42 protein-coding genes and 1 pseudogene (1 of these 43 cut by a window edge) are annotated in these 41992 nt (G+C 67.9%); 27 read left to right on the top strand and 16 right to left on the bottom strand.

Annotated features, from left to right (window positions below):
* Window positions 1–230 precede the first annotated feature (230 nt).
* Entirely contained in the window at window positions 231–1481 is a 1251-nt protein-coding gene (locus tag AB0K21_RS29760) for an amidohydrolase family protein (RefSeq protein WP_343961905.1), read from the top strand.
* A 112-nt stretch (window positions 1482–1593) separates the two neighbouring features.
* On the opposite strand, the gene AB0K21_RS29755 is transcribed toward AB0K21_RS29760, so the two are convergent.
* Entirely contained in the window at window positions 1594–2265 is a 672-nt protein-coding gene (locus AB0K21_RS29755; protein WP_343961903.1) for an enoyl-CoA hydratase-related protein, read from the bottom strand.
* Window positions 2266–2688: 423 nt separating this feature from the next.
* On the opposite strand from AB0K21_RS29755, the gene AB0K21_RS29750 reads away from it, so the two are divergent.
* Window positions 2689–2982 carry a hypothetical protein gene (locus AB0K21_RS29750; RefSeq protein ID WP_343961901.1) on the top strand — a complete coding sequence of 98 codons (294 nt, stop codon included), beginning with the start codon at window positions 2689–2691 and terminating at the stop codon, window positions 2980–2982.
* Between the two features lie 144 nt (window positions 2983–3126).
* Here AB0K21_RS29750 and AB0K21_RS29745 read toward each other — a convergent pair whose 3' ends face one another.
* Window positions 3127–3471 (bottom strand): MmcQ/YjbR family DNA-binding protein, encoded by a 345-nt coding sequence (locus tag AB0K21_RS29745; RefSeq protein ID WP_343961899.1) that lies wholly within the window; start codon window positions 3469–3471, stop codon window positions 3127–3129.
* Window positions 3472–3852: 381 nt separating this feature from the next.
* Between AB0K21_RS29745 and AB0K21_RS29740 the strand changes: the two genes are divergently transcribed.
* The 4 genes from AB0K21_RS29740 to AB0K21_RS29725 all read left to right on the top strand — a co-directional run bounded on the left by AB0K21_RS29740 (window position 3853) and on the right by AB0K21_RS29725 (window position 6823).
* Entirely contained in the window at window positions 3853–4218 is a 366-nt protein-coding gene (locus tag AB0K21_RS29740; RefSeq protein WP_364155002.1) for a hypothetical protein, read from the top strand.
* Window positions 4178–4816 carry a tyrosine-type recombinase/integrase gene (locus tag AB0K21_RS29735; protein WP_343961895.1) on the top strand — a complete coding sequence of 213 codons (639 nt, stop codon included), beginning with the start codon at window positions 4178–4180 and terminating at the stop codon, window positions 4814–4816. Before AB0K21_RS29740 ends, AB0K21_RS29735 begins: the two co-directional genes overlap by 41 nt.
* A gap of 25 nt (window positions 4817–4841) precedes the next feature.
* Complete coding sequence (locus AB0K21_RS29730; protein ID WP_343961893.1) at window positions 4842–5138, top strand: helix-turn-helix transcriptional regulator; 297 nt, start codon at window positions 4842–4844, stop codon at window positions 5136–5138.
* A 362-nt stretch (window positions 5139–5500) separates the two neighbouring features.
* A complete protein-coding gene (locus AB0K21_RS29725) occupies window positions 5501–6823 on the top strand; it encodes a hypothetical protein (RefSeq protein ID WP_343961891.1) in 1323 nt (440 codons plus the stop codon).
* A gap of 641 nt (window positions 6824–7464) precedes the next feature.
* Here the strand turns inward: AB0K21_RS29725 and AB0K21_RS29720 are convergent.
* Window positions 7465–7608 carry a hypothetical protein gene (locus AB0K21_RS29720; RefSeq protein ID WP_364154999.1) on the bottom strand — a complete coding sequence of 48 codons (144 nt, stop codon included), beginning with the start codon at window positions 7606–7608 and terminating at the stop codon, window positions 7465–7467.
* 64 nt (window positions 7609–7672) lie between these two features.
* Between AB0K21_RS29720 and AB0K21_RS29715 the strand changes: the two genes are divergently transcribed.
* The 10 genes from AB0K21_RS29715 (at window position 7673) to AB0K21_RS29670 (ending at window position 23687) form a co-directional block, all read left to right on the top strand.
* Window positions 7673–9340, top strand: a complete 1668-nt coding sequence (locus tag AB0K21_RS29715; RefSeq protein ID WP_343961887.1) for a hemopexin repeat-containing protein — start codon at window positions 7673–7675, stop codon at window positions 9338–9340.
* A 168-nt stretch (window positions 9341–9508) separates the two neighbouring features.
* Window positions 9509–12289 carry a DUF6603 domain-containing protein gene (locus AB0K21_RS29710; protein WP_364154997.1) on the top strand — a complete coding sequence of 927 codons (2781 nt, stop codon included), beginning with the start codon at window positions 9509–9511 and terminating at the stop codon, window positions 12287–12289.
* Between the two features lie 5 nt (window positions 12290–12294).
* A complete protein-coding gene (locus AB0K21_RS29705) occupies window positions 12295–14559 on the top strand; it encodes a hypothetical protein (protein ID WP_364154995.1) in 2265 nt (754 codons plus the stop codon).
* The gene (locus tag AB0K21_RS29700) at window positions 14559–18320 is read left to right on the top strand and encodes a hypothetical protein (RefSeq protein WP_364154993.1); all 3762 of its coding nucleotides are present in this window, start codon (window positions 14559–14561) and stop codon (window positions 18318–18320) included. Before AB0K21_RS29705 ends, AB0K21_RS29700 begins: the two co-directional genes overlap by 1 nt.
* Before the next feature lie 13 nt (window positions 18321–18333).
* Window positions 18334–19476, top strand: coding sequence for a hypothetical protein (locus AB0K21_RS29695; protein ID WP_343980099.1), 1143 nt, complete (start codon window positions 18334–18336; stop codon window positions 19474–19476).
* Window positions 19477–19497: 21 nt separating this feature from the next.
* Window positions 19498–20610 carry a hypothetical protein gene (locus AB0K21_RS29690; RefSeq protein WP_343980096.1) on the top strand — a complete coding sequence of 371 codons (1113 nt, stop codon included), beginning with the start codon at window positions 19498–19500 and terminating at the stop codon, window positions 20608–20610.
* 797 nt (window positions 20611–21407) lie between these two features.
* Window positions 21408–21899 carry a DUF2975 domain-containing protein gene (locus AB0K21_RS29685; RefSeq protein WP_343980094.1) on the top strand — a complete coding sequence of 164 codons (492 nt, stop codon included), beginning with the start codon at window positions 21408–21410 and terminating at the stop codon, window positions 21897–21899.
* Window positions 21899–22120 carry a helix-turn-helix transcriptional regulator gene (locus AB0K21_RS29680; RefSeq protein WP_343980091.1) on the top strand — a complete coding sequence of 74 codons (222 nt, stop codon included), beginning with the start codon at window positions 21899–21901 and terminating at the stop codon, window positions 22118–22120. Before AB0K21_RS29685 ends, AB0K21_RS29680 begins: the two co-directional genes overlap by 1 nt.
* 375 nt (window positions 22121–22495) lie before the next feature.
* The gene (locus tag AB0K21_RS29675; RefSeq protein ID WP_343980089.1) at window positions 22496–23020 is read left to right on the top strand and encodes a tyrosine-type recombinase/integrase; all 525 of its coding nucleotides are present in this window, start codon (window positions 22496–22498) and stop codon (window positions 23018–23020) included.
* 172 nt (window positions 23021–23192) lie between these two features.
* Window positions 23193–23687, top strand: a complete 495-nt coding sequence (locus AB0K21_RS29670) for a peroxiredoxin-like family protein (RefSeq protein ID WP_364155007.1) — start codon at window positions 23193–23195, stop codon at window positions 23685–23687.
* On the opposite strand, the gene AB0K21_RS29665 is transcribed toward AB0K21_RS29670, so the two are convergent.
* Window positions 23638–24432 carry a metalloregulator ArsR/SmtB family transcription factor gene (locus tag AB0K21_RS29665; protein WP_364154990.1) on the bottom strand — a complete coding sequence of 265 codons (795 nt, stop codon included), beginning with the start codon at window positions 24430–24432 and terminating at the stop codon, window positions 23638–23640. The genes AB0K21_RS29670 and AB0K21_RS29665 overlap by 50 nt on opposite strands.
* 92 nt (window positions 24433–24524) lie before the next feature.
* Window positions 24525–24719: a hypothetical protein gene (locus AB0K21_RS29660; protein ID WP_364154988.1), complete on the bottom strand. Its 195-nt coding sequence runs from the start codon at window positions 24717–24719 to the stop codon at window positions 24525–24527.
* A gap of 88 nt (window positions 24720–24807) precedes the next feature.
* Here AB0K21_RS29660 and AB0K21_RS29655 point away from each other — a divergent pair, with 88 nt between their 5' ends.
* Window positions 24808–25752, top strand: coding sequence for an RNA ligase family protein (locus AB0K21_RS29655; protein ID WP_364154986.1), 945 nt, complete (start codon window positions 24808–24810; stop codon window positions 25750–25752).
* A gap of 79 nt (window positions 25753–25831) precedes the next feature.
* Here the strand turns inward: AB0K21_RS29655 and AB0K21_RS29650 are convergent, their stop codons facing one another.
* Complete coding sequence (locus AB0K21_RS29650; RefSeq protein ID WP_343980077.1) at window positions 25832–26725, bottom strand: slipin family protein; 894 nt, start codon at window positions 26723–26725, stop codon at window positions 25832–25834.
* A 541-nt stretch (window positions 26726–27266) separates the two neighbouring features.
* Here AB0K21_RS29650 and AB0K21_RS29645 point away from each other — a divergent pair.
* Window positions 27267–27767 (top strand): MarR family winged helix-turn-helix transcriptional regulator, encoded by a 501-nt coding sequence (locus AB0K21_RS29645; RefSeq protein ID WP_343980075.1) that lies wholly within the window; start codon window positions 27267–27269, stop codon window positions 27765–27767.
* Window positions 27768–27861: 94 nt separating this feature from the next.
* Here the strand turns inward: AB0K21_RS29645 and AB0K21_RS29640 are convergent, their stop codons facing one another.
* Entirely contained in the window at window positions 27862–28473 is a 612-nt protein-coding gene (locus AB0K21_RS29640) for a histidine phosphatase family protein (protein ID WP_364154984.1), read from the bottom strand.
* 817 nt (window positions 28474–29290) lie between these two features.
* Between AB0K21_RS29640 and AB0K21_RS29635 the strand changes: the two genes are divergently transcribed.
* The 4 genes from AB0K21_RS29635 (at window position 29291) to AB0K21_RS29620 (ending at window position 32582) form a co-directional block, all read left to right on the top strand.
* Window positions 29291–29992, top strand: a complete 702-nt coding sequence (locus tag AB0K21_RS29635; protein WP_364154982.1) for a hypothetical protein — start codon at window positions 29291–29293, stop codon at window positions 29990–29992.
* 250 nt (window positions 29993–30242) lie between these two features.
* A complete protein-coding gene (locus AB0K21_RS29630; protein ID WP_364154980.1) occupies window positions 30243–30941 on the top strand; it encodes a class I SAM-dependent methyltransferase in 699 nt (232 codons plus the stop codon).
* A 13-nt stretch (window positions 30942–30954) separates the two neighbouring features.
* Entirely contained in the window at window positions 30955–31755 is an 801-nt protein-coding gene (locus tag AB0K21_RS29625) for a ThiF family adenylyltransferase (protein WP_343980063.1), read from the top strand.
* Window positions 31752–32582 (top strand): pyridoxal-phosphate dependent enzyme, encoded by an 831-nt coding sequence (locus tag AB0K21_RS29620; RefSeq protein ID WP_364154978.1) that lies wholly within the window; start codon window positions 31752–31754, stop codon window positions 32580–32582. The genes AB0K21_RS29625 and AB0K21_RS29620 overlap by 4 nt, the downstream gene beginning before the upstream one ends.
* 252 nt (window positions 32583–32834) lie before the next feature.
* Here AB0K21_RS29620 and AB0K21_RS29615 read toward each other — a convergent pair whose 3' ends face one another.
* Entirely contained in the window at window positions 32835–33440 is a 606-nt protein-coding gene (locus tag AB0K21_RS29615) for a hypothetical protein (RefSeq protein WP_343980056.1), read from the bottom strand.
* Window positions 33441–33626: 186 nt separating this feature from the next.
* Window positions 33627–34415, bottom strand: coding sequence for an NPP1 family protein (locus AB0K21_RS29610; RefSeq protein WP_343980053.1), 789 nt, complete (start codon window positions 34413–34415; stop codon window positions 33627–33629).
* Between the two features lie 480 nt (window positions 34416–34895).
* Here AB0K21_RS29610 and AB0K21_RS29605 point away from each other — a divergent pair, with 480 nt between their 5' ends.
* The gene (locus AB0K21_RS29605; protein ID WP_343980050.1) at window positions 34896–35252 is read left to right on the top strand and encodes a helix-turn-helix transcriptional regulator; all 357 of its coding nucleotides are present in this window, start codon (window positions 34896–34898) and stop codon (window positions 35250–35252) included.
* A 25-nt stretch (window positions 35253–35277) separates the two neighbouring features.
* On the opposite strand, the gene AB0K21_RS29600 is transcribed toward AB0K21_RS29605, so the two are convergent.
* A complete protein-coding gene (locus AB0K21_RS29600; RefSeq protein WP_343980047.1) occupies window positions 35278–35868 on the bottom strand; it encodes an ATP-dependent Clp protease proteolytic subunit in 591 nt (196 codons plus the stop codon).
* Window positions 35865–36491, bottom strand: coding sequence for an ATP-dependent Clp protease proteolytic subunit (locus tag AB0K21_RS29595; protein WP_343980044.1), 627 nt, complete (start codon window positions 36489–36491; stop codon window positions 35865–35867). Before AB0K21_RS29595 ends, AB0K21_RS29600 begins: the two co-directional genes overlap by 4 nt.
* A gap of 363 nt (window positions 36492–36854) precedes the next feature.
* Here AB0K21_RS29595 and AB0K21_RS29590 point away from each other — a divergent pair, with 363 nt between their 5' ends.
* Window positions 36855–37742, top strand: a complete 888-nt coding sequence (locus tag AB0K21_RS29590; RefSeq protein ID WP_364154975.1) for a rhodanese-like domain-containing protein — start codon at window positions 36855–36857, stop codon at window positions 37740–37742.
* A gap of 532 nt (window positions 37743–38274) precedes the next feature.
* Here AB0K21_RS29590 and AB0K21_RS29585 read toward each other — a convergent pair.
* Together AB0K21_RS29585 and AB0K21_RS29580 are read right to left on the bottom strand one after the other, a co-directional pair.
* Window positions 38275–38613 (bottom strand): helix-turn-helix domain-containing protein, encoded by a 339-nt coding sequence (locus AB0K21_RS29585; RefSeq protein WP_343967741.1) that lies wholly within the window; start codon window positions 38611–38613, stop codon window positions 38275–38277.
* Window positions 38610–38801, bottom strand: a pseudogene (locus AB0K21_RS29580) (type II toxin-antitoxin system RelE/ParE family toxin); the annotation flags it as partial. The gene AB0K21_RS29585 and the pseudogene AB0K21_RS29580, both read right to left, overlap by 4 nt.
* Window positions 38802–38942: 141 nt before the next feature.
* Between AB0K21_RS29580 and AB0K21_RS29575 the strand changes: the two are divergent.
* From AB0K21_RS29575 to AB0K21_RS29565, 3 genes are read left to right on the top strand one after another with little or no spacing between them, the layout of a single operon-like run.
* Window positions 38943–39335, top strand: a complete 393-nt coding sequence (locus AB0K21_RS29575) for a hypothetical protein (protein WP_343967738.1) — start codon at window positions 38943–38945, stop codon at window positions 39333–39335.
* Window positions 39332–39688: a hypothetical protein gene (locus AB0K21_RS29570; protein ID WP_364154973.1), complete on the top strand. Its 357-nt coding sequence runs from the start codon at window positions 39332–39334 to the stop codon at window positions 39686–39688. The genes AB0K21_RS29575 and AB0K21_RS29570 overlap by 4 nt, the downstream gene beginning before the upstream one ends.
* Window positions 39685–39858 carry a hypothetical protein gene (locus AB0K21_RS29565; RefSeq protein WP_343967734.1) on the top strand — a complete coding sequence of 58 codons (174 nt, stop codon included), beginning with the start codon at window positions 39685–39687 and terminating at the stop codon, window positions 39856–39858. Before AB0K21_RS29570 ends, AB0K21_RS29565 begins: the two co-directional genes overlap by 4 nt.
* A 426-nt stretch (window positions 39859–40284) precedes the next feature.
* Here the strand turns inward: AB0K21_RS29565 and AB0K21_RS29560 are convergent, their stop codons facing one another.
* The 3 genes from AB0K21_RS29560 to AB0K21_RS29550 all read right to left on the bottom strand — a co-directional run.
* Complete coding sequence (locus tag AB0K21_RS29560) at window positions 40285–40593, bottom strand: helix-turn-helix transcriptional regulator (protein ID WP_343967732.1); 309 nt, start codon at window positions 40591–40593, stop codon at window positions 40285–40287.
* Entirely contained in the window at window positions 40593–40958 is a 366-nt protein-coding gene (locus tag AB0K21_RS29555; RefSeq protein ID WP_343967730.1) for a type II toxin-antitoxin system RelE/ParE family toxin, read from the bottom strand. The genes AB0K21_RS29560 and AB0K21_RS29555 overlap by 1 nt, the downstream gene beginning before the upstream one ends.
* Before the next feature lie 370 nt (window positions 40959–41328).
* Window positions 41329–41992, bottom strand: partial view of a hypothetical protein gene (locus AB0K21_RS29550; protein ID WP_364154970.1) — the 3' portion only. It continues 119 nt past the right edge of the window; only the last 664 of its 783 coding nucleotides appear in the window; the start codon falls outside the window, past its right edge; its stop codon occupies window positions 41329–41331.

Raw genomic sequence — 41992 nt, 5'->3', positions numbered from 1 at the left:
CAGTGAGTCACGCTGCCGACGACGCGGCCTGAACCGTGCACCCCATGCACGGCGAGGAGCTGCAAGCTCGGTCCCTTCAGGACCGAGAAGCTGACTGTACGATCAGGTAGCCCGCAGGACTTCGATCGATTTTGGTGAACGGCCGGATACTCCGGGTAGCCGCTCGTAGTACGCGGCTTGGCAGGTCTGGCCGTCACGGGTCTCGTGGTCGCGCTTCTACCGTGCTTCCCATGGACACTCCAGATCTCCTCATCCGCAACGCCTCCCTCCGCGGTCGTCCCGGCAGATGGTCACTGGCGGCGACGGGCGGGCTGCTCAGCCTCGTCGCCGAGGACGACCCCGACCTCGGCCCGGCGACCGATGTGACCATCGACGCCGACGGCGCCCTGGTCACCGAGCCGTTCGTGGACGCCCACCTGCACCTGTGCAAGGCACACACCCTCGACGCGGCCGGCCCCGCCGCACTGTCGGAGTACACCGGCCGCGCCATGGGGGCCGCGATGGGAGCCATCGAGACGGCCGCCGCCGTCAAGGCCGGTCAGACGCGGGAGGCCGTCCTGGAACGGGCCCGGCCGGTACTGGTCGAGTCCGTGCGGCACGGCGTCCGGGCCGTGCAGGCCTTCGCCGACATCGATCCGGCAGCGGGGCTGACCGGGGTGGAGGCGCTGCTGGCGCTGCGCGAGGAGTTCCGCGGCGTGGTCGACGTGCGGGTGGTGGCGTTCCCGCAGGACGGCCTGCTCCGCGAGCCCGGCACCGAGGAACTGGTCGCCGAGGCCGTACGGCTCGGCGCCGACGTGGTGGGCGGCATCCCGTGGATCGAGTGGACCGACGCCGACGCCGCCGAGCACGTACGGCGCATGGTCGATCTCGCACGGCGGCACGGGCTGCGCGTCGCCATGCTGGTCGACGACGCCGGAGACCCGGGGCTGCGGACGACCGAGATGCTCGCGCGGGAGTTGCTGGAGCGGAACATGATCGGGCGCGGCAGCGCCCAGCACGCGCGGGCGATGGCCCTCTATCCCGAGCCGTACCTGCGGCGCCTGGCCGGACTGTGTCGTGCGGCGGGGCTCGGTTTCGTCAGCGACCCGCACACGGGACCGCTCCATCTACCGGTCTTCGAGCTGGCCCGCGCCGGGGTTCCGGTCGCACTGGGGCAGGACGACGTCGAGGACGCCTACTACCCGTTCGGGCGGCACAACCTCCTGGAGGTGGCGTTCCTGGCCGCGCACCTGCTCGACGCCCGCACCGACGCCGCCCTGGAACGGCTGTACGACATGGTGACCGTCGACGCCGCCCGGGTCGTCGGCCTGCCCGCCCACCGCCTGGAACCCGGGGCTCCCGCAGACCTCGTCGTCCTTGAGGGGCGGACCCTCCGCGAGGCCCTGACCCGGCACGCACCGCCCCGCCATGTCGTCGTCGCGGGCCGGGTCGTGGCCTCGTCCACCCGGCACACCGTCTTCGGAGCCGGTGTCCCCCGCTGAAGGACACGCGTGCCCATTGACCCGTCCCCGCAGGCCCGCCCGGGTGAACAAGCGCTGAGAACCGCCGCCCTGGCGGCGATATCCGTGCCAGGCGGGCCTGGACCTCGACCGCTCAGCCGAGCGGGTTGTCCTTCTCCCGCAGCCTCTCCAGGGCGGGCCCGTACATGCGGGCCTTGATGGTGCCGAGGGTGGGGCCGCCCTTGGCCGTCTGGGCGCGAGCGATCTCCATGGCGGTCTGCCGCACGGCGTCCTCGTCCACCGCGCGGTCGACGACGGCGGCGGCCAGGGCGTCATGGCCGCCGTAGCGGCGCGCGGTGGTCATCGCCTCGTGCGCGGTCTGCGGGGCCAGCCGAGCCTGGATCAGCGCGGACATGCCCGGAGTGAACGGGATGTTGATGTCGGCTTCCGGCAGGCACCAGTAGCCCCGGTCGGCGCGCATCACCCGGAAGTCGTGGGCCAGGGAGAACATCGCGCCGGCCGCGAAGGTGTGCCCCTGCAGGGCGGCCACGGTGACCATCGGCAAGGTCAGCACCCGTGCCAGGAGCTCGTGAACGCTGACCACGTAGTCCCGGTGCAGGTCGGCGTGGGCGAACAGCCAGTCCAGGTCCAGGCCGTTGGAGAAGAACTTGCCGGTCGCGACGGTCACCAGGGCACGGGGGCCCTCCGCCTTCTCCACCTCGTCCAGCGCGGCGTTGACGGAGGCGATCCAGTCGGGGTGGAAACGGTTCTCGGTGTCCCCGATGTCGAGGATGAAGACGTCGTCCTGGCGGTCGAGCGTGGGCATGCCTGATTCCTTTCGCGGTTGTCGCTCATGCACACCTGGCCCGGCCGGGATCGGCAGCCGCGCCCACGACGAGCGAGCCGCCGAACATGAGCGCCTTTCTGACGTCGAAGACCGGCAGGAACTTGCGTCGGCAACGATGCTACTAGCGAGTAACTACGGCGAATCGCATATTACATCGAAGTAACTCATTTGTCCGCAGGATCAACTCCGGGCGGCAAGCCCTCCGCGTCCTGTTTGCTACCGGCGGGTCATCGGACCGCCCCAAGGTTTTGAAATCCTGTGGCCGACCACCTCGGGTCCCTTCGCCTACCGTGGGAGCAGGTTCCCTGCCGTGCCGACCGGCCGGCCCGGCACACCGCCGGACACCGTGCCGCGCTTTCCGCCAGAGCCGGAGTTCGAGATCTCCGCCCGCGAGGAGATGTGATGACCAAGGTCAGGAACGCTCTCGTAGCCGGTGCGATGACGGCCTCCGCCCTCCTCGCACCCATGACGACGCCGGCTCCGTCCGCCGTCGCGGACACCGCGGCCTCGAACGCCTCGCCCACTCTCGGCTCCGCCCAGAAGCCCTGCCGCGAGCACAGGCACCCCGAGAGGTGCCGCGCCCGGCGCGGTCACCACGGCATCATCGGCGGTGGCGATGGCGGTGTCGGCATCGGCGGCGGCATCAGCGACAACAGGGCTCCCGGCAACAGAGGCGGGGCGGGGATCGACAACTGACAGGACCGCGGGCGGCTCGCGAGGCACTGCCGCGTTCCTCGGCGCGGGTCACGAACATGCGGCGCCCCGGGCCGGTGTGGACCGGTACTTCCGCCGAGGAACGTCACGACATGATCACGAACCGGCCCCCGGCATGTCGCAGGACTACCGCCCGGCCTCGTGCGCGTCGACCAGCCGCTTGGGGGCCGTCAGGCACCACGCCTCGGTGACCAGCTCGAACAGCTCATCCGGATCGATCTTCGCGAGGTGCACCACGACCCAGCCGAACCGGCCCGCGGTGAACTGGACCTCGAACACCTCCGGCCGCTCCGCCACCAGCGCGATCTGCTCGTCGATCGTCGCCTTGAGACCCACGGTCTCCGTGTCTCCCCACAGGTAGCCGAAACCCTTGCCTCGGACCTTCAGCGAGGTCCAGCTGCCGGAGTCGCTCTGCTGCACCTCGGGAAGCCTGTCGAGCATCTCCAGGAATTCACCAACACTCACACCCATGGGCCACGTCTATCAGAACGCTCCGACAATCCCCGCGAAACCACCCTGCCGTCGAAGGCCACCGCGGGCCCGGCCCGGCCGGTACCCCTCACGCCAGGGGATCTGTAGGAACTCCCGCGAGTTCGTTCTGAGCCTGAGCCTGCACACCATGGTAGGAGTGCCATACCGAGAGTAGTGAACCGCTTGACGCTCCGTCGGGATTCCTGAAGCATTGCCAGCAATTGAGGTGTCCGGTCGGAGGCAGTGAGCTGGGGTGTGCCGATGAGCCTTGGTGTGGTGCGATCACTGGCTACTCCTAGGCGTCTAACGAGCTCGCAGGACTTCGAGGACTACGAGCAGGAGCTCGTCGACCAGTACTTACTGGCTTGCGTCTGCGCTGGAATGAGCGACGATTCGATCACCGATGATAGGCAGGCGATCTTCGAGTTCGTCCGGTTTCTGAGTGGCCCGGTATGGACGGCCGGCCCGGAGGACGCCGATCGGTTTCTGACAGCTCAGCGGAAGCTCGGCAGGGCCAAGAGCACCGTCCAGCACAAGGCCTGGACGATCGCGCAGTTCTTCGACTTCCTGATCATCCGCTACCAGGGCGACGTGCACGCCCTGACCGGGCACGTGCTCTGCCAGCCCCATCGACGAGTTCAACCGGCCGGCCAAGGCCGACTACGGAACCCCGCGGATCCCGCCACCCAGCAGCGAGGTCGAGGCGATGTTCGCCGCCTGGCGGGAGTCGCTGCCCGGAGCCCGTAAGTACCTTCCCGCTGCTCGTGACTACTTCGCCGCGTCACTGTGGCGCCGGGTGGGATTGCGGATCACCGAGACGGTGAAGCTTGACATCCGAGACTGGCGGCCAGACCTCGGCGAGGTCGGCAAGCTTCATGTCCGCTTCGGTAAGGGAAGCCGCGGCCGCGGGCCCAAGCCCCGGCTCGTCCCCGCCATCAACTCCGTGGACATCTTGATCAACTGGTGGCTGACCGATGTGCGACACCAGTTCGGCGACGACTGGAGTGACCTCGATGCCCCGCTGCTGCCTAGCGAGCGGCGCGACACCCATACTGGCCGCAACAGGAGAGCCGGCGACGACACCCTGCGAAACGGGCTGACGGCTGCGGTCCAGGCGTTCTTGCCGTCCTGGAGCGGCAGGATCACCCCACACGTCCTGCGGCATTTCTGCGCCTCGCACTTTTACGAGCAGGGCATGGACCTCAAGGCCATCCAGGAAGTCCTTGGCCATGAATGGCTATCGACCACGACCCAGTACATCCACGTCCACGCCGACCATATCGAGCGAGCCTGGGCAACAGCCAACCAGCGCGTCGCCGGCCGGCTCGGCCCCAGGGGAGGGTGACGACACCATGCGCTGGAATATGCGGATGAAGGCCGCCGAGCGCGGCATCTGGAAGTCGACCGAACTTCGGCGCCTGCTCGCCGAAGCAGGACTGGAGATCAGCGCGGGGAAGATGTCGGCGCTGTGGACCGGAACGCCGACCACAATCCGGCTCGACGATCTGGACGTGATCTGCTCGGTCTTGGAATGCGCGCCAACAGACCTGTTGATCTGCGAGCCGGAGAAGGTCCACGCGCGGCGGCCCCGCCAGGCCGAAACCGCTACCGGCGCCTCACCAGTGGCACCTCGCCTTGGCCGTAACCGAACAGTGCCTCCAGCGTGACCGCGCCGAGGATGTGCCCGGGTTGCCAGGTCAAACCGGTCAGTACCTACTCGGCGAAGTACTGCTTCGACTGCCGGCCGGTGCACCGACGGCCGCCGCCACCGTGTCGCAAATGTGGCTCTGCGGACTATTACACCGCTGGTCTCTGCCAACGGTGCCACCCCTTGGCACCGGCACTTCCCGACTCCTGCCCAGACTGCAACGCCTGGGGCCTGCTACGGAGCAGCAGCGGGATTTGTCTGGCCTGCCGCGCCTGGCGAAAGGCCTACCCCCGCCAAGGGGCGTGCCAATTGTGTGGGTCCGTCGCCTACCTGCACACAACCATGATGATCTGCAGGCTGTGTCGTTGCCAGGCCCCGTTGGTGCGCAAGAAGGCCATCCCCCTGGCCGTGAAGGCGGCCAACCAGGGCGGTCAGCAGCTCTTTCTCGCAAACGCTGACCAGCGCCTGCGGCTCAGCACCACGCGCCGTTCGCCGCCCCCGCGCCCACCTCAGCCCGGCCTGTCGCCGATCCGTCCCGTCGACCACCGCCAGCTCACCTTGATCGACCCGCCCCGCGATCTGGCCGCCGGTCTTCACGCCGGCCTTCCGTCCCCACCGGACGTGGCCCTGGCCGAGGCCTTCGAGCACTTCGTCGCCGAGCACGCCGAACGGTACGGCTGGACCCCTGCCACCTGCCGCAATGTCCGCCGCGGCCTGCGCATCGTCCTGACTCTTCAGGAAACACCCGGCGCACGGATCAAGGCCAGCGACATCCTGCTCCTGGGCCAAGTCCCCAGCGCGTTCCAGGTCGCCCGCACGATCGAGATCGTCGAGCTCGCGGGCATGCTCGACGACGACCGGATTCCAGCGATCGTCAACTGGTTCGACACGAAGATCGCTGGCTTACCCGGCCCGATGCAGGAAGAACTGCGCGTCTGGTTCGAGGTGATGCGTCATGGCAGCACGAAGCCACCGCGGCGACGGCCTCGCCGCGAGGGCACCATCAGGATGAAACTCTCCAGGGCGCTGCCTGCCCTGCGCCGGTGGGCCGACCAGCACACCTCGCTCCGGGAGATCAGCAGAGACGACGTCCTGGCGGTGCTGCCCGCCAGTGGGTCGCCCCGGGTCGGTGCTGTGCAGGGCATTCGCTCGATCTTCACGGTGCTCAAGGAACACAAGCTCGTCTTCACCAACCCCACCGCCCGGATTCAGACTGGCCCACCGACGCCCACCATCCCCCTGCCGGTCGACCTCGACGCGCTCCGCGCCGCGATCCACTCCAGCAATCCGGCCCGCGCCGCGCTCGCGTCTCTGCAAGCCTTCCACGCCCTGCGCTCACGTCAGCTGCGTCAGCTGCAGCTGACCGATCTCCTTGATGGCCGGCTGCACATCGACGGCCGGGTGATCCCTCTGGCACCCGAGGTGCGAACACGCCTGGTGGCCTGGCTGGATCACCGCAACCAGCGCTGGCCACGCACCGCCAACCCTCATCTGTTCATCACCACCGACACCGCCATCCGCACGGGCCCGGTCAGCCATACGTGGATCAATGAGATCATCGGGATATCCCCTCAAGCCATTCGAGAGGATCGCATCCTCGACGAGGCGATCGCCACCGGTGACGTACGCAGAATCTGCGACCTGTTCGGCCTCACCGTCGAGGCCGCCCTCCGCTACACGGAGCGAGGGGGACCGGCACGGTAAGCACCGGTTGGGCTACATCCTGACCTGTACGACCCAGCAGCGCCGGTACCGTCTTGGGAAGCCCACGTCAGGATGCGCGACGAGCACCTCGCCGCGGGCCAATGTGCGAGTGCGAACGTGGCCGCGTGGGGCTTAGGCCTACCAGACCAAGCGATCTGTCGGCGCCGCACTTGGCCCTGGCCTGCCCGCGCCCCGGCAACTGCTCCGCCAGGCGGCGACGTTACCGGGCGCGGTGTGCTGCAGCTGCACGCGGACGGCGTCGACCAGCTGCGCGGCGCGCTTCCACGCGTCGACGTCGACGGCGCGCTCGTCGGGACGGGCCGAACCCGCGACCTCGGGGGAGCGCCGCCATTCGGGGTGTCGGGTTGGGTCGGACCGGGGCGCCCTGCCGTGATTACTCACGGTGGGTTTCCCCGGCCCACCCGCCGCACCCGGCGTGCGCGTCTCCACGCACCGGGCGCTCCACGTGCCTTGCCCGCTGGTCAGGTTCCCGCGGGTTCGGAGGACCAGGGGGTCGGAATGTTGCCGCCGCGATAGCGGTAGCGTTCGATCTTGACCTTGGACGCGCCGGTGAAGGCGGCCCCCTGGTGGGCGATCCTCCAGCCCTGGCGCCCGGCCTGCTCAGGGCGTGCGGCCTCGCATCAAGCTCGATTTTCGGCGGTCAATTCTTCGCTTTTCGGATACCTCACCACTTCGACATAAAGGATACGCAGCCATTTTGCGGCTATAAATGACATTTGCTGATCTAATTCCCCACCTTCACCTCTAGTATTGACAGTGGTCACGGCGCCTTTCATAGTCGATAAAGGATTTCCCGCTCTTTCGATTCTTTCCAGCGAAAGGATTTCTGTGCCCGCGGAATTGGTGGACGCGTTTTTCTCGGTAACAGACTCCGGCGCCAAGGTCGGGTTCGTGGTCCAGGGCGGGCAGGCGGCCCGCTTCGGGTGGGCCGAAGAGCGGATGCTCGATCACTACGCTCCCTTGCTGGGGAAACGGTGGCCGGCGCTCCCGGCGGCCTTCACCGGCGGATTCGACGCCGCGCTCGCCACGCCCGCGGACGACCCGTGGACGATGGTGTTTCGCGGGAGCCAGTGCCTGCGGCTGCACCCGGTGGACGGGTCGGTCGGCCAGGTCGGCTCGATCGACGGCCAGTACCCGGGACTGCCGGCCGCATTCCGCGCCGGGATCGACGCGGCGCTGCCGGCGGCCACCGCCGGAGAGGCCTACTTCTTCAAGGGCGGCCAGTGCGTGCGCTACGACCTGCGCTCGGAGATGCCGGTGGAGACCATGTCACTGGCCGACACCTGGCAGGGGCTGAGCGCCAAGGCCCCCGCCTTCGTCAACGGGATCAGCGCCGCCGCCGTCAACCCCGTGACGGGTAAGGCCTTCTTCTTCAAGGGCTCACAGTTCGTGCGGGTCGCGTTGAGCACCCGGACCGTCGAGACGGCCGCGGCCCCGGTCGACGAGGGCAGCTGGCCGGGGCTGCGGCGCACCTTCAGCCCCGGCCGCGTGTACGTGGTGCAGAGAATAGGGGAATCTGGCGACCCCATATCAGCGGCTGTGGTGGACCTTGCGACGCGCACCGTGACCGGGACGCTCGACATGCCCCTCAACGTCACCCGGAGCATCAGCCCCACCCCGGACGGCCGGTTCCTCTACGTGGCAACCATGTCCGGCTACGTCTGCGTGGACGCAGCGAACCATCAGGTCGTGGCGACCTTCCCCCGGCTGATCTCGTATGACCCAGCCAACGCCTACAGCCCCGACGGGACGCACTACCACTTCACCTCCTGGCAACAGAACGGCGACTCCTCCTACTCCAACTATCTGGAGACGGTGCAGGTCGGCACGTTCAACGAGGTAAGCCGGATCGAGCTCAAGGCAACGGTTTTCGCCGGGGCCACGACGACGGAGAACTCCAGCCGGGCACCGGTTGTCCTCGGAGGGCCGTACCGGATCGCGCCGCACCGGGATGGGCGGTTCGTCTACATCAGCGGGGGGGTGATGGGCCGCGGCCCGATGGTGGCCGAGGTCGATCTGGAGCAGAAGCTGGTCCGCCAGCTCTTCCCACTGTCCGGACAGACCGCGCCTAACGACCTGGCGCTCTCCCCGGACGGCTTGGTCGCCCACACCGCCGCCGGCGGGCGCACACTGGCATTCAGCACGCGCACCGGAGAGATCCTCCTTCAGGGCGTTCTGCCCGCCTCCAGGGAGCTCGCGCTCACTCCGGACGGCAGCACCCTGCTCTGCCTGCCCAACGCGGACGGTGAGGGTGTCCTGGTCGCCGACCCGGCCACACATCAGCTGCAAGACCGCATTCCGATCGAGGCGACCGGCGGGCGCGGCACCGGCTCGGGCCTCTCCCTCAGTCACGGCGGCGCGTTCGCCTACGTCGCCGAGGTGTCCGAGGATTCCGGGTACTCGCTTGCCGTGATCGATGTCGAGGCGCGCCAGAAGGTCGCTTCCATTTCTCTGCCCGGAGACCGTGTGTTCTGGGCGATCTTCGCCCCGTTCTGACCTGGGCGGCTCGGCGCCGCCCTTGGCGATCGCCGGGTGGCAGGAGCCGCCATGGGCCGCGGACCTGGCCGCCGACGGTCGCCGCACGTGCCCTTCCCCTCGTTCGCTGCGCTGCCCGAGGCGGCATGCGGCCCTCGATCGGCGGGAAAAGCGAAAAAGGAGAGCCTGATGTCCCTGCCTGAGCGCATGTCGCTCGTCGAGCTGATCAACGAGTTCTTCGGGGAGCCGATCGAGTTGCCGGCCGCGCTGGTGCCGATCCTGGAAAACGTCCACCAATACCAGAACCTGCCTGCCGGGGAACGGCTGGTCACCGCGCGGTCCCCGGGGTATGACGATCCGGCCCAAGGCAGCCCGGTGGACGCGGTGTTCATCCAGACGAAACGAGTCGGCGGCTCGGGTGCCATCGGGCTGCTGCTGGATGTGCAGCTGCGCTTCGACGGCTCGAGCCTGGCCCTGGTGGGGGAGGTGGTGCCCAAGGGCGCGATCGTCTTCCCCAGCCTCAAGATCCTCTGCCTGGACCGGACGCTGAACGTGGGCGAGGTCAACCAGCTCAACGGCCTGCTCGCCGGCTACGGTGTGGCGGCGCGCTTCCCGGTGCCGAACGCGATGAGCGCCGATGTGTGGCCGAAGTACTTCGCCGCCGCGATCACCTGGCAGCTGGGGGGCGGCGAGATGCCCGCCCTGTCGATCTGGCTGGACAAGGACAAGGACAAGGACGACGATGACGAGGCGAAGGAGGAGGAGATCTCCTTCCCCGGGCTGCCGAAGTCCTTCGGGCCGCTGACGATCTTTGGGGTCAAGCGCGGCCGGGACAAGGCCAAGGACTACCTGCGGGTGCTGCTGGTGGCCGAGCTGAAGGTCGGCGGGCAGGTGTTGCAGCTCGACGGGCTGGGCTTCATGATCCCGCTGACGGCGAAGGGGTTCGTGCCCAGACCCGAGCTGATCGGGGCCGCGCTCAGCATCCGCCGTGACACGCCGCCGCTGACGATCAACGCGGCGCTGCGCTACACCGGCCTCGGCGATGACGCGATCTCCTACGGGCTGGCCGGGCTGGTGCGGGTGGAGACGCCGGCGCTGTCGGTCATGGGGGCCGGAGCCTGGTCACGCACGGCCGACGGCCACCAGATGATCTTCCTGTACGCGGAAGCGCTGCTGACCTCGGGCGCGTCGCTGTTCGGGCCGCCGCCGTTCACCGTGACCGGGCTGGCGGCCGGATTCGGCGTCAACAGCAGGATGCGCCCGCCGGAGGTGGCCCAGCTTCCCAGCTTCCCGCTGCTGGCCCGGCTGGAGGAGGCGCCGAAGGTCCCCGGCGAGCCGCCGCCCCCGCCGCCCGAACCGCTGGAGGTGCTCAACGACCTGACCAGCAGGACCGGCTGGGTGCGGCCGGAGGCGGGCTCGTATTGGATCGCGGCCGGGCTGACGTTCACCTCGTTCCGGTTCATCGAGACCCGCGCGCTGGCGGTGATCGAGTTCGGCAACCGGCTGAACGTGATGCTGCTGGGCCGCACCTCGATCACGCTGCCGAAGAACGCCGACGCCTCCAAAAAGGTGCACGCCCAGCTCAACATCGACCTGCGGCTGGCGTTCCTGTCGGAGGAGCACAAGCTCAGCCTGGAGGCCGCCGTCGGCCCCGGCTCGTTCGTCTTCACCCAGTCGGCCGAGCTGACCGGCGGCCTGGCGTTTTGCGTGTGGACCGGCGGCGGCCGCGGCGGCGACTTCGTGATCACTCTCGGCGGCTACCACCCGCAGTTCAACGCGATCAAGCCCGCGTACTACCCGAACCCGGCGCGGCTGGGGTTCCGGTGGCTGCCGTGCAGCCGGGTCGTGGTGCAGGCGTCCGGATACACCGCGCTCACCCCGGGCGCGATCATGTTCGGCGCCGCGCTCGCCGCCCGGTACGAAAAAGGCGTGCTGAGCGCCTGGTTCACCGCGCACGTGGACGCGCTGATCCAGTGGCGGCCGTTCTACCTCGACCTGGCGCTGGGCATCTCGATCGGCGTCGCCGCCACCATCAAGGTCTGGTTCGTCAAGGTGCGGGTGTCCATCGAGGTCGGCATCACTCTGCAGTTCTGGACGCCGCCGACCGGCGGCCGGGTCTCGGTGAAGGTCTGGTTCATCGGATTCAGCTTCGACTTCGGCGCGGGCCGGGCCGGGGCGCCGCCGGTGCCGTGGAGCGAGTTCCAGGTGCAGCTGCCGTCGCCGCTGCGCACTACCCCCGTCAAGGGCCTGCAGCCGGATGTGGACAAGGACGAGAGCGAGGCGCGCACCGCCCGCGAAGCCCCGCTGCTGTTCTCCACCGACGGGTTCGTCTTCGAGACCGAGGCGGTCATGCCCTCCTCGGAGATCTCGATCAACGGCGAGGTCTACGCCACCGGGCCGACGGTGACCATCCGCCCGATGCGGCTGACGAACGTCACCTCCAAACACATCGTGACCCTCACCCGGTTCGAGAACGGCGCCGAGACCGAATTCGACCCCGGCGCCAACGACTGGCTCCTGGAGAAGATCTACCGCGACGTGCCCCGGTCGATGTGGGGGCGGGTGCTCGACAAACCAGGCGACGCGGCGACCGAGCCGGGCCTGGAGCCGGGCCGCCTCAGCGGCGTGCGCTTCACGGTCTCGCCGCCCGAGCTGGGCGCGGGCGTCGGCCCCATCAGCTCCCGCGTGTTCAAATACGAGCCGCTGGAAGACGGCGACATGCCGCTACGGGACGGTGCGGTCGCCGGCCCGGCCCCGCGCCCGGACGAGGCCAGCATCACTACGATCGCCCGCACGCTCGCGGCGGAGGCGACCGCGCAGCGGCGCACCGCCGTCCACGATGCATTGGCCCGGCTCGGGGCGGCCCCGGGTAAGGACACCGACGGCCTGCTCGGCCACTACGCCGAACTGGTCGGCCGCAGCATGACCAGCTCGCCGCTCATCACCGACGCCCCGGCCTCCGCGAGGTGAAATCCATGCCTGAGGACAACTCCCCCGAACTGCACGTCACCTTCAACGACCACTTCACCCCGCACGCCACGGCCGGGATCTACACCGTGCGCGCCCGGCAGGAGCTGTACAAGGAAAACGGCGAGCGCATCGACACCGGCGAAGAAGCGCTGCCGGAGTCTGCGCAGCGGTTCGAGATCCGCCCGGTCCGGTTCGTGCTGAAAAGCGCGTCCGTGCACGCCCTCTACCCTCCGGCGGGCAGCGCCGGCCGCTACGGCACCGTGCTGTCGCACATCACGCTGAGTCGCGCTGTCCTGCCGTGGGAGCGGGAGCTGACCGGCACCCGGGCACGCGAGCACGCGCCCTGGCTGGCGCTGCTGGTGTTCGCCGAGGGTGAGCTGCCCGGCGACGAGAGCGCGATGGGCCAGAGCGCCCGCCGCACCGTCGCCGACCTGATCGACCCCGCCGAGGCGGGGGTGATCGGCCCGAATCTGGGCGGTCCCTCCCTCACCCCGGAGGTGCTGAGCAGCAAGTGCGAGACGATCGACGTGCCAGCCGGGGTGTTTCGCGCGGTCGTCCCCTACCAGGACGAGCTGTACTACCTGGCGCACGTGCGCGACGTGAACGTCCCGACCCGCCGCCAGGGCGGCGAGGACATCGTCGAGGGCCGTTATGCGGTGATCACCGCGAACCGGTTCGCCCGCGTGCCCGGCCGCTACGCCGTCCACCTGGTGTCACTGGAGGGCTATGAGCCACACGCCGCGCCGAACCCGCCCACCGGCCACGACGCTGTGCGGCTGTGCGCCCTGTGGTCGTGGTCGTTCCACCACGCCCCCGACAGCGTCCTGGACATCCCCGGCCTGATCACGAACCTGGTCGCCCCCAGCCGCACCGACCGCGAGAACCTCGCTTTGCGCGTCAACGTCCCCGCGCCGGAGGGCGAACCGGAGGCGGCCGAGGCGTATGCGCGAGAACGGCTGAGGCTGGGGTATGCGCCGGTGCCGTTTCGGACGCTGTCGGGCGAGGCGACCTACGCCTGGTACCGGGGACCGTTCACCCCGGTCACCGCGCCGCAGGTGCCGGATCCCGGTCTCGCGCCCGGGCACACGACGGCCGACCACGCCCTGATCTACGAAGAAGAACACGGCCTGTTCGACGTCAGCTACGCCGCCGCGTGGACGCTCGGCCGCACCCTCGCTCTGGCCGATCCGGACTACGCGGCGCAGCTGGCGCGGGCCCGCCGCGAGATCGCCAACCGGGCCGCGGTGCTGCGCAAGGTCGCCGCCGACCCCACGCGGGCCGGGCGTTCGCTGGAGACCGGGCGGAGCCTGCGGGCGCTGCGGGAGCTGGCCGAGGCGGCGGGCGGGCAGGCGCTTGCCGAGGCGCTGGCCGCCCCGCAGGCGGAGGAGCCGCTGCCGCCCCGGCCGCGCCGCCGGTCCGGGCGGCTGACGACGCAGGCGATCCTCGCCGACGAGCGAAGCGTCTCAGCGCTGCGCGAGGCGGCCGAGGAGCACGTCGGCTCGATGCCGGAGTGGCTGGAGGGGCTCAGCCGTTTGGCCGGTGTCCCGTTCGCCTACCTGGTGCCGGATGCGCGGATGTTGCCGCCCGAATCGCTGCGCATGTTCCGGATCGACCCGGCCTGGGTGCGGGCGATGTTGGCGGGCGCGGCCGACGTCGGCCTGCACACCTCCCAAGACCTCGCGCTCGATGCGCAGATTCGCAGCGCCGTGGGGCGGCGGCGCAATGCGGCCCTGCCCGCCGCCGGGCTGCTGATCTACTCCACACTGGTCCGGGCCTGGCCCGACTTCCCGATCTTCGCATTCGCCGGCGGCACCGACGGCGCGGAGGGCGCGCAGCCCGCCGAGCTGCGCCGCGAACGGCTCGCCGACGACGTGCTGCTGTGCCTGTTCGACGCCGTCCCGGACCGCCTCGAGATCCGCGAACCCGGCCAGGGCATCCACTTCGGCCTCGACCAGGGCGACGTGATCGGCCTGCGCAGCCTCGGCGGCACCGGCCGGCCCCCGCTCGGCACACCGCTCGAAGGAGAGACCTTCCCCGAACGCGGCGACGGCGCCGATGACGATGGCGACACCGTGTTCACCCGATACCTGCGGCCCCGCCCCGCCGGGCAGATCCCGGACGTGCTGCGGCTGCGCGGCACCGATGGGTTCGTGCCGGGCCTGGCGGCGGCCTTCGACCGGCCCGACCTCGCTCCGGGCGAGTTCGCCCTCCAGCTGGTGAACGCGCCGCTGGTTCAGGAACTGCGTCCCCTCTCCGATGGGAGCCTGTGATGTCTGACACCGACCTGATCGTTGCTGTCCAGGTTCACGCGCTGGTCGTCAACGACCCGGTGCGCCAGCAGGAGAGCTTCCAGCGCTGGGCGCTCAACTTCGACGCGATGCTCGGCGAGGACAAGCAGGCCGCCGAGCCGCCGCCCGGCCACACCGACGACTTCGGCGATGGCGTGTACGTGCAGTGGCAGCTGCCGGAGGCGCTGACGTCCGGTCACTACGATCCCGACACCCAGGAGACGACGTTCCCTCTGGTGCCGAACCGGTGGCTGGTGGTGCGGCACTACACCGTGCCCGGCGGGTTCCCCGGCGAGGGGCAGCGGCGGGCCGCGGCCTGGCTGGTGCACAGCGACTATCTGGAGTTGGCCCACGGCGGCGAGCACTGGGGCACGGTGCAGTTCCCCTCGCCCGACCCCGACTCCGACACCGGCGGGCTACGGGTCGACTTCCTGGGCCGCGTCCACGACCTGCGCGAGGGGCCGTGGATCGAGCCGGAGCCGGTCGAGCCGTTCCTGACCGCGGTGGGTCCGGGCGTGCTCGGCTTCGCCGCCTTCCAGCCCTACCAGCAGGATGTGTTCTCCTTCCACGACGACTTGAGCGACCTGGTCGGCTACGGGCACAACCAGCCCGCCACCACCGCGCTCGGCTATCTGGTCGTCGGCTGGTATTCCGCCGACGACATCGACATCCTGAGCAAGGCCGCCGACATCCCCGGGCTGATCCCGCCGGACGCACCCGGCCTGGCGGGCGTGCTGGCGGGCCTCGGCTGGCACCTGCCCGGCCTCACCGACGACCCGCCCATCCCCGCTCCGCAACGCTCGGTGTATGCCGGGACCGCGCTGGGCATCCCGTGGGAGTACTACGCCCTCGAGGCGCCTGTCTCCGCCCGGCCCGGCCACGATGGCATGAAGGTCGCGTTCGGGCACAGCACAGCGGACGCGCTGGAGAAACTGGCCGCCCACCAGACCCGCTCGGCCCGGACTGGCGAGCTGCTGAGCGCCCTGTACAGCGGGACCATCGACCGGCTGGACGAGGGCGACGGGGACGTCGACGCCGACGATGTCACCAAGCACGCCTGGTTCTCCTCCCGCGCCGGCGGCTACACCTGGCTGGTCGTCCCCCGCGGCACCGACGGGCCGCAGCCGGCGCGCGCCGCCCCCGCCCAGCCGGTCTGGCTGGATGAGCTGAACGCCGACCAGGCCGAGTTCGAAGCGCACGCACTGGAGCTGGATCACCTGCAGGAACGGCTGCGCACCCTGTGGTGGATGAAGGACCTACCCAACCGGCCGGCCGGCTTCACCGAGGCGGCCGAGCAGCAGCTTCAGGAGGCCACGCCCGGCACCCTGGCGCACCGGGCCGTGACGGCGGCGGCAAGCATGCGGCGGATCCTCGAAGACAAGAAGCTCCCGCACGCCACGACGCCGGAGGAGCTGGAGCCGCAGATCGCCCGCTACGCCGCCGACCGCGGCCTGCCGGCGACCCTGGAGTTGCGCCGCGCCGCCCGGGAGTCCTACTACCGCACCACCGACCCCGCCATGGTCATCGCGGGGGGCGGGGTGAACCAGCCGCTCACCCGCGCTCCGGACGACCCGCTGCCCTGCCGGCTGGAATCCACCCTGGTCGAATCCATCGTGATCAACGGCGTACCGGTCGCGGCGCCGCAGCCGCCGCCGCTCGGCCTCATCCAGGCCGTCCCGGCGCGCGCGAGCCGGGAGGCGGCGCGCCCGCCGGTGACGCTCAACGGGCACAGCGCGCCGCTGGACCTGGGCGAGCTGGCCGGGCCGGTCGCCGCGCTGTTGCGCGAGTTCACGCTGCTCGACCTGGCCGCGATCACCCCCGCTGACGACGGCTCGGAGCGATCGGCACTCGCGGTCGCCCTGGCGGATCCGAGCTTGGTGACCGGTACGATCGCCGAGTACACCGCCGTCTGGAAGCAGCCGTGGCTGCCCATGTACGTCCAATGGGACCTGCGCTATCACGCGGTGCCGTACATGAGCGACGGCCAGGCGAACTGGGCATTCAAAGACGACGCCTATGAGTGGCTCGGCACCGGCGCCGACCCCGGCGACGGCTACACCGGGCCGACCTGGCTGCCGTTCGCTGGCCGGGCGTTCGTCACCCCGGCCGCGCCCTACGTCGTCTCCTCCCAGATCGACCGGCTGCTTCAGACCTACGCGGCCGACGACGCCGGGGCATTGCGCACCCTGCGCGCCGACTACGGCGCGATGGACCTGCTCTCGCAGACCCTCGACGGCTTCAACGACCATCTGCTGATGCGCGACACCAGGGTGCGCGCCCGCATCCCTGAGGACACCGTGCGGCTCACCGGCGACGCCGGGCACGTCGCCGACCCCGGCGCACCCGGCGACGACTCCCACTCCCGCTTCCAGCCGGTCCGCGCGGGCCAGTTCTACTTCCGGGACCTGCGCATCATCGACCGGTTCGGCCGCTGCGCGGTCATCACCAGCACCCCGGACCGGTTCAAGACGTTCCCGCCGCTGCCGGCGACCAGCATGACCCCGACCCGAAAGCTCGCGGACGACATCGAGAACTCCCAGCGGTTCATCCAGCTGCCGCCCCGGCTGCTGCATGAGGCCCGGGTCCGGCTGGAGCTCGCCCGCGGACAGGACGACACGGCGCTGCTCGCGGGCCGGGCCGCGCCCGCCGGGCCGGACTCGCCGCTCACCGGCTGGCTGCTGATCAACCACCTCGACGACAACCTGCTCATCTACGGCCCCGACGGCGACCCGGTCGGTGAGCTCCGGATCATCCGCGGGACGGCAGGCGAGGAGGCTGTGGAGTTCACTCCGTTGCCCGGCTCGCCCTACCGGCGCGAAGACGATCCGGCGTTCGAACAACAGCATCCCCACCTCGCCCCGTTCGTCCGGGAACTGGTCGGCCCGCCCGGCCGGTATGCGGCGCTGCTGGCCACCATCGACCAGACGCTAGAGACCATCGTCGACCCGTCCGCCGAAGACGACCGGACCCCGGCGCGGCTCACCGGGCGCCCCGTCGCGATCTACCGCACCCGGCTCAGCCTTCAGCTGCGCGGCCGGCCACTGCCCAATCCCGGCTGGGACCAGGCGCTGAAGCCGGACCCGGAGGCGGACCCGAACTCCGACCAGCAGGAGTACCTGACCTACACCTGGCCGATCCGGCTCGGCGAACCCGACCAACTGTCGGATGGGCTGATCGGCTACTACGCCAGCGCCACCGGCCCCGGCGGCCAGAGCGACTACACGCGCCTGCACGTGGCCGCCCCCGCCACAGACGACCCGTACCTGGTGAAGATCGGCAACGGCGAGCATCTCGCGCTGCCGGCCCGGCCGCCCGGCCAGGAGGTCATCCACCACCTGACGATCCTCGCCGACCCGCACGTGCCCGTGCACGCCACCACCGACATCCTGCCGGTGACCGAGCTGCGGCTCCCCGGTGACCTGGCGCACCAGGCGCTGCGCCGGATCCGCGCGGCCTTCCGCCTCAACCCGCTGCTCGCGCCCGTCCGCGTCCCCCCGCCACCGGAGCAGGAGAACCGTTCGGAAGGACAGGAGCATCTCGTCGTCGTGCAGCCCGCCGCCTACCACGGCACCTGGACGTGGGCGCAGCCGCACACCGACCCCGGCGACGGCGCCCTGAGCTGGACGGAGCTGCCGCTGCTGGCCGCTGATGCCGCCGCCCACCCCGGCGATGCCGTCCCGCACGCGCGCGCCGGCTACCTGCTGCTGCACCCGGCCGTGACCGACATCCCCGAACAGCCCTGAAGGGAGCACGTTGATGGCCATCCACGCCCGTTCCGCCGGGACGCTGCTGCGTTACACCCTCAAGACCGTCCCGGCCCCCGTGCCGATCAGCGGCGAAAATGACCAGGATCTGCGGCTGGAGTTCAAGATCGAAGCACCCCCCGGTCAGAGCGTGTACTGCAACAAGATCCAGATCCGGTTCCTGCACGGCGCGGCGCCGGAGGCGTTGTCGCAGACCGCGCCCGCGGAGGTCTACACAGGGGTCGAGGCCGCCAGCCCGCCCGCGTTCGGGCAGAACTGGACCCGCAAGGCCGAGCTGGTCGACAAACAGGCCGTCTTCACGTTCACCAACTCGCGCAAGCTCGAATTCAAAGGCGCCACCACGGTCACTCTGGTGCTGTCGCGGCTCATCGTCAACAAGACGCAGGGCTCGGTCAAGATCGAGGTGTCGGAATGGACAGCCGCCGACAACTCCGCCCCCCTGACCGAAAAGCCGCTCGACCCGCCCTTCCCTATCGACAAGTGGCCCTCGGAGTTCACCTTCCAGAATCTGCGCCCCGACCGGATCTCCGTGCCGCGCGGTGAGAAGGTCACACTGACCTGGGAGGCCAGCCGCAAGCCCATCTACACGATGCACTGGGACGACCAGCAGCAGTCCGTCACCGGCGACCTGAGCTGGGAGTCTCCGGCGCTGGAGCGCACCACCGGGTTCATGCTCATGGCACAGGACGACTCCGGCGGCGCGCCGCTGATCTACGCGCTCACCACCGCCGTCACCGTGACCGAACCCAATCTCACGGTCGGCGACCTGGAGGCCAACGGCGTCGTGCGGATGCAGGGGCCCCGGGCGGCGATCGCCGCGCCCCCGCGCGGCCAGGCCCGGTATTTCAAAGCCGGCACCGACGGCACCGTCCTCGGCTACCTGCAGGCCGCCAGCGGGCAGCCAGCCGCCACGCTGGCCGCGACCGTCTACCGGGCCGCGACCGGCGAGTACACCATGCGCTTCAGCTCCGACAACAGCGCCGGGACGACCATCGAGACGCCGATCAGCATCCCGATCCCGGCCGACGCCGAGGTGCGCCTCTACCACGCCGGCAACGACGGCGACACCCTGAACCTGGCCTGGCTGCCCCGCGGCGCCGGCGCCTTCGACGAGATCACCCCTCCCACCGCCTGACCGTCCCTCCCGGGAGCCCGCATGCTGCTGTCCTACGACCTGGCCCTCGATCCCGACCCGCCGCAGACCGGCCGCCCCTGCCTGCTGCGACTCACCGTGCGCGCCGCAGCCCCCGCCTTCTGCCGGAAGATCACACTGTCCCTGCCGACCGGCACCGGAGCCGCCCACTTCACCAACGCCCCAGCCGCCATCACCCCACGACCGGTGCAGGGCGGCGAGGACGCCGACCAGGGCGGCGGCTGGCGGCTCACCCGCGCCGACGCCGCCGACGCGGTCACCTTCACGGCCCTGCCCACCCGCCCCCGGGGCTGGCTGCTCGGCGTCACCCCGCTCACCCTGGAACTGGCCGGCGTCACCGCCAACACCACCCCCGGCACCGCGACCCTGCGCATCGAGGAGGAAACCTCCTCCGACGGCCTCACCTGGCAGACCCAGACGATGGAGCTGCCGCTGCCGAAGTTCCCCGACGGGTTCTTCTTTGGCGACCTGCGGCCCGAACTCCTCATGGTGCCGAACGGCGGGCACGCCGAGCTGACCTGGCGCGGCTCCCCGGCTGTCTACACCCTGACCTGGGCGGGCGAGCACGGCGGCTCGGGCGGGCAGGCCGACGTCTCCGACGTCACCACCTGGCTCTCCCCGCCGCTGCACGACACCACCGCGTTCCGCCTGGCCGCCCGCCTGCCCGGTAGCACCGCCGAACGCGTCCTGACCACCCTGGTCACCGTCGCCCTGCCGCACCTGCGCACCCACGACCTGACCGCGACCGGGAAGGTGCGGCTGATCGGCGCCGGCCATTCGATCGAGATCGGGCGGGAGCGGCCGCACACCTTCCAGTCCGACACCGACGGTCTGCTGATCGGCCGCGTGCAGGCCGTCGCGGGTGCGACGCCCGCTCAGATGGAGGTGACCGCCCTGGCCGACGGCGGCGGCCAGGAGTACCGGGCCGTCTTCACCTCCGACAACGCCGACCCCAGCAAAATCCCGGCCGAGACCCCGTTCGACGTGCCCGTCCGCCGTGGCACCGCGATCACGATCACCTGCCGCTACACACGGCCCCCCGACGGGCCCGAGCCCATCGAACCGTTCTTCTCCCTGCTGTGGCTGCCTTACGGCAGCACCAACCGCATCATGTGAATCCCATCCCCAGGCGCCCAGCCCAAAAAGCTTCTGCTATTACCCGATATCAGAAGCACAACCCGGGTTTTACTTCTGATATCGCGGATCCCAACTACGCTTAGCCCCGGGAAACCGCTTCTGATGCGGGTTCCTCGCCTTCGTCGCCGAGGCATCGGCTGATGGCATGCTGGACGGCGACCCGCTCGCCGATCCCACGACCGCGACTTCGCCGTCCGCGACTACAAGACCCACATGAAGACCGTCCTGCACCGGGCAGCGAACACCGTCAACGCCCACCTCACCGCCCTGGACCACTTCTTCACCCAGCTCGGGCTCGGACCTGCGCTCGTCTGCCGCGACGACGCCCCGTGATTTCGTTCGTGAGAAGTGACCGCGAATGCTCGCCACTTCCGACCGCACCGAGGTGGGCCAGCGTTCGTGAGAAGTGACCGCAGTCATGGGCTCAGGTCGTTGACATCGACGAGAGGCGGGGTGGTTGTACCAACGGTTTCTGGCCCCGCCCCAACGTGGATGGCCCCAGCCAGCCGGCGACCGGAACGGGGACCAACGAGTTTGGCCCCACCCGGCTGCCCCCGTCGGCCGCAGGGCTTCGGCGTAGTCGGGTGGCATCCGATTTGCGCTCAAGCAAGGCCGACTTCGACAAGATCAAGACGGTTCGCGCGCACGCCATGCCATGGGCGGGGGCGACGGCGTCCCGCCACGGTGCGAAACCGTCGCCGGCCCTCCGCCCCAACTCTTGCCCCGCCTATCGAGATTCGATAGGTTCTCATCGCAACTCGATAGAAGGATGGGTCATGGGAAAGCTGACAGTGCGTGCGCTTCGCGCCGTGCTCGTGGTGGTGCTCGCCGGCACCGTGTTCGTACAGGCATTTATGGTGTGGGCGTTGGCCAGCGGGAGCGACCCGGAGGACGGGTCGCTCCCGCTGGCCCCGCTGCGCGTGATCACGATCCTGGGCATGGTGTCGGTCCAAGTCGCCCTGGTCAGCGTATGGCGGCTGGTGACGATGGTCCGACGCAAAACCGTGTTCTCTTCCGCCGCCTTCCGGTACGTGGACGCCGTGATCGGCGCGATCGTGGCGGCTGCCCTCCTGTGGTTCGCGGTCACGGCCCTCAACGCGCCGGGCCAGCGGGCCGACCCGGGCGTCACCGTCATCATGGGCGTCGTCGGCCTGGCCATCCTGGGGGTTGCGCTCATCGTGCTCGTGCTGCGGATGCTGCTCGCCCAGGCCGTCGCGCGCGACGTCGAAGCGGCGCAGATGCAGGCCGAGCTGGACGAGACGATCTGATGCCGATCGTCGTCGACATCGACGTGATGCTAGCCAGGCGGAAGATGTCCGTGGGCGACCTCGCGGACCGCGTCGGGATCACACCCGCCAACCTGGCGGTACTCAAGAACGGCCGCGCCAAGGCGGTGCGCTTCACGACACTCGCCGCGCTCTGCGAGGCACTCAACTGCCAACCGGGCGACCTGCTGCGCTGGGAGGCCGAGGACGCCGCGGGCGGATGACGTGCCCCAGAGCGGGCGTGAAAACGCCTGGCACCACCGGCCTGACACGGCACGTCGACCGCATGGACGTGGATCGCCGATCGCCCGAAGCACTGTCCCGACCTCGTTGGGTAGATTCTGGTTGACGTGCACCGCACCGTCTTGGTCGACGACCGCGACCTGCGAACGTGACCTCCCCACCGAAATCCCCCGTCCTTCCAGCGTGGAAGGGCGGGGGTTCGTCGCTGGGCGGGCAGCCAAGGCTTCGCCGTAGACCCTCAGGGGTGGGGCCAACTCCCACGCGAACTTCGCACCTACCGAAGATCCACAAGTGGGGCCAGTTGCCGCTGGTGAAATCAGGCAGGGTGTTGGCCGAGGTCAGCGGCACCTGCTTGTGTGACGACCAGGTGCGGTCAGAACTGGCGAACATCGACCACACCAGGTCGGAGGTGCGGTCGTCGGTCGCGAACAACTGCGGCCGGAACTGGCGAACAAAACCAGCCCCCAAACTCGCCCCCCGCGCCCTGGGCGCCCGCCAGCAGAAGCGCTACCTACGCGCCGTCGAACGCCGCCCCCCTGGCCCGCGATCGCGCCATCGGCCGGCTGCTGTTCTACTCCGGGCTGCGGATCGCCGAACTCGTCGCCTTGGACGACAACGACGTACCCCTGTCAGCCCGCAAGGGCAAGATCATCGTCCGCTCCGGCAAAGGCGAGTCCTCGCACGAGGTCCCGCTCCTGGACACCACCGCCCGGACCTCCGTCACCAAATGGCGCACCGACCGCGCCTCCTGGCCCGGCCCCGGCACCCCGGCCCTGTTCCTCAACCGCCGCGACGGCCGCCTGCCCACCCGCGCCGTCGATCAACTCATGGACGAACTCGCCACCGATGCCGACATCGTCGACGTCCCAGTGCAGGCGTAGCTCGCAGGCCGAGAGCGTGCTGCCGCCGGTATGTCACGGAATGGGTGCCTCAACTCCTGTTCCGGCATGGCCGGGCTCGTGCAAAGGAACGGCTCCTGTTCGCAAACCCAAGGCCTGACATGTCACTATCAGAGGTATCTCACCTTGAGTTCCGCACGATGCCCCCTTCAGAATTCACGAACCCTCGGGGAACGCACATCCCGCGCAGCACGATGGCGAGGCCGCCGGAATCCGCGAGGTGGTGGTGTTCCACTCCTCCGCCGAGGAACTGGCCGAGCACGCCACGGGCCTGCCGTTCGCCGTCATCGCCGATCCGGACAAGAAGCTGTACGCGGAGTTCGGCGTGGAACAGGCGCCCCGCGCGCTGCTCGCCCCCCGGGTCTGGCCGACGATCGCCCTGGCCGTCGTACGCGGCCTCTGGGCGATCGCCCGCAGGCGGGAGCGTCCGCCGTCCATCCGGCCGCACGGCGGGCGGCTCGGGCTCCCCGCCGACTTCCTGATCGCCCCCGACGGCCGGGTGGTCACCTGCAAGTACGGCGAGCACGCCTACGACCAGTGGCCGGTCGACGAGGTGCTGACCCTGGCGGCCCGCGCACGCCGGGCGGAGACCCGCCGAGTCAGCCGTCTTCGCCGGGGAGGGTCTCGCCGGTCTCCAGCAGCGTCTTGAGGCTGGACAGGATCTGCGGCCACCCCTCGCCGAAGTTCTCCGGCAGGGTGCTGCCGGGGTCGAAGCCGTCGTGGACGACCGTCAGCTTGACCATCCGCCCGAGCGGCTCGATGTCGAAGGTCACCTTCGACCTGCGCTCCCCGGCCCACTGGGCGGCGACCTTCTCGTCCAGCTCCCAGGCCTCGGCGAACTCCGGGGTGAAGGTGTGCCAGGAGTAGGACAGCCTGCGGTAGGGATCGGATTCGAGAACGACCTGCTCGGGGTCGGCGATCCTCACCCCCCGCTCCTCCCAGACCATCGGCGACCCCACCTTCCAGTCCGACTCGAAGCCGACCCCCCAGTAGCGACGGGTGAAGGCGGGGTCGGTCAGCGCCTGCCAGAGCCGTTCCGGCGTGGTGCCGATGTAGGTCGTGTAGACGAACTCGGGGTTGCCCATCGATTCCTGCTCCAATGCTCTCTTCAGATCGGCGAGCGCGCGCACCCGGCCACGGTCGTACCGGTCGATCCAGCGCTCGGCGATGGCGTTGATCGGCGCGGCGTTGAGGTAGTGCAACTTCTCCCGGCCGCTCCGCACCGTGGTCACCAGGTCGGCCGCCTCCAGCACCGCCAGATGCTTGCTGACGGACTGCCGGGCCATGTCCAGCCCGGCGCACAGCTCGCGCAGGCTCTGCCCGTTGCGGGCGTTCAAACTGTCGAGCAGCCGGCGGCGGCCGGCATCGGCCAGCGCCTTGAAAACCTCGTCCATCCTGTACCACCCCGAACATGCAGCCATCTGGCTGCCTTAAAAAATAGGCAGCCAGATGGCTGCATGTCAACTATTCCCCGAAGACCTGTTCGTCAGCCTCCCGCCACCGGCGCGGCCGGGCCACCGGACAGCCGGAAGACACGCCGGGCGGCTCCCCCGAGGAAGTCGGCCCTGGCATCGTCGCTCAGCCCGAGCTGCTCGACCTGCGCGAGGGCGCGATCATGCGGAAGCCGCGGCCAGTTGGTGCCGAACAGACCTTCCCTCGGCTGTAACCGGCGTCCGGTCATCCCGTACGGCGTCCGCGAGGCGGGGCAGGCGGCCGCCCGGCCCGGTAAATCAGGTGCCCGCCGAACTCATCCTGGTCATACTGCTCCAATGCGACACCTCGCCTACCCCAAGATCCCCGCGGCCGAGCGGTCCGGCGGGACGGTCGCAGGCGGTCCCTGGGTGGCGACCGAGAAGGTGCACGGGGCGCAAATGGTGATCGCCCACGATGGCCGGAACACGTTCGTGGGCAAACGCAAGGCGTGGCTGCGCGACGACGAGCCGTTCTTCGGCTGGCAGCTGCTCCGCGGTCACCTCGAAAAGGCCGCGCGGGCCGCCCTGAGCCGGGGCGGCGCGGCCGTACGCGTCTACGGCGAGCTGTACGGCGGCCACTACCCCCACCTCGACGCCTCGCCGATGCCGGGCATCACTCCGGTTCAAACGGGGGTCTGGTACAGCCCGGAAATCCGCTTTGCCCTTTTCGACGTGCTACGCCATCAGGATCCCGGTGATCCCGGCGTCTTCCTGCCCTACGCGGACGTCGCCTCGATCGCCGCCGACGCCGAACTCGACGTTGTGCCGCTTCTCGGCAGAGGGACCAGGTCGGAGCTCGACGCTCTGCCGGTCCGGTTCCCCAGCCGGGTGCCGCAGGCGCTCGGCCTGCCCGGCCTGCCGGGCAACCTGGCCGAAGGGATCGTCCTGCGGCCCGATGCCCCCCTGCCGCCCGACCGCAGGCCGACCGTCAAGCTGAAGATCGAGGAGTTCGACGAGCAGCGTTTCGACCAGAGCCGTCCCTGGGACCCGCAGGTGATCCTCACTTCCGGGGAACTGCACCGGGTCGCCCGAGCCATGGTCAACGGGCCGCGACTGGCCGGCGCGCGATCCAAGGTGGGACCGTCGAGCCTCGAAGGGCTCCTGGACGAGGTGGTCCTCGACATCATGGTGGATCTGTCCGCGACCTTCCCTTCGGCCATGGCGGCGCTGGGCGACGAGGAGGAGGCCGAACTGCAGGCGTCCATCCGCAGGGTCGCGCTCAGCGATCACCGTCAGGCGTGAGCACGGATCGTCGCCGCGGTCCCGGTGGAGGCCGGCCGGCCCTTCGGGGACGACGCCCGGCGGCGAAGCCGGGTATGGCCTACCGGCCGGTTTCCGCGGCGTTGGGTGCGACCTGGTTGGGGATGCGGGTGCCCGGAAGGTGTTGGCCGACCGGTGCCGACAAGCCCCCGGCCAGCGTCGGGGTGGAGTTCGCGGTGGCCTGGCCGGACTCGGGGGGTGTCGCTCGTTCCAGGAAGCGAAGCAGTTCGACAGGGAAGGGCAACACCAGGGTGGAGTTCTTCTCCGCGGCGACTTCGACGACGGTCTGGAGTAGGCGCAGTTGCAACGCGGCGGGGTGCAGGGCCATCGTCTCAGAGGCTTGGGCCAGCTTCTTCGAGGCCTGCAGCTCGCCCTCGGCGGTGATGATGCGGGAGCGCCGCTCACGTTCCGCTTCGGCCTGCCGGGACATGGACCGCTTCATCGACTCGGGGAGCACCACGTCCTTGATCTCGACCCGGTCGATGTGCACGCCCCAGCTCACGGCCGGGCTGTCGATCATCAGCTCCAGACCCTGGTTGAGCCGCTCCCGATTGGACAGCAGGTCGTCCAGCTCGCTCTTGCCGATGATCGACCGCAACGAGGCCAGCGCGACCTGGCGAATGGCGGATTCGTAGTCCTGGACGCCGACCACCACGCGTACCGGGTCGACGACCCGGAAGTAGATGACGGCGTCCACGTGAACCGTCACGTTGTCCCGGGTGATGGCGTCCTGGGCGGGCACCGGCATGGTGACGACCTGCATGTTGACCTTCTGCAGACGGTCGGCGACCGGCATTATCAGGGCGAGTCCTGGAGCGCGGAGCTCGGAGCGGACCCGTCCGAACCGGAAGACGACGCCCCGCTCGAACTGTTTGACGACCCGCACACCGGCCTTCAGCCACATCGCACCCAGCACCACGATGGCGATCAGCACATAGATGACGGTAGTGATCATTTCACCCTCCTGAGTCTCCCCCGGTCCCGCCGTTCCAAAGACCTCTCCCGCTCGCGGCGGGCAGGGCGGCCACGGGGCGGCGGTCATCGTCGCCTCCGGCACCGTTCCGCCTTGATCTCGCCACCAGGCCGGGCCGTCCGGAGCGGCACCCCGGACGCGGGCGATATCGGATCGGGCCGGACGGCGCGCGGTGCGGGCGCCGGGCGCCGGTGTCAAAGGGCCGCGCAAGGCCCGGATCCTCGACCGGCGACCGGCACTGGATCTCGCGTGCCGCCTCGCGTTCACGGTCACTGGGCACGACACACCTCCCGGAGGTGCCTGTCCGTCAGGCCCGGCCACACTGCCTCCCCGTTCGGACCTTTCTATCGTAGCGCGATACAAACTGTCCGATATGCACCTTTTTGCCGAGCGGATTCAGCTTCCTTCCACCGAGGTCACCCCCGCATCACCCGCATCACCGCGCCCGCGACAGGCCGTGATCGCCGCGAGGCGTGTTCCAGGAGGGCGGCACGAACATGTCGCATCACGATACGTTTGTGACATGGCGGACCCTGAGACCGAGAGGCCGTCGCGTCATGGCGCGACGACCGCCGAGGACGACGGGGCGGGACTCGCCCCCCTGACGAAACGGGATTTCGAGGTGCTGGCTCGGTTCCGTTTTGAGATCCGCCGCTATCTGCGTTTCAGCGAGGAGACAGCACGGAGAAACGGCCTCACCCCGCAGCAGTACCAGCTGATGCTGGCGCTGAAGGGGTTTCCCGGCCGCGAGTGGGCGACCGTGCGAGAGCTCGCCGACTCTCTCCGGCTACGCCACCACAGCGTGGTCGAACTGGTCGATCGGGCACAGGCACAGGGACTCGTGGAGCGGAGCGCGCACCCTAGCGACGGCAGGGCGGTGCGGGTGTCGCTGACACCGGAGGGGGAACGGGTCCTGACCCGCCTGAGCGCGCTCCACCGCGACGAATTGCGGCGGATGGACGCGATACTCAACGTCCCGGTCTGGAACGGCACACCGCAGGAAGGACACGAGCCCGCTCCATGATCCCTCAGCGCGTCTCCGGAAGCCACCGAGCGACACGCGAAAGATCATCGGAAGTCAGGTCCACCGCCGACACCACCGGCCTGCCCCGCCCCGGTCAGCGGTCTCCGGGCCGGGCGGCAGGTGAACACGGTGACGCCTCGTCCGAGGCGCGGATCACGTCTCCCCACCTCTCGGACAACTCGTAGACCCAGCCCTCCCGCCAGGCGAACGGCGCGTCCACCAGATCCTCCAGCGCCTGCCCGCCGAGCAGATGGCCCAGTGCCCACCGGTTGGCCGAGTGCGCGATCAGTAGCACCCTCCTGCCGTCCCAGAGCCCGGCAAGGTCCGTCAGGAAATCACGGGTGTGTTCGACGACCTGCCGGTAGCTCTGCCCGCCCGGCCACGGCACGTCGACATGCCGGGATCTCTCGGCGGCCAGCCGCGCCACGGGCATTCCGTTCCACTCGCCGTAGTCGCATTCGCGCAGCCGTTCATCCTGATGGATCGGAATGTCGATGCCCGCGAAAGCGAGCTCCGCGGTCTGCACGGCACGACGAAGGTCGGAGGTGAACACCGCGGCCAGGCCATCGTGGCGGCGGCGTTCGCCAAGCTCCCGAGCCAGCTCACGACCTCGCGGTGACAGCTCTCCCGGCAACCAGCCGGTCGCGATTCCGGCCTCGTTGTCGGTCGTGATCGAGTGCGTCTCGTACACGATCGTCGTTGCCACGTTCAGCTCCAGAGTTCTAAGGAGAACGCGGTCCCGGGAGGTGGTCGGCGTATCCGGCGAACACGATCTCTTACGGACCAGGTGATCGGATCGCACCAGATCGACCGGTACGGCCGGCCCCCGGATCTCCACGGTATGAGGGGGAGCCACGCCCGACAACCCCGCAGGCGTGCGACCCCGTCCCGCGGCCCCGCCTCACCCGTCCCCCTATGACCAGGGCATACGGAGTCTCTCAAGAAGACTCCAAGTCTTCCTCAACCAGGGCTGGATAATCTTGTCGCGAAGTGACCGGTTTCACGCCACGGCAAAGCCGATCGAAATTCCGATGCATATCAGGCCACCGCGGCAGGTAAATCGATTATTGCAAGAAAGAAAATGATGACGGCTTTCCTGCACGAAGAACCAGACAGGCCCTGGAAATGATCGCCACCAAGCGAGTCAGGGGAAACCCGGGATCCGCCACGTGGAATTTCGGCGAGCTCCGTGACGGAAGATCGCGCGGTGTCGGAAAGGCGCCTGCACAGTGTCTCCCGACAATCGACGATACGCGCGCCGCGGGGCCCCGCCGGGGAGCAGGCCAAAGCCCACGGGGAACTCATGACGGTCCTGCCGTTGTGCGGGTCCCCGGCCGGGAAACCTCACCGGGCCACCTCAGCACGTCACCGGTCCCGCCAGGTCACGGAGCCTGGCGGAACCGCATGGAACGTTGACCTGCCCGGTGAAAGCAGTCCGTCGAGCCATATCCCGGTCGGAGGTTGGAATCTTGGTAGGCCAGGTCCTTGAGATAGGTCGCAGTTCGGCTGCCGTCGCCGCCACATTGAACGAGTTCCTGAAAGTGTCCACAGAATGGCTGGATCAACGGGGCCTGACTCTGGACTACAATACGGATATCTCAAGTTGGGTCCGCCACATGCGGACCGCCGTTCACTCCGACGGCATCAACCCGACTTTTGACCCGGCGCACAGTCCCGTCTCCGCCCAGAACAGCTACTGGTTGGACATCAGGGACCGCGACGGATCGACGGTCGCGTGCATTGCCGTGCGAATGATATACACGGCGGACTTCAGCCGTCACATAAGCTCCCTGCGGCTGTGGTTCGATCCGCCGCCCCCCGAAGTGAAACAGTCGCTGGATCTCGTTCTGCCGGCGGAGACACCGATCATATCCGGCAGGGTGGCGCACTATGGCGGGCACTGGGTGCATCCGAACTGGCGGGGAAGGGAAATCCCCGGCCTTCTGCTTCCGCTGGCCAAGATACTCACCCTTGACCTGTTCAGAAGCGACTGGGACACCGGAATCGTGTTCTCGAAGAACGCGGTCAGGAAAAGCCTCGTGGACTCCTACGGTTTCGCGAACACAGTGTTCTGCTGTTCCGGCTATTTTCCCCCCGCCAACCGTGACGACACCCTTTTCCTGGCCTACAGCAGCCGGGCGCAGACCCTTTCCCTGATGCCGCATGCGATCATGAAGCTGCGCGGGGGCCGTCGGGAGGAACGGGCGGCCCACTCACGGAACTGACCCGCCGGGCGCGCCGCGGCCGTTTTGCATCCCGTCACGAACCCGCCCCGTCGCGTGATCCGCGACTGGAGTGCGAACGAGGACCCCGAGGTGACACTCTCCGGGCGCGACCGCACCGACCTACGAGAAGCCGTGACCCCGCATGCCCCGCAGACGACTTTCCTGCCGACCGGTATGCCGAAATCACTTAGGCGTCGGCGGAATCCGCTCCGTCGCCCATGAAGAAAGATTTTAGGGAGTTGAAAGCGACATGAACGAAAACATCTGGACCGAGTTCGCCAAGAGTTATGACCAGATGATTCCCGAGCTGAACTGCTACCAGCGGATGCTCAGCAAGATCCTTCGCGACACGGAGGGCCGGCGGATGGTGATCGACGCCGGGTGTGGAACCGGCCTGGTCAGCCAGGCGCTGATCGACCGCGGTCACCGGGTCGTCGGTTTCGACAACAACTCTGCCATGCTCCAGCGGGCTCACGACAAGAAGGCGGCCGCGTCGGGCGAGGCTCGCGACCGATGGACGGTCATGGAGGGAAGTGTGGAGCACTTTCCCTCCCAGGTTGTTTCTGACGCGGATGCGGTCCTGCTCAACAACGTCCTCTTCTACGTCCAGGACGTCGAATCGGCGCTGCACGAGGTTCTCTCCCACTTGAAGCCGGGGGGCGTGATGATCGCCACCGGCCCGAAACGCCGGCCCGACCTGCAGAAGGTGCTTCGACACTCCATCGCGGAGTGGCAGGCGGAAGAGCGTTTCACCGAGGCTCTCCAGGCCGCGCTGGCCCATCATTCGACCTGCGCTCAGAAACTGACCACCGACCCCAATGAAATGGTGACGTTCTTCGAGGTGGACGAACTGGTGGACACCCTGCGATGCCTGGGTTTCTCACGCCCCCTGGTCGCGGATGGCGACGATTACTTCGGCGAGAATTATTACGTCTGCATGCAGAAGTGAAGTGAGGTTTCCGATGGAAGGCTCCAAAATCAACCCCAGATTCCAGCGCAACCTGGGGATTCTGGACGAAGAGTCAATGAAGAAGGTCGCGGACACCCATGTTCTCGTGGCCGGAGTGGGCGGCGCCGGCGGGCAGTGCGCGGTGGACCTGGCCCGCCTGGGCTTTGGCTGGGTGACACTCGCAGACTTCGACGTTTACGAGGTGCACAATTCCAATCGCCAGGTCGGCAGCTTCGACAGCACCGTCGGTCAGCTGAAGATCGAGGTCGTCGGGAGGATGTGCCAGGACATCAACCCGGAGCTGCGGATCCGCAAGGCGACCGAGGGTGTGACGGAGGACAATATCGATTCCTTGCTTTCGGGGTTCGACGGAAAACCGGTGGACTACGTCGTGGAAGTCATCGACATCGCCGGCCTCAGAGCGAAAGAATGGCTGCATCAAGCGTGCCGGGAGCAGGGCATCGTCATCATGACCGGCTTGATGCTGGGCTTCGGGGCCGCTTTGCATGTTTTCCAGCCGGAAGCACCCCGCTATGAGGATCTCTACATGCTTCCGGACGGACGCATCGATTTACCAAAGATCATCCCCCGGCTCGGCAGCTATGTCGTGCAGAAACACTGGGATGCCTGCTTCGCCGGTCGCGGGCATGCTCCCACCTGCGTGATCGGAGCCACCACCGCAGCCGGAATGATGGTGAGCGAGATCATGCGTGCCATCCTCCTGGGGCGGGATCAGATGGTGTCCCACCCCGAGTATCTGTACGTGGATTTCTTTGACCACCACTATGTCCGAGGCTCGGTCGTACCCGCATGAGCGCCATGGATGCACCTTTCACCCTCATCCGACCTGACGAGAACGGCCCGGCCGTGCTCTGGGGCGGTGTGTACGAATCGGGAAGCCTCAAGTACCTGACGTACGAGCTTTTCCTTGAAGAGGCTCCGAAAGATGTCCGAGGATTCGTTGAGATCTCCGGTTCGTCGACCGCGCTCGCCCTGGATCTGCTCGGCAGAAAAAAAGGACTGCCGACCGTCGCCATCACGGACGCCCCCGGCCGCGATCATCTCATGAGGCGCGGCTTCCGCGGCGAGGTGCAGACGATCACGAACCTCGACGAGGCTCACCGGCTCTGCCTTCAGTACGAGCAGGAGGGCTGGTTCTGGCCGAGGCAGTTCACCAACGTGGCCTTGGTCAGGTGCGTGGAGCTATGGGGACTGCAACTCCTGCGGAAGGTCCGCAAGAATTGGCCGGAAATTCGCTACCTGGTGTGCGGATTCGGCACCGGCGCCACTGTCGCGGGACTGTACCGCGTCTTTGCTCCCTTCGGGTATTCGGTCATGGGGTTGCAGGCCAGGCCAGGCGATCCCGTTCCCGGCTGGAGGAACTATGCCCTCCAGAATCTGGGTGACCAGGATCTTTTCCATTCCTACCAGGAGAAGATCCCGCTTCCCATCCCATCCGAAACCGAAGGCTCCGGCGCGGGTGCTCTGGATTCACTCTTGAGGTACGCGAACACCTATGCCAATCCGGAGCAGGTGCTGGTGATCTCCCACGACGGCCGCCCTCGGGACCGGGGCCTGTCCGAAAGGGTCACCTCGACAACCGCCTCAGCCTCGCCGGCATACGACGAACTCCGTCGTTGAGCCGGCAGGTCGTACGGCCTACGGTACTCGTCACGGTTCAGCCGTGATCGGCTGGACGGCGTCGAGGCACCGACGTGATCGGCCGCGTGCTGAAGGAGTGACCCGCAGGCTGCCTCGAACGAACAGGCCATCGCCGACCAAGTGCGTGGCGTCCCCGAGGCGGCGACGCGGACGATCAGCGGTGCGGTCGCCGAGGAGTGGGAGGGCGAACCCGGCGGGGAGCAGGAGGTCCGGCCCGCTCCCCTTCTCGGGTCAGCCCCAAGTGGCGTTCCTCAGCAGGCCCGGCAGCTTCTGGTCGCCCCATACGTCCACTACGACGATCTTCGACTCGGGCAGGAACCACTCTCGCTGGATGAAACTCTTCGTCTGCCGGCCGCTCTGCTGCTTCACGCACCGGCCGGCCCAGGCGGTGTACCTCGCCTTGTGCCCGCGCCCGACCTGGCGCAGCCCTGTCGAGGTGGCCTTGCCGATCACCTGGATGCTTCCGTACTCGAAGGGACAGCCCGCCGGCGCCCCACTCGCCGGGACGAACGGCTTCGCACCGGTGTAACGGCTGCCCTCGGCGCCGTAGGCGATCACCTTCGGGCCGTACAGCCAGAACCCCCGGCAGTTCGGGGCGAAGGGCTCGGGAACCTTGCAGCTACCGGTCGCCACCAGGACCCGGTCGGTGTAGTCGTACACCTTCCAGGTGGTGGGGATCTTCAGGTTCATCCCCCGGAAGGAGAGGGTCTTGGTCCCGGAGGCCGACGCGACCGCCGGAGCCGCCGCAGGTGAGTTCGCCGCGGCCAGGGCGGCGGTGGGAGCGGTGAGCAGGGCGGCCATGGCCGACACGGCGAGGACAGAAGATCGTTTTCTCATTCCGGGCAAGTTACCGATCATCACTTGTCGCCGGCTTGGATCCCACTGTGCACTGTCCTCGAACAAGACCTGGAGCGACTCCTCCGTCTCAAGGCGGGAACAGCCGGTGCGGTCACCCGATCAGGCGGCCGAGCCACGGACACCCCGGTGGGAGAGATCGGCCGCCCGCGGGCGATGGCGGGCTCGTCAGGCCCAGGGGTCAAAAGGGATGCCGCTCGGCTTGGCGCGCGAGAGGAGGTCCCCGAACCTGCCGTCATTGATCTTGATAGTCGCGGCGCCGAAGTCCGCGTTCATCAGCCTGTCGCGCAGCCAGGCGCTGGGCCAGCCGTTCCAGTCCACGAGCGGGGGATAGCGCCAGTTGTGATAGTGGTTCTCCGGCGGCTCGTCATTGCCGTTGGCGAGCCGGAAGAAGTGCGTGGACACCCCGTCCTTGTGGTAAACGACCTTGGGGTGCGACCCGTCGAAGCGCACCTGCGAGCGCGTATAGGTCACGACGCTGCTGTGTTGCGTGGTCGAAAGGTACTCCACCTGGTTGGACGCCTGGTTGACCCAGGAGATGACGTGTTCCCAGTCGTGACGGTGGCCGCCGAGGCTGATGCCGGGCAGCGCCTGATCCTTCTCGAAGTAGCTGGCGTACACGACGGCGCACCAGCCGTTGTTGCACTTGGAACGGGCATAGGTCTGCGCGTTGTCCAGGTCTGACTGGTCGCGGCAGTTGCCGTTGACCGCGCCGGTCGGGTTCAGCCCCGAAGCGAGGGTCCCGTCCGGCCCGATGGCGGGGGTGGCGTAGCAGCCGTCGCCGTCGTAGTCGTAGGCCGGCGAGAACGAAGCCTCGTACCCTCCGGCCGACTGGGGCAGGTTGTGCGGCGGAGCGGCATAGGCCGCCGACGCGGGGACCACGACCCCCAGAACGGTGGCCCCGAGCACGATCCCGAGCCGGGAACGCTTGCGCGTGAAGAACGTAGGGGAGGACATGCTCCTCTCTGACACGGTCGCTGACTTCGATGCCCTCGCGATGTACGTGAATGACGACAGTTTTCGCATTCTTCCGCTTTCTCGAAGGACTGGCTCCATGACCTGACGGCGCGTCGGCGTGGTGGGGCGTCGGCGGCGTTCTCCGCACCGATGTGAGCACGCCTCGCACTTTCACGGCACCACGGAACCGATGCTTGATCAAGGTCCTTAGATCAAATGACGCCAACATGTATCGGCGACGGTCGAAAGGTGAACCACCAGCGAAAGCTCATGAATCGCCTCCCGGAGGAGCAGCGTCGCCAGGGTGGCGTTCAGGCGGCGTCGACAGACGCGCGTACGACGTGCTGCTCGCCCTCCGGTGATGTCAGTTCGGCTCGCACATCATCACCGACCCCGAGGACCGGGACGGAGGAGGCGGGGACGGTTCCGCTCTGCGCGAAGCCCGCAGAACTCGAACGCGTCGTCTACCTATGCTGAGGCATGGCCTCCTCTGTCCCGCCGCTACGTCCGGCGATCGATCGGACCGATCCCAAGCCGTCTCCGGCTCGCGAGCCGCTGTGGCGGCACGCGCTCGGTGAGCGTCTCAGAGGTCTTCGTCACGAGCGGGGCGAGAAGTTGAGCGAGACGGCGCGTCGCGCCGGCGTCTCGCCGCAGTATCTCTCCGAGATGGAACGAGGCGTCAAAGAGCCATCGAGCGAAATGATCGCTGCGGTCGCCGGCGCGCTGGATGTCACCCTGGTCGATCTGACCCTTGCCGTTGCCGAGAGCTTGCGGTCTGCTCAGAGCGGCACGTCGAGAGGTGCTACCTGCTCGGCGGCGTATGCTCTGGCCGCATAGCGCGGCCTGCCGAAATCATCCGAGCCTATGCATGCTCCTCGATGATCTGATCGAGGATCCCGTACTCCAAGGCCGCGGTCGCGGTGAACACGCGATCGTGATCGGTGTCGGCGCGCAGGGTCTCGACAGTCTGGCCCGTGTGCCGTGACAGTATGCGTTCGATGTCCGCTCGGACACGTACCACCTCATCGGCCTGCAAGATGAGATCGGGGATCGTTCCGCGCCCCTGAGCAGCTGGTTGGTGCAGGATTATTCGTGCGTGCGGGAGAGCGGCACGTTTTCCTTCGGCGCCCGCGGCGAGAAGGACGGCGCCCACCGCGATGGCCTGCCCAACGCAGGTTGTCTCAACCCGCGGGCGGATATAGCGCATGGTGTCGTATATCGCGAGCATTGCGCTCGGATCCCCGCCTTCACAGTTGATATAGAACTGTATGGGGGCATCGGGGTTGTCCGACTCCAGAAAAATAAGCTGTGCGACGAGCGCGTTCGCGACGCCCGCATCAATTGCGGTTCCCAGGTAGACGATTCGCTCGGTGAGCAGGTGCGAGTAGACATCCATGATCCGCTCGCCACGAGAATCCCGGGCGATGACGTTAGGGATCGTGTACGTGGTCACTGACCGACTCCTTCGGTGACGCCGAATCCAAGTCGCGGGCGACTGTGTGGTGCGATTTCGTCGAAACTGCGGACGATTGTGTCTATGAAGCCGTAGTCCAGTGCCTCTTGCGTTGTGTACCAGCGATCGTGCAGAGAATCCTCGAATATGCGCTCTACGGGCTGGCCCGTGTCCTCGGCGATAAGGCCGAGCACCGTGTCGCGAGTATGCCGAAGGTCGCCGGCCTGCAGTTCGATGTCGACTGCGGTGCCGCCGATTCCGGCCGAGCCTTGATGCATCAGGACACGTGCGTGCGGCAGGGCGCGGCGCTTCCCTCGGGTACCCGATGACAGCAAGAATTGCCCGGCGCTGTAGGCGATGCCCAGCACGAGGGTCGATACGTCACAGGGAATGAGTCGAATGATGTCACGGATCGCAAGCATCGATGGAACCGAGCCGCCCGGGGAGTGAATCCACAATGCGATGTCGGTCGACGCGTCCTGCGTGGCGAGGGCTATCAATTGCGTGGCGAGCAACGTCCCATTGTCGTCATCGAGAGGGCCGTCGAGAACGAGAACACGCTGCTCGTAAAGCTGATGCCTTACCCGCGCGTTGAACAGTGGAAGTTTCGATTCTTCGCTCATGCGTCCATCATGTGGAGCGATCCGGGGCGGCGTCGACACGATCTGCCTGGGGCAGATCTGCTCTGAGCAGAGAGAACTCGGTTTCCGGCCCGGTTCGTAACGTCGCGGCCGGGAATCGACTGGGGCGAGCGCGCCCTTCTGCCTCCCGCCCCGCACCTCTTTCCCCTGCCCCCTCCATCTCCGCGGCCGGGCCGGGGTCGTTTTCGCTCAGTACGAACAGATGACCGATGAGGTGCCGCTCACCGCACGACAGCCGGTATCCACACTCCGGGGGATCCCCAAGGCCGATCTCTGTGGTCATATGCGATAGAGCACGGAGGCGCTCATGGGGTGCCGCCAACACCGCCAACCGGGAGAATCACCGTGGAGAAACTGCTCGTCTCGTGTGATGAGCTGGTCGGGTTGATCGGCGCACCGTCGGTCCGGATCGTCGACACACGCTGGCCGGTGGGCGATGGTCCGGCCGGGCACAACCTGTATCGCCGCTCGCGCGTGCCCGGCGCCGTCTACCTCGGGTTCGACGCCACCCAGGCGCCCGGCCCGCAACCACCGGGCCGGGCCGCCCATCCCGCGACGCTCGCCGCCGCACTCGCCGATCTCGGCGTCGGCACCGACACCACCCTGGTGGCCTACGACGACAACCACCAGTTCACCGCGGCGCGGCTGGTATGGCTGATGCGGGCTCACGGCTTCGAGCGATCGTTCCGCCTCGACGGCGGATGGCCCGCCTGGCTGCGGTCAGGCGGGCCCGTGGAGACCGGGCCGATCTCCCGGCGGCCCTGCGTGACTCACCCGCCGCTCCTGAGCCAGACCGGCTCCGCCATCGCCGGTCTGAACGACCTGCTCGCGCACCAGGCGGGCGGCCTGCCCATCGCCGACTGCCGCCGCGACTCCAGTTGGGCGGAGCAGCCGCAGCTCATCCCGGGCGCGACGAGACTGCCGATGCGCATGCTCGTCGACTCCTCGGGGCTGTACCATCCGCCGTCCCGCATCAGGTCGGTGGCCGCCGCAGCCGGGATCGACGTCGACACACCGGTTGTCGCGTACTGCGGCGCGGCGATCTCCGCCCCGGCTGTTTGGCTCGCCCTGCGCTCGGCCGGCGTCACCGGGGTACGGGTGTACGACGGCTCCATCACGGAATGGATCACCGGCGGCCGGCCTCTGACACCTGCGGCGGCGTGCCGGCCCGAGCACTCCCGGATGGCACAGCCTCGAACGGCCACGCCCGCGGGCCGAGAAGAGGATCGCTAGGGCACGATCCGGTTGCGAGCTTCCTTTGGGGGATGCGGGCCGGTAACGCCAGGTACCGCGATCCCGCGAACCCGTCCGGCGGCAGAGGTTCACAGGCGGCGTAGGTCGACCCGACCGGGTTCAGAATCAAACCCATCTCGCCCCACATGAGCCCTCATCAGCGCCAAGCCGCCCTCGGAAAGTCCGCCGGCATGGACGACAGTTGAGGCGAGTTCCGTCTGAGCGGTACAGCCAAAGGACAGGACACGAAACACAAAAGACCCCGACTCGTTTGCACAGGTCAGGGTCTTGCGGTGGGCACTACCGGGTTCGAACCAGTGACATCTCGCTTGTAAGGCGATCCGAGCGGGGGCGCGACCAGGGCCGCCTGGGCGTACGGTCCACGAGCGTCCAGCGTTGTCCGGGCCCGTCCGTGGTCGTTGACACCCAGTTGGTCACTCAGCCACGAAACACGGCCGGACGGCACGGCAGCAACGCGAAAGCCCGCAAGGAGAGAAGAACACGGGAAGCCCGGTATCCATCATGGACACGATCACCCCGTACGGCGACCGCGAGGCGTATCGAGCACCATGGCCGAGTCGCCGAAGTCGGCCACTATCTTGAGCTGACCTCCGAGCGCCGTTACGTAAGCAGCCGGGGTGGCCACTTCGCTGATCACTCCGCTCTCGATCTGTGAGATGCGGGCCTGTGACACGCCCATCGCCTGAGCGACATTCTCTTGCCGTAGGCCGAGCTTACGTCTGGCTTCAGCGAGTTGGTAGGCACGCTGGCGAGCTACGAGCCCATCGCGGAGTTGAGCAACCTCCTGCTCATCGTCGGGCTGGACAAGCTCAGCACGCAGTTCCTCCCATGTCACCGCCTGATCGCTCATTGCTCCCCCTCTTTGAGGTACCGGGCAAAACGCGCCTCTGCTGTTTTGATCGCCACGTCATACCAACCACTCCAGTCACCGGACTTGTCTCCGGCGACCAGGAACACCGCTTGACGCCAGGGGTCGAAAACGAAGAGCAGCCGCCCCTCGCTCCGCCCGCTGGATCCAGGTCTCAGCTCCTTGAGGTCCTGCCCCGGCAGCCGACCTGCGGAGGGACACACTTACTCACACCTGCCCCTCATAGCCGCGAGTGTAGGCCGGTACACCTCAACGAGCAGGGCTGATCCAACCGATCCTCTTGCGCCGGGCATTGAGCTAACGTGATAACCATGAAGCGCGTCCAGCAGTATCAAGCCGCCTCCATCGCGGTGCTCGCGGGCTGGCTGGCCGATCATCCCAACGAGGAGACACGCTGGCGCTTGGTCGCCGAATTCCTGGAGGAATACCGGCATGAGCCACCTGTGGTCCGGCTCGACCTGTTGTCCCCAGAGCCCTCCAGCATGGGAGATCCCCACTGGGATGTCTTCCTTGCCGCGCTCGCTGAGCATCTTGCCGCGAAGGATGGCCAGGCCGGCCCCCCCTGGACCGAATCACGGCAGCTCCACCGGTTCTGGTTTCCGTTCAACACTCCCGCGGCCCGCGTCGACGCATTCGTCCATGCACCGGCTTCCTTCCGCCGCCGTGGGGTCTTCATCCACCCCCAGGAACTGGAAGTCGCATGAACGACGCCCCGCTGCTCGATCGGACTGCGATCGAAGACGCGTTCCGACGTCTCGGTGATCGTCTTGCCCGCCGCGGGGTCATCGCCGATCTTTACATCTTTGGCGGGGCGGCCATGGCCCTGGCTTATGACGCCCGCCGGTCCACCCGTGACATCGACGCCGTCTTCGAGCCGCACGGGATCGTCCTCGACGAGGCACGCGCGGTCGCGTCCGAGCTCGGTCTGCCGTCGTGGTGGCTCAACGAGCAGGCCAGTGCCTACGTCGCTCCCGGCGGAGACAGCTCGGCTCGACGAGTCTTCGACCATCCAGGACTACACGTTCTGCAGCGTCACCGGAACATCTTCTCGCGATGAAGGTTCTGGCTGCTCGCCGACGAGACATCGGCGACATTCGTGCTCTTGTCGAGCGCCTCGCCCTTGACTCGGTCGATGAAATCCTCACGCTGTGCGCAGAGATCTTTCCGGACGAACCCGTCCCTGATCGGGCTCGTCTCATCCTGGAAGATCTCTTCAGCGAAGGCTGAATATCGGTCTGCTGCCTATCGGAGGTCAAAGGCAGCGCATGCAAACCGGGCTCACGTACGACTCAAGGGCTGAGGCGACATCTGGCTAAGCGACGCGGCAAGGTGGTCTGGCAGCAAAAAGAGAAGCCCCTCACCTGTTGTCGCAGGTGAAGGGCTTGCGGTGGGCACTACTGGGTTCGAACCAGTGACATCTCGCTTGTAAGGCGATCCGAGCAGGGGCGCGACCAGGGCGGATACCGGCTCTGACCTGGGCGTACGGTCCACGACCGTCCACCGTTGTCCGCCCCCGTCCGGGGTCGTTGTCACCTAGTTGGTCACCCAAAACTCGCGCTCTCTACGCGTCCTGCCGTCAGGGCTGTTTTTGGTACCCACAGCACTTTGACAGCAAGTGGGATTCTTGCACGCCGGACGACAGGTGTCCGTCGATCACGCCGCGTGAGGCTCGAACCAGACCGACCCCAGATCATGACCGGAGGTGAGACGGACGTCAGCGTTCAGCGCCGCGGCCAGATGCCGCAGCAAGGCGACCGTCGGCGCGGTCCCGCCTTCCTCGATGCACTCGATCTCATCCTCGGTCATACCCGCACGCTCGGCCAGTTCCGCCACGGTCAGTCCAAGCGCACCACGCCGGTCATACAGCGCCTTACCAAAAGCCAGCGCTTCACGGATCATGATCCGTTCGGGATCCTCGGTCTCAGGTTCAGGCCGCACCCAGCGGGTGTGATAACCAGTCATCACACCTTCCTCTCATAGATCTCGGCCACCGGTCCATGGTGATCGCGTTCACAGATCTTCTGCGCCCGGACCGCCCTGTCGATCTGCCGTTGATCGTGCTGCTTGGTCTTGCGGAAAGCCGTGAGCAACACGATTCTCCTATCCGGAGTACACCAGTACGTCACCCGAGCTGCAACATCGCGGAGCCGAACCCGCAGTTCCCAGACCGACCCTTCCAGATGGTCCGACCATGGACCGCCAAGCTCAGCCCCTTTTTCCGCCAGTAGACCAGCTACCTCGTCAACCCGCTTGAAGTCGCTGTCGCTCAGGTTGTCGAGCCACTCACGGACCTCCGGCTCGATCTCAAAGCCATACGGCTTATGCACCTGAGACTCCCTCCACACACTCACCTCACTCAGGGTAGCGAATCGTTGCCAACAGCAACGAGCGAAGAGCCACCTCGCCCCGCCCGAGGCGCCAAGGGGCATGACACCAGCGCGTGCTCACGTGTTGAGGCAACAACCAGCTGAGCGACGCGGCGAGGCGGTCTGGCAACAAAAAAGAAAAGCCCCTCGCCTGTTTTCGCAGGTGGGGGGCTTGCGGTGGGCACTACTGGGTTCGAACCAGTGACATCTCGCTTGTAAGGCGATCCGAGCAAGGGCGCGACCAGGGCTGATACCGGCGCTGACCTGGTCGTACGGTCCACGACCGTCCACCGTTGTCCGCCCCTGTCCGGGGTCGTTGTCACCCAGATAGTCACCCAGAACTGGCGCTCTCCGCAGCCTTCCGCTCCTCCCCCGCCCACACGTCCCGCCCGTTGCTCCACAGCTCGGAGGCGTGGTAGCCGAACCGGTCGAACAGCCCGTCGTCCTGGTAGCGGCGCAGGTGCATCATCGGCGAGTCGTGGCCGACGAGTTTGGCCAGGTGCGGCGTTACGAGCATCTCCGAATCGAAGCGAAAGACGCTCATCGCGATGTGCTCGTCTCCGAACCTCGCCTCGATGCCGGGCACGTCTCGAACCTGCTCGATCTCCGAGAGGGTGATCCGGATACGGGTAGAGACCGTCAGCGGGACGTTCTCCACCTCTTCGCGGCGGCGGGTGACCTCGCTGTCCGGGTCGCCGATCAGAAACCGGATCTTGCACCCCTGCTCGGCCTTGCGCTTGAGGACCTTGGCGAGGTTGGGGTGTTCCAGCCACAGGAAATAGTTGGTGTACCCGGCGAAGACAATCTCGTTGCGGGCCGAGGTGATCAGGTTGCGCCAGATCGACTTGGGGCACGCCGACCGATAGGGGTAAACGGTCAGAACCTCTCGATCCGGACCGGTCTTCACGGTGTTACGAATAGCTTCTGGCCACAACACGGACGTATCAACTCCTAATGCCTCGGCGGCGGCCAACTGGTGCCGGAGGTGCGGGACT

Origin of the sequence: Streptosporangium sp. NPDC049248 (genome assembly GCF_040678965.1) — a bacterium.
GTDB classification, from domain to species: Bacteria; Actinomycetota; Actinomycetes; order Streptosporangiales; family Streptosporangiaceae; genus Streptosporangium; species Streptosporangium fukuiense.
This window is presented reverse-complemented; position numbering and strand designations above follow the sequence as displayed.

Bases quoted from the DNA above. Each gene is read 5' to 3' on its own strand.
- AB0K21_RS29570 (WP_364154973.1), top strand. From the start codon at position 39,332: ATGAACGACGCCCCGCTGCTCGATCGGACTGCGATCGAAGACGCGTTC.
- AB0K21_RS29630 (WP_364154980.1), top strand. From the start codon at position 30,243: ATGAACGAAAACATCTGGACCGAGTTCGCCAAGAGTTATGACCAGATG.
- AB0K21_RS29690 (WP_343980096.1), top strand. From the start codon at position 19,498: ATGCTGCTGTCCTACGACCTGGCCCTCGATCCCGACCCGCCGCAGACC.
- AB0K21_RS29685 (WP_343980094.1), top strand. From the start codon at position 21,408: ATGGGAAAGCTGACAGTGCGTGCGCTTCGCGCCGTGCTCGTGGTGGTG.
- AB0K21_RS29615 (WP_343980056.1), bottom strand. From the start codon at position 33,440: ATGAGAAAACGATCTTCTGTCCTCGCCGTGTCGGCCATGGCCGCCCTG.
- AB0K21_RS29650 (WP_343980077.1), bottom strand. From the start codon at position 26,725: ATGATCACTACCGTCATCTATGTGCTGATCGCCATCGTGGTGCTGGGT.
- AB0K21_RS29700 (WP_364154993.1), top strand. From the start codon at position 14,559: ATGTCTGACACCGACCTGATCGTTGCTGTCCAGGTTCACGCGCTGGTC.
- AB0K21_RS29695 (WP_343980099.1), top strand. From the start codon at position 18,334: ATGGCCATCCACGCCCGTTCCGCCGGGACGCTGCTGCGTTACACCCTC.
- AB0K21_RS29680 (WP_343980091.1), top strand. From the start codon at position 21,899: ATGCCGATCGTCGTCGACATCGACGTGATGCTAGCCAGGCGGAAGATG.
- AB0K21_RS29740 (WP_364155002.1), top strand. From the start codon at position 3,853: ATGAGCGACGATTCGATCACCGATGATAGGCAGGCGATCTTCGAGTTC.
- AB0K21_RS29620 (WP_364154978.1), top strand. From the start codon at position 31,752: ATGAGCGCCATGGATGCACCTTTCACCCTCATCCGACCTGACGAGAAC.
- AB0K21_RS29625 (WP_343980063.1), top strand. From the start codon at position 30,955: ATGGAAGGCTCCAAAATCAACCCCAGATTCCAGCGCAACCTGGGGATT.
- AB0K21_RS29655 (WP_364154986.1), top strand. From the start codon at position 24,808: ATGCGACACCTCGCCTACCCCAAGATCCCCGCGGCCGAGCGGTCCGGC.
- AB0K21_RS29705 (WP_364154995.1), top strand. From the start codon at position 12,295: ATGCCTGAGGACAACTCCCCCGAACTGCACGTCACCTTCAACGACCAC.
- AB0K21_RS29755 (WP_343961903.1), bottom strand. From the start codon at position 2,265: ATGCCCACGCTCGACCGCCAGGACGACGTCTTCATCCTCGACATCGGG.
- AB0K21_RS29575 (WP_343967738.1), top strand. From the start codon at position 38,943: ATGAAGCGCGTCCAGCAGTATCAAGCCGCCTCCATCGCGGTGCTCGCG.
- AB0K21_RS29585 (WP_343967741.1), bottom strand. From the start codon at position 38,613: ATGAGCGATCAGGCGGTGACATGGGAGGAACTGCGTGCTGAGCTTGTC.
- AB0K21_RS29660 (WP_364154988.1), bottom strand. From the start codon at position 24,719: ATGACCGGACGCCGGTTACAGCCGAGGGAAGGTCTGTTCGGCACCAAC.
- AB0K21_RS29735 (WP_343961895.1), top strand. From the start codon at position 4,178: ATGTTCGCCGCCTGGCGGGAGTCGCTGCCCGGAGCCCGTAAGTACCTT.
- AB0K21_RS29610 (WP_343980053.1), bottom strand. From the start codon at position 34,415: ATGTCCTCCCCTACGTTCTTCACGCGCAAGCGTTCCCGGCTCGGGATC.
- AB0K21_RS29605 (WP_343980050.1), top strand. From the start codon at position 34,896: ATGGCCTCCTCTGTCCCGCCGCTACGTCCGGCGATCGATCGGACCGAT.
- AB0K21_RS29665 (WP_364154990.1), bottom strand. From the start codon at position 24,432: ATGGACGAGGTTTTCAAGGCGCTGGCCGATGCCGGCCGCCGCCGGCTG.
- AB0K21_RS29645 (WP_343980075.1), top strand. From the start codon at position 27,267: ATGGCGGACCCTGAGACCGAGAGGCCGTCGCGTCATGGCGCGACGACC.
- AB0K21_RS29595 (WP_343980044.1), bottom strand. From the start codon at position 36,491: ATGAGCGAAGAATCGAAACTTCCACTGTTCAACGCGCGGGTAAGGCAT.
- AB0K21_RS29760 (WP_343961905.1), top strand. From the start codon at position 231: ATGGACACTCCAGATCTCCTCATCCGCAACGCCTCCCTCCGCGGTCGT.
- AB0K21_RS29750 (WP_343961901.1), top strand. From the start codon at position 2,689: ATGACCAAGGTCAGGAACGCTCTCGTAGCCGGTGCGATGACGGCCTCC.
- AB0K21_RS29730 (WP_343961893.1), top strand. From the start codon at position 4,842: ATGAAGGCCGCCGAGCGCGGCATCTGGAAGTCGACCGAACTTCGGCGC.
- AB0K21_RS29560 (WP_343967732.1), bottom strand. From the start codon at position 40,593: ATGACTGGTTATCACACCCGCTGGGTGCGGCCTGAACCTGAGACCGAG.
- AB0K21_RS29565 (WP_343967734.1), top strand. From the start codon at position 39,685: ATGAAGGTTCTGGCTGCTCGCCGACGAGACATCGGCGACATTCGTGCT.
- AB0K21_RS29710 (WP_364154997.1), top strand. From the start codon at position 9,509: ATGTCCCTGCCTGAGCGCATGTCGCTCGTCGAGCTGATCAACGAGTTC.
- AB0K21_RS29745 (WP_343961899.1), bottom strand. From the start codon at position 3,471: ATGGGTGTGAGTGTTGGTGAATTCCTGGAGATGCTCGACAGGCTTCCC.